This is a genomic window from Hyphomonas sp. GM-8P (genome assembly GCF_003263315.1).
In the GTDB taxonomy this organism is placed as follows: domain Bacteria; phylum Pseudomonadota; class Alphaproteobacteria; order Caulobacterales; family Hyphomonadaceae; genus Hyphomonas.
The window spans coordinates 1-57,671 of record NZ_AWFE01000035.1 but is presented as its reverse complement, the minus strand read 5'-3'; the positions used below and the strand labels follow the sequence as shown (position 1 = coordinate 57,671).

Genomic DNA, 57,671 nt, shown 5'->3' with positions numbered 1-57,671 from the left:
GTTTTTCGATGCCGAACAGGAAATGGAAAAGTGTGAACTGTCGGCTGAGGAAGACAGCTGAGCGCGCAGGATAGTGCAAATCTGCACCAGCTGATGAGAGTCAGGTTCGTTTCTGACGAGTATTTGCGTGACGAACAGGGTTAATCCCCTTAGATTCCGATTTGCTCCAGAAAGGGGAAGACCATGAAGTTCTTTATTATCAACAGCTTCCGAACGATGATCTACGTGGCCTATATTGCCGTCATCGTGTCGGGGATCGCACTGGGCATCTACAACAAGGGCGAATTCACGGGCGAACTCGTGGGCCTGACGGGCACGCTGGCCCAGGTGGCCGATTTCGCCGTGTTCACCGTGGGCGGCTGGATCGCGGCCAGCCTGATCTGCGGTCTGATCGTAACGCTGCTCGACATCCGGGACGACATCAACGACCGGTTGCCGGATGCGCGCCGGGACGACTGATCTGTCTGAGCGGGGGAATAACGGAGCCGCCGGCGGAAACGCTGGCGGCTTTTGTATTTGGGGGCGTTCCGCAAGTGCAACGCATGACTGTTTCTGACTCGGGGAGTTGCGCCTGCAGAAGCCGCAGGCCATCTAGCGCGCATGGCTGATTTCAGGATTCCACCGGCAGATCTCCTCGCCGGTCTCATTGAGCAGTGCCGCAAAGCCGGCGCAGACGCAGCAGACGCCCGCATCGGCGAGGCGGACGGTGTCGGCGTCGCCGTGCGGGACGGCAAGTTGGAGAGCATTGAACGCGAGGAAAGCGTGTCCGTTGCGCTGCGCTGTTTCTACGGAAAACGCCAGGCGCATGTTTCCAGCGCAGACCTGTCGCCCGACGGCCTGAAAATGCTGGCCGAACGCTGCGTGGCCATGGCGAAGGCTGTGCCGGAAGACAAGTATTGCGGCCTGCCGGATGCTTCCATGCTCGCCACGGGCGATCTCGATATGGATTTGACCGGTGAGCCGGAAATGCCGGCCGAGTCGCTTGAAGAGCGTGCATTGGCCGCGGAGGCGGCGGCGCTTGCCATTCCGGGCATCAAGACGGTGGCAGGGTGCGGGGCCTCCTGGAACCGCTCGAAGCGCTGGGTTGCCGCGTCCAATGGCTTTGCGGCTTTCAAGACGGGATCCTCCACCAGCCTCGGCCTTTCCGCCGTGGCCGAGAAGGATGGCAAGATGGAGCGGGACTATGACTCCTGGTCGGTCCGCTTCCTCAACAAGATGCCGTCGCCCGAAGAAGTGGGCAAAACAGCCGGCGATCGCACCATTGCCCGCCTCGGCGCCCGCAAGCTCGGTACGCAAAAGGCGGCCGTCATCTATGACCGGCGCGTCTCGGCCAGCCTGATCGGCGCGCTGCTGGGCGCGATTTCCGGACCGTCGATTGCGCGCGGCGTCTCTTACCTGAAAGACCGGATGGGCGATCAGGTCTTCGCCAAGGGTGTCTACATCACCGATGATCCGTTCCGGGTAATGGGCATGGGCTCGCGCAACCATGATGGCGAAGGCCTGCCGGTGCGCGAGACGCACCTGATCGAAGATGGCCGCCTCACCACCTGGCTGCTGAACACGCCGTCGGCAAAACAGCTTGGACTGGAGCCGAACGGGTTCTCCGCACTCGGCTTTGGCGATCCGCCCGGCGTTACGACCTCCAACATCTATCTGCGCGCCGGGGAAAACACGCCGGAAGAGCTTATGGCGGATGTTGGCAAAGGCCTGCTGGTCACCGACATGTTCGGCCCGTCGATCAATCCGAACACCGGCGACTATTCCGTCGGCGTCGCGGGCTTCTGGTTCGAGAATGGCGAGATCGCTTACCCGGTTTCGGAAGTCACCATCGCTGGCGACCTGCCGTCGATGTTCTCGCGCCTCGTGCCCGCGTCGAACCTCGAATTCCGGGGTACACGCGATGCGCCGAGTATTCTGGTGGAAGGGATGAGTCTTGCGGGCAGCTGAGCGGACGCTCCTCGAAGACATGGACACGATGCGGGCGCTCGCCCGCGAGGCCGGCCAGCTGGCCGTCTCTTACCAGCGCGGCGGGCAGCCGAACCGCGTCTGGCACAAGACCGGGGGCAGCCCGGTCACCGAAGCCGACATCGAAGTGAACCGGCTCTGCGCGGCGCACCTTCAGCGCGCCCGCCCCGAATATGGCTGGCTGTCCGAAGAAACCACCGACAGCCTCGCGGCGCGACAGAAACAGCGCTGCTGGGTTGTCGATCCGATCGATGGCACACGGGCCTATATGCGCGACGATCCGAACTGGTGCGTTGCGCTGGCCGTTATCGAGGAAGGCCGCGCGGTTGCCGGCGTGCTCTATGCCCCGCGGCAGGACCGCTTCTACGAAGCCTGGGAGGCGGGCGGCGCGTTCCTGAACGGACAGGCGATCCGGGTCTCCCACTGTTCGGAAGAGACCGGCTGCCGCCTGATCACCAATGAAGGCATGATCGATCATCCGAGCTGGCCGGAGCCATGGCCAAATGTTGTGATCGCCCGTCCGAAACCGAACTCGACCCTGCTGCGCATGGCGCTGGTTGCGACCGGTGAATGGGACGCGACCGTGACGCTGGCAGGCAAGTCAGACTGGGACCTTGCCGCCGGGACAGTGCTCGTCGAACAGGCAGGCGGCACGGTGACCACCCACAAGGGTGAACTCCTTGTGTTCAATCAGGAAGTCCCTGCGCAGCGCAGTGTCATCGCGGCTGGCGCCGGGCTTCACCCTCTGTTAGTGCGCAGGACAGAATTTGTGGGTATACCTGACCCACAGGAAAGGGCGGCCAGCGCCGCCACAACCATGGAGCACAGAAAAATGGGCGACGCCCCGAAAAGCCAGCAGCAATTGCTGCACATCGTGTTTGGCGGTGAGCTGAAGGACGTAACCGGAGTCGAATTCGAAGACCTGTCCAAGATGGACTTTGTTGGCGCCTTCCCGAATTACAAGGACGCCTATGACGCCTGGAAATCGGCGGCACAGCGCACGGTGGACCATGCCGAAATGCGCTACTTCATTCTGCACGCCCACAAGCTGCTGGATCCGCTGACGGGGGATCATCATCACGTCTGATCCCGGACAACCGAAGGCGCAGCGGGGGAGCCTGCGGAGATTGTTCGCGGCCTATTTCCGGCCGCACCTCGGCTGGTTCGTCGGCGGCACGCTGATGGCGCTGGGCACATCCTTGTGTGCCATGGCCTATACCTTTGTGCTGAAGCTGATGGGCGACCGGCTCGAAGCGAGTTTCGGCCAAAGCGGCAATGCCGATTCCAGCTGGATCCTGCACATCGGCGCCGCGATTGTGGCCCTCGCCGCGGCCCGCTCGCTGACGATGTACCTGATGACGCTGCTGAACAATACCGGCGTCCAGCGCGGCCTTGTCAGCATGCAGACCCATGAGTTCGAAGCGCTGATCGACGGCGATTTCGCACGCCTGTCCGAGGATGCGTCGGGCGGCTTCGTTTCGCGTTTCATCAATGACGTAAACGCGATCCGCGATGCCGCGCTGCGCTTTGCCAACAATTTCACCAAGAGCACAGCGACAACGATTGGCTGTCTCGGCGTGATGGCCTGGATCGACTGGCAGCTGACCCTGCTGATCCTCGTCGCCTATCCGATTGCGTTTGCGCCGGTCATCAGCCTTGGCAACCGCGTGCGCAAACGTTCCCGCCGGGCACAGAAGCAGGTCGGCGAAATGACCTCGCTGCTTTCCGAAGGCTTCCAGTCGGCGCGTGTGATCAAGGCGTATGGCCTCGAAGCCTATCAGAAAGGCCGGGCGCGCAGCGGCTTCGCCGAACGTTCCCGCCTGTTCCTGAAAGTCCTGGCCGACCGCGCCGCCGTCGACCCGATCCTCGAAATCGCGGGCGGCGTTGCGCTGGCCGGTATTCTCGGCTTTGCGGCCTGGCGTATTTCGCAGGGCCAGATGTCCCTCGGCGATCTCCTGGCCTTCATCGCGGCGCTGGGCGTTGCTTCGCCTGAGATCCGCGCGCTGGGCACGTTGAACTCCGTCGCGCAGGAAGGCGGCGCTGCGGCAGACCGCGTGTTCGAGATCATCGAAGCCAAACCAGTCATGGCAGACCGGCCGGGCGCGGGGCGTTTCGGCAAAGTGTCCGGCGATGTCTCCTTCGAGGACGTCGCCTTCTCCTATCCGGACGGGACGCCCGCCCTCAAAGGGTTGAGCTTCAAGGCAGCGCCGGGAGAGACGGTCGCCATCGTTGGCCCGTCCGGTGCAGGCAAGTCCACCATCTTCAACCTGCTGCTACGTCTCTATGATCCTTCTGGCGGCGTGATCCGCGTCGACGGTCAGGATATCCGCGGGATGACCGGAGAGAGCTTGCGGGCCAATCTGGGCCTCGTCTCTCAGGACTCGGCGCTATTCGATGACACGGTCCAGGCGAACATCGCACTTGGACGGCTGGGCGCCACGAAGGCCGAGATTGAAGTCGCGGCCCGCGCGGCTTTCGCGCACGAGTTCATCATGGCCCTGCCGCAGGGCTATCAGTCGCCTGCCGGTGAAATGGGCCGCAACCTCTCAGGTGGCCAGCGCCAGCGCATCGCGCTTGCCCGGGCCATCCTGCGCGGCGCGCCGATCCTGCTGCTGGATGAGGCGACCTCGGCCCTCGATGCCGAGAGCGAATCCCGCGTGCAGCAGGCCCTCGGTGAGTTTGGCCGCGGCCGCACCGTTCTGATCATCGCTCACCGCCTGTCCACCGTCCGGGCCGCTGACCGTATCCTGGTGGTCGAGGATGGCCGTGTGGTGGAGCAGGGCAGCCACGACGACCTGCTCGCCGCGAACGGCGCCTATGCCCGCCTCGTGAAGCTGCAGCTCAGCTAAGCCAGTTCAGGCGTGCAGGGCGCTGGATGCTTACCGGTGTCCCGGAGCCGACGAAGTGACGGGTTTGTTTGGCCCCATAGAAAAACCCCGCGAAGCGAACTTCGCGGGGTTTTCTGTATAGATTGCCTGAAAGGGACCTTAGTTGGTCAGGGCCTTCTCGATTTCGCGGGCCGCTTTCTCGAACTGGTCGACAGCCGTATCGCTGGCCAGCAGGCGGCGGGCCGCTTCGGTAGCAGCATCGGCAGCAGCGCGGCGCACTTCTTCGGTCGCTTCAGCTTCAGCGCGGGAGATACGCGCTTCGGCGAGGGCTTCACGGCGGGCGAGGCGTTCGGCGATGTCCTTGCGCGTCTCTTCCATGATGCGCTTGGCGTCGGCCTTGGCCTGTTCGATCATGGCTTCGGCTTCCTTGTCGGCGTCCTGGGCCTTGCGTTCAGCCGCGGCGAGGGCTTCGGCAGCCTGTTCGCGGAGGCTGGCAGCTTCTTCCAGTTCCTTGCGGATGGCGTCAGCGCGGGAATCGAGGCCGCCCAGAACGGTCTTGAAGGCACCCATGCGCCAGGCAATGGCGAGGAAGCCACAAAGGGCCAGGAAAGCGGTGAAGGTGACCGGGTCGGTCGCGGCATAGGCCAGTCCGCCGAGGAAGCCGCCACCACCATGGCCACCGGCGGCGCCATGTTCGGTTTCAGCGGCAAAGGCCGGGAGGGCCGATGCAGCGACAGCAGAGAAGAGGACGATGCGTTTCATGGTCTTACTTCTTCTCCATCGCGGCCGAGACGGCAGACTTCAGGTCGCCGGCAGAGGCTTTCAGACCAAACCGGGCCGTCATGGCTTCGGCCGTGTCGACAGCGATCTGCTCAACATTTGCCATCGCATTCGAACGGAGCGTGGCGATGCGGGCATCGGCAGCTTCCAGTTTCTTGGCGATTTCGGCATCGACGCGCGATGTTTCGGCGGCCATTTCGGCCTCCATCTTCTCGCTCGCCTTTTCCGAGGTTTCGCGGGCCTTGTTGCGGGCCTGAGCCACGCGAAGTTCAAGGGCCTGCTGGGCTTCGGTCGCCTGATCGTTCAGACGGGCTGCCTGATCGAGATCCGAAGCGATCCGGTCTGAACGCTTTTCCAGCGTGTCAGACAGTTTCGGCAGGATCCAGCGCGACATTGCCAGGTACAGCGTCGTGAACAGGATTGCGAGCCAGAACAACTGGCCCGGCATGTGCCAGGTCTCGAACGGCGGGAAGGCCGGCGGTGCGTCGTCCGGCGTGTGCCCGTGGGCAGCGCCTTCAGCAAGCAATGCGATCAGCATCAGGTTACCTCTGTGTCGGGATACGACAGGATCGGGCCGGCCGGCAATTGTGCCGCCGGCCCGTTCAGGCTGGACGTTGGTCGATTAGACCACGAACAGGATCAGGATGGCGACGAGGAACGACAGGATGCCGAGCGCCTCGGAGAGGGCCATACCGATGAAGAGGTTGCCGGTCTGCTGCGGAGCAGCGGACGGGTTGCGCATGGCGGCGTCGAGGAACGAGCCGAAGATGTTGCCCACACCGATTGCAGCACCGATCATGCCGAGCGTTGCGAGGCCAGCGCCGACATATTTGAGGCCGAGAGTGATATCGCCTTCCATTGGGTGTCTCCTTGTTGGAATGCTTAAGGTTTCTACATTTTGCCGCCCGTGAAGCGTGTTCGGTGGGAGGCGTCAAGCGGTTTTGGTGCGGCTTTGACGCCGCACCGGCGAACAGGGTCCTAGTGGGACGGGTGCAGGGCGTCGTTGAGATAGACGCAGGTCAGGATTGCGAAGACGTAAGCCTGAAGGCCTGCAACCAGGAATTCGAGCGCGTTGAGCGCAACGCCCATCGAGAAAGCGAGAAGTGCCACCGGAACGTAGGCAATGCCGGCACCGATCAGTGTGACGGCGAAGCCGGCGAACAGTTTCAGCATGATGTGACCGGCCAGCATGTTGGCGAACAGACGCAGCGCCAGGGTCAGCGGACGGGCAAAGAACGAGATGACCTCGATCGGCACCAGAAGGAAGTAGATCAGGAACGGCGCGCCGGACGGGGCGAACAGTTTGAAGAATTTCAGGCCGTTCTTGTAGAAGCCGTAGCCGATCACGATCGAGATCACGAGCAGGGCGAGCGCAGCGGTCACGATGATGTGGCTCGTCGTGGTGAAGGCGTATGGCACCATGCCGATCATGTTGGCGAAGAAGATGAAGAAGAAGAGCGTGAAGACGAACGGGAAGAATTTGAGGCCTTCCTCGCCGGCTGCGCCGCGCACCATGTCAGCGACGAAGCCATAGCCGATTTCGGCCATCGACTGCAGGCGGGACGGCACCAGAAGGCCCTTCGAAGCGGCCACGCCGAAAAAGGCGATGGTCAGCACAACGCCCAGCAGCATGAAGCCGGAGGCATTGGTGAAGGACAGGTCTACGCCACCGATATTCAGGTCCAGCCATTTGCTGACCTGGAACTGGTGGATCGGGTCGATCGCTACGCTCGGCATCAGGAAGGTCATTCGTCCTCGGTCCCGTCTTCATTCGGGGCACTTTGCCCCTGTGTCATTTCAAGTGCCCGAGCGTTCAGCTCTTTATAGGCACGCATTATGGCCCGGATCCCTGCAGCGAACCCGAAGGTGCCGCCAATCAGCAATCCCCAGGGCTCTGTTCCTGCGAACTTGTCGATCCAGAAGCCGATAAAGCCTCCGACAAAGACATTGGCGACGAATTCGGCACCGTAACGCAGGGCATAGCCCCCTGCCGAGAGACTGACACCGTCTGCCTGCTCATCGCGCCGCTTTCTCGCCTCACGCTCATCGCGGGCCGCCTTTGCCTTGGCGATGCGTTCGCCGAGGTCGTTCGGTCCCTCGCTGGACATGATTTCAGATGCTCCGCAGCCGCGAATCCTTGCCGACGGGGCTTCCCCCCGGATTTCGGCGCAAACTATGTAGGCAGGCTGTCCAAGTCAACCGGAGATGCAGAAAGCTATCCCCCTGTTTTTTCTTGGATTATTTTCGTAATGTGTGCGCTACTCCGCCGCAACAAGCTCTTCGGCGGCCTGCAGGTCCACAGAAACCAGCTTTGAAACGCCCTGTTCGCGCATCGTAACCCCGAAAAGCCGGTCCATCCGGCTCATCGTGACCGGGTTGTGCGTGATGATCACGAAACGCGTGTCGGTGCGCTGGCGCATCTCGTTCAGCATATTGCAGAAACGGTCGACGTTTGCGTCATCCAGCGGGGCATCTACCTCGTCCAGCACGCAAATCGGAGCCGGGCGGGACAGGAAGACGGCGAAGATCAGCGCCGCCGCCGTCAGGGCCTGCTCGCCGCCGGACATCAGGTTCAGCGTGCCCAGTTTCTTGCCAGGTGGCTGGGCGAAGATTTCGAGGCCGGCCTGCAGCGGATCGTCGGCATCGACGAGGCGCAGTTCGGCCTGGCCGCCGCGGAACAGCGCCGTGAACAGGGCCTTGAAATGCTCATTTACCTGCTCGAACGCTTTCACGAGGCGCTCGCGGCCTTCCTCGTTCAGGGCTTCGACGCCCTGGCGCAGCTTGGCGATCGCCTTGGTCAGGTCTTCCTTCTCGATCACCTGCGCGCCGAGGCGCTCTTCCATCTCGGCGGCTTCTTCCTCGGCTTCCATGTTCACGCCGCCGAGCTGGTCGCGGGTACGGCGCAGGTCTTCCGCCCGGCGTTCGATGTCGCGGGGAGCAAACTCGCCCATTTCCTCTTCATCGAGGCCGGCTTCGGCAATGGCGAGCAGGCCTTCCGGTGTGCGCTGGAAATTATTGCGGGCGATCTCGACCGATTCTTCAAGGCGGCTTTCGGCCGTTTCGAGTTTCACTTTCCAGCCGGCGAGGGATTCGCGTGCCTCGGAGGCGGCAGCAGAGGCCCGGCGGGCAGCGAACTCGGCTTCGCGGATCGCAGCTTCCTTTTCGGCAAGCTGGTCGGCGGCCTTCTGGCGCTCGGCCTCCAGGGACGCGACCTCAGCAGATCGCATGTCGATTTCCGCGGCGAGCTGTTCCGGGCGGGTCTTAGCGGCCAGCGCTTCGGCCGCCGCGGCGGAGCGGCGCTCCAGCAGGCGGCCAACCCGTTCGGACGCCGCAGTGATGCGGCTCGTCCAGGTCTGCACGTCACGCTCAAGACCTTGCCGGCGTGCGGCGGCTTGTTCCCGGCCGCGTGTGATGTCGGTCAGGCGGCCCCGCGCTTCAATCTCGGCAGAGCGGGCTTCGGCGACTGCGGCGCGGGCCTCGGCGAGACGCGCTTCGAGCTGGCTTTCCTGCTCGCGGCTGTCGGACGGTGCGATCAGGGCGAGGTTCTCATTGACGATGGACAGTTCGGACTCCGCCCGCGAGAGCGCTTCGTCGGCCGTGTCGCGTTTCATTGCGGCGCGTTCGCAGGCCTGCGCTGCTTCCGTCACTGTGCTGCGCGCCATGTTCAGCGCGCGCTGGGCCGGGGCGACTTCGTAGCGGTAATTGCGCAAGGCTTCTTCTGCGGCGATCCGGGCGTCACGTGCGGCGGTGAAATCTGCGTCACGCGCCGCGAGCGTTTCCTGTAGCGGGCCAAGTTCGGCAAGGGCGGCTTCAAGGCGGGCCTGCTGTTCCAGGCGGGCAGCGGCGCTGACAGGCGCGTCTGGTGTGCGGGCAAACCCGTCCCAGCGCCAGAGATGGCCTTCCTTCGAAACCAGACGCTGGCCTGGCTTTAGCTGTCCGGCGAGGCGCGCGCCATCTGCGACATCGACCAGTCCACATTGTGACAGGCGCGCGGCGAGTTCTCCCGGCGCATCCGTGTACTGAGAGAGCGGCGTCGCTCCTTCCGGCAGCGCCTGGCCAACGGCGTCGGCGCCGCCCCAATACATAGCGGCGGCCTTGTCAGTCGGGGCTTCGATGTCGTCACCGAGGGCGGCTGCGATGGCTTTCTCATAGCCGTCTCTCGTGCGGATGCGCTCGACGACCGGCGGGGCGCTCGACCCTTCGGCCTTGCGCAGCAGTTTGCGCAGGCCGCCGATTTCGGCTTCCAATTCGCGGACAGCGCTCGCGGCTTCATCGCGCTGCGGCTGGGCAGCCGTCTCGGCATCACGCGTGGCGGCAAGGCGTTGTTCAGCTTCTTCAACGGCATGTTCTGCAGCCTGAAGCGCTGTTTCAGCTTCTTCTTCGGCAGCCTTCGCAGCCTTCAGCTTGCTGACGAGTGTAACGGCATCTTCGAGAGCGGCCATGTCGGCATGCAGGCGTTCAACTTCAGCGGTCAGCTGTGTCTTGCGCCGGGTCTGGGCCGCAGCCTGGTCCTCAGAGGCCTGACGACGGGCACGCGCTTCGGACAGGCGGGCCTGTGAGTCGTCTGCAGCCTGTTCAGCTTTGATCAGCTCAGCACGCGCGGCTTCGAGCGCGGCGCGAGTCTGCGCTTCGGTCTCGGCATTGGCGGTTTCGTCTTCCACCGGCAGGGCGGAGAGTTCGAACTTGGCGTTGGCGAGTGCGTCTTCCGCTTCGGTCTTGGCGGCCTGCTCGCGCTCGATGTCCTCCATCAGGCGGGTCGCTTCGGCTTCCAGCCGGGCATGGGCGTCGGAGGCGACCTTGCGTTCGGTTTCGAGCTTGGCGAGCGCAATCCGTGCCTGGCCGAGTTTCGCCGCGACGAGGCTTTCGGCTTCGCGCAGCGGGGCAAGGCCTTCGCCGGCTTCGACGCGTGCAGCTTCGCAAGCGGCATCCTGCCGGGACGTATCCTCGACCTGACGCTTCGTTTCTTCCAGCTTCTCGCGCGCCGTCTCGCAGGCAAGCTTCGCCTCGTGCCAGCGCAGATGGGCGATCAGCGCGTCGAGGGCGTAGATCTCTTCGGACAGCTTCTTGTAGCGGCGCGCTTTCGCAGCCTGCCGCTTCAGGCTGGCCAGCTGTCGCTCCACCTCGGCAGACACCTCAGAGAGACGTTCGAGATTTGCTTCGGCGGCGTTGAGTTTCAGCTCCGCTTCGTGGCGGCGTGTATTGAGGCCCGCGATGCCTGCGGCTTCTTCGAGGATACGGCGGCGGTTCTGCGGCTTCGATCCGATCAGTTCGGAAATCTGCCCCTGACGCACCAGCGCCGGGGAGTTTGCCCCGGTCGAGGCATCCGCGAACAGGAGCGTGATGTCCTTGCCGCGCACCGTGCGGCCATTCAGCTTGTAGGACGTGCCCGCGCCGCGGCGGATGCGGCGGACAATCTCCAGCGTGTCTGAGCCATTGAATTCGGGCGGCGCCGTGCGTTTGGAATTGTCGAGGATCAGCGTGACTTCGGCGGTCTCGCGCGCCGGACGTCCGGCAGAGCCGGAGAAGATCAGGTCATCCATCTCCCCGCCGCGCATCGCCTTGGCTGAGCTTGCACCCATGGCCCAGCGCAGCGCTTCGAGGAGGTTTGACTTGCCGCAGCCATTCGGCCCGACGATCCCGGTCAGACCGGGTTCGACGGGAAAATCCTGCGGGTCGACAAACGACTTGAAGCCGGCAATGCGAAGTTCAGTGATCTGCATTCCGGCTCCCTTGTCTTATGGTTGGTCTGTGGTTTCCGGCACGCCGGCATCTTCACCAGCTGTAGTCGGCTGCGGCGCAGCGTCTTCGGCCGGGGCGGCAGCTTCGGTTTCCGTCGCAGGCACTTCTTCGCCCAGCAGGCCGTCGATGAATTTCGAGAAATTCTCGACCGAGCCGGTCTCGCCGCCGAACAGGTGCTTCTCACCATTGATGATGAAAGTCGGGGTCGAGTCGACGCCCCACTTCTCGGTGGCGACCTGGTACTTGTCGGCCAGCGCTGTGCGATAGTCGCGGTTTTCCATGCAGGCGTCGAACTGGGCGGTCGTCTCAATGCCGTGGCGCTTGCCGATCGTCTGCAGCGTGGCTTTCAGCGTGCCGTTCTGGGCAGCGGTGACGACGCCGACCTGGTTGCGGAACAAGTCATCCATGACGTCGAAGAACTTGTCGTCTCCGGCACACATGGCCAGCACATAGGCCGGCACATCCGGCTCGTGGATCGGGTATTCGCGGAAGACGAACTTCACCTTGCCGGTGACGACATATTTTTCCGTCAGAGCCGGCAGGATGTCGTCGTGGAAATACTTACAGGCCGGGCAGGTCGGCGAGGCGTATTCGATGATCGTGATCGGGGCGTTCTCGGGGCCCTTCACATGGTCGCCCTTCGTGATGGCGGGTACGCCAGCTGTGGAGCCGCCGTCGCCACCGCCACATGCAGCAAGCATCAGGGCCGAAACTGCGGCCAGGGCGGAGCGTCTCGAGAGAAGATTCATGATCATGGCTTTCGCGTTAAGAATTGAGTCGATTGGGTTGCCAACTGGTTAACGGAAGCGGGGGCTGCTGTTAACTTTTGGCGCGCATTCAGTTGGTTGCAGAAGCGGCTTTGGCCAGTTCCGCGTCAAGAAAAGCGGTGAATCCTTCGGGCGTCATCATGACGGTTGTGGCGGCATGGGCCATTCCGTCGACAATGAAAGTCGGCGAGGCGTGGACGTCGTAATGTTCCGAGGATTTGTCGACTTCCAGCATGTCGAAGCGGATATCCATATCCTGATAGCAGGCGTCGAATTTCTCGCGGTCAGTGATGCCGTAAGGTGTGCCGACGATCAAAAGCGTGCCGGGCAGGGTTCCGACCTGTGCGGCGACGAAGATCTCATCCTGCCGGGCGAAGATGTCTTTGATGTAGGAAACGCCGTCCTCCTTTGGCAGGCACCGGGCCTGCGTCAGGATCGTCTTGTCGACCGAATTACGCACCCATTCGCGCATGACGAAACGGACCTTGCCCGTGGCAATGTAGTTCTCCTCGACGACCGGCAGGACCTCTTCCGCAAATTCCTTGCAGTGGCTGCAGGTGGGCGAGAAGTATTCGATCACCGTGACGGGCGCATCGGCGTCGCCTTCCACCCAGCCAAGCTCGTCTGCGGCGCTCCACTCTTTCCAGTCGTCCTGGGCAAGGGCCGGAGCCGCAAGAGCAATGCAGGCGAGTGCAGCGGTGGCGAGGCGTCGGGGCAGTCCGGTCATGATGGGTCCCGTGTGTTTTTGGGGTTTTCAGCGGTTAGCATGGCCGCCCCGAGCGCAACAATTGCCTCTCGCAGCCGCTTGTCCTGAATGCCGGCCGTGCTCGCTTCGAGTTCGGCGCGTTCCTTCGGGGTGAGCGGGCGGATCACCCGGCGCGGTTTCTGGGGAGCATCGGTGGTGCTCAGCGCGCCCTGCACCAGTTTGATCGAGATCACATCGCCGCCGGCCGCAACCGAGACGCGCTGGCGGATTGTCTCTGATTGGTGCTGAACCATCGGAGCCGCCTGAGGCAGAACGCGCAGGGTCAGCACCCGGCCGTCCTTGCCGCCGCTCAGGCGTTCGGGCCGGCAGAACTTGTAGAGTTGCTCCCCGGCGATCTCGCGCCACCGGCTCTTCAGGACCTGGATCGGCGGCAGTTTCTTCGCACCGGACTTGCGGGTCAGCCGCTCAGCCGCCACACCGATCTTCGGCATGCCCGGATGGACGGCCCGGCCGCGCATGTAGCGCAGACGGACCCGTGCGCGGGCCTCCTCAATGGGATCGATGCTTGATCTGGTCACCATTGATCTGAGATTGCACGGGAATGAAGACAACGGGAAGGCAGGCTGTGCCGAAACACGGGGATTTGAACAGACTGCCTGCAGACTTGCTCGTCTGGTTCGACAAGCATGGGCGGGATCTGCCGTGGCGCACGGCGCTGGGCGAGCGGCGGGACCCTTACCGCGTCTGGCTGGCCGAGATCATGCTGCAGCAGACAACCATTCCTCACGGCACGCCGTATTTCCATGCCTTTACAAAGCGCTGGCCGACGGTCGAGGCGTTGGCCGAGGCGAAGGATGAAGATGTCATGGCGGCCTGGGCCGGGCTCGGCTACTACGCCCGGGCGCGGAACCTGCTGAAATGTGCGCGGGAGATTGCGGCGCGCGGCAGCTGGCCGGAAACGGCGGAGGCGCTGAAGAGGCTGCCGGGCATTGGGCCTTATACGGCGGGCGCCATCGCCGCGATCGCGTTCAACCAGGCGGCCGCGGCGGTGGACGGCAATGTAGATCGCGTCTTCGCGCGCCTTCTGGCTCTAAAAGGTGACTGGCCCGAGGAGAAGAAGCGCCTCCATAAGCAAGTGGAACGTCTCGTACCGGACGACCGTCCGGGGGACTTTGCCGAAGCGCTGATGGACCTCGGCGCCACGGTATGCACGCCGACCAAGCCAAACTGCCTGATCTGCCCGCTTGCCGCTTATTGCGCTGCCAAGGCGGAAGGCGACCCGGAGCGCTATCCCATCAAACCGCCGAAAAAGGTGAAGCCCATCCGGCGCGGCGCGGCCTTCGTGGCGGTTCACAAGGGCGAAGTTCTGCTGCAGCGGCGACCGGACAAGGGACTGCTCGGTGGCATGCTGGGCCTGCCCACCAGCGACTGGTCGGAGGGCGAGCGCTCAGATCTCGCCCCCCCCTTCGCGGCAGGCTGGGAGGAGATTGGCGAAGTCCGCCACGTCTTCACGCATTTCGATCTGCGCCTCACCGTGCAGCGGGCAAACCTGCCGCGCCGCCCGAAGGCAGACGGCGTCTGGGTGCCATTGGCCGGGGTGGAAGGCCTGCCCAGCGTTTTCGCCAAGGCATTCCGGCTGGCGACGTCGGGCTGACCGCAAGAATCGGGTCGCTGGCGGCGGTCCGAGCAAGGAAAACCCGGCAGGCATACCGGGAGATTCCTCAATGATCACACAATTGCTTGCGCTGCTCCTGTTCCTGTTTCCACTGGCCTAAAGTCCCGGGCCGGGAAACATGTTCTTTGCGGCCAATGGCGCGCGCTTCGGCCTGGCGGCGACCCTGCCGGCGAGCGCCGGTTATCATCTCGCCACGTGGCTTGTGACCGCGGCGATCGGTCTGGGCTTTGCCGCAGCGCTCGAACGTTCTTCACAGGTGTTCCTGGTCATCAAATGGGCCGGGTCAGCCTACGTGCTGTATCTCGCCTGGAAACTTTTCCGGGCCGGCGCCATTGAAAGCGTGAGAGAGGCCCGGCCTGCCGGGTTCATGGATGGCGTCATCCTGTTGGCGCTCAACCCGAAAGCCTATGTCATCATCGCGCTGATGTTCACGCAATTCCTGACTGACGGGACGGAGGATCGATTTGCGGTCATCTGGATGATCACCACTGTTTTCACGCTCAACAATCTGGTCGCCTTCACCGTGTGGACGGCAGTTGGCAATGGGATCGCCAGACAATTTCAGGACGAGTCCCATGCGCACAGGATGAACATGGCGCTGGGCGCTATCCTGGCGGCCGTGGCGGTCTGGATGCTGGTCGTATGAATTGCCGGGCCTAGTTCAGGCCCATTTCTTCCCGGTAACGGCGGCGCAGGAGATCGATCGGCGCGAGATCACGCTTGTCGGTCTCATAGTGCCAATAGGTCCAGCCATTACAGGCCGGGGCCTGCTGGACGTGCGCGCCGAGGCGGTGGATCGAGCCTGAGACGTTGCCCGTTGTCAGCGATCCGTCGACCCGGATGCGGGCCTGGTAGCGGCGCTGCGGGCTGAACAGGCGGTCGCCCGGTTTCAGCCAGCCGCTTTCCAGCAGCGCGCCGAACGGCACGCGCGGCAGCGACTTCTTGCTCTTTTCGGTTTCGAGGTCTTCGCCATTGATCGGCTCGATGGCTTTCAGGCGGGCACGGGACAGGCGCACATAAGTCTCGTCGCGCTCGATGCCGATATAGTTGCGGCCAAGGCGCTTGGCGGCGGCGGCGGTCGTGCCCGTGCCCGAGAACGGGTCGAGGACCACGTCGCCCGGATTGGTCGTTGCCAGCAGGACGCGGTGCAGCAGGCCCTCCGGCTTCTGCGTCGGGTGAGCCTTCTTGCCGGCCTCGTCCTTCAGGCGTTCACCGCCGGTGCAGAGCGGGATCATCCAGTCGGAGCGCATCTGCTTGTCTTCGTTGAAGACTTTCAGCGCGTCGTAATTGAAGGTGCATTTCGACTGTTCGGACTTGCCGGCCCAGATCAGCGTTTCATGCGCGTTCTGGAAGCGGGTGCCCTTGAAGTTCGGCATCGGGTTCGACTTCAGCCAGATCACGTCGTTCTGGATCCAGAAGCCCTGGTCCTGCAGGATCGCGCCGACGCGGAAGATGTTGTGATAGGAGCCGATCACCCAGATGGCGCCATCGTCCTTCAGCACGCGGCGGCACTCTTCCAGCCACTGGTGGCAGAACAGGTCATAGGCGTCGAAACTGTCAAACTTGTCCCAATCATCGTCCACGCCATCGACGGTCGACTGGTCCGGACGGGTCAGGCCGCCACCGAGCTGGAGATTGTAGGGCGGGTCCGCAAAGACGAGGTCCACCGACCGGTCGGGCAGGCGGGAAAGGATATCGATGCAGTCGCCCTGCATGATGACGTTCTTTTGCAGTTCCATAGTACAGCCCCGAATACGCAACGCGTGAAAGACAGAAGCCCGAATCAGTGCGTTGCACCGGTTAGTGATTCCCTAACCGCGCCGCTTCGTTCCGGCCTCGAATCGTTCCGGAGTCGAAACTAGTTGCTGATTCGTGTTGTGGATAGGGCTGTGATTCGATCTGTGGAAATCCCTGTGATTTTCTGTGCAATTCAGGCGGTGATCGCCGGGATTGGAAGTCGGGGCAAAATCGGATTAGGAAGCGGCCCATGATATTCGACCTCGACCTGATCCTCACCATAGTGAATCCCATCGGTGCTTTCGTGTTTGCTCTCTCCGGCGGCATTGTTGCCGTGCGCAACAAGATGGACATTTTCGGTGCTGTCGTTCTGGCGATCATTACGGCGGTTGGTGGCGGCACGATCCGCGACATCATCCTGAACCAGCCGGTCTTCTGGTTGAGTGATCCGCTGACCATCTGGTGTGCCATTGCGGGCGGCGTGATCGCATTTTTCCTTCACAGCCTGGTCGATACATTCAAGCCGATCCGCTGGGCCGATGCGGTCGGCCTTGCCATTTTCGCCATCGCTGGCGCGGCAAAGACAGCCAGCCTCGGGCACGACCCTCTGTTCGTGGTGATCATGGGAGTCCTGACCGGCACAGGCGGCGGCGTGCTGCGCGATGTTGTCGCCAACCGCGACCCGCTGCTGCTGAAGGAAGACATCTACGCGACCGCGGCGCTGGTCGGTGCAGGGCTTTATGCTTTGCTGCATTTTGCGGGTGTTCCGGAAGGCTGGGCGTTCGCCTCCGGCATGCTGGTGGCGTTCATCCTGCGCGGGGCAGCGCTGATCTTCGGATGGCACCTGCCCAAGGGCCAGCCGTAAGAACCGCTGCAGGTCCGGCGTACAACCTTTCGGTAAGGTGCGTTTGCCGGGCGCCCGTGATACCTTATGTGGCATGAAAAGGGATGATCCGCCCGTCGGGCACGCCGAAAAGGTGCGCTCTGTGGCCCTGTCGCGAAGCGCGGCGGCGCAATCGAGCCTTGCGGCCTCCTGGGCGCGCTCGATGAAGACCTACGGCCTGGAGCCCGATGCTCCCGGCAATTCGGACGCGCGCCTTGAACAATCCGAGCTGCACGTTCGCCGCGACGGCCTCGGCCGGATCCTCGCGACGTCCGCGCCGGTGATGGACCGCCTCTATGCCAGCCTCGGCCTGGCGGGCTGCAGCGTGTTCCTTTCCGACACTGAAGGCGTGGTGATCGACCACCGCATGGCCGACAGCGACGGAGCGCTGTTCCGGGCGGCAGGCCTTTGCGAAGGCGGCGTCTGGTCCGAAGCCGTGCAGGGCACGAACGGCATCGGCACCTGTATCGCTGAGCAGCGCGCTGTCACAATCTATCGCGACCAGCATTTCCATGACCGCAATACGGTGATGAGCTGCATGGGCGCGCCCATCTTCGACGAGCATGGCGCCATCGCCGCTGTGCTCGATGTTTCCTCTTGCCGGGACGATCTCACCCAGCCTTTCGCGACGCTGATCGCGCAGACCGTGACCGACGCAGCCCGCCAGATCGAAGCTGATCATTTCCAGAGCGCATTTTCCAGCCGCCGTATCCTGCGTGGATCCGGCGACGGACAAAAGGGCGCCGTGCTGCTGGCGGTGGACGGAGACGATCTCGTCGTCGGAGCTACGCGTGCGGCCCGAGCGATCTATGGCCTTGGGCATAACAACAGGATCGATCCGCGCCCGGCCGGGGATCTATTCGGGGATTCGGAACAACGCGGCGTGGGGCTCGAAAGTGCCGAGCGGCGCGAACTGCGCCGGGCCATTGCCCGGGCCAATGGCAATATGGCTGCCGCCGCCCGCGCCCTCAGTATCAGCCGGGCGACGCTGTACCGCCGGATGGAGCAGCTGGGCCTCTCGCGCGACTGATTTGCCGGCAAATGTGTCTCATTCCTGAGACACATTCCGCATTTCACCGGATTGACGCGGGCTGACAGCGGCCTGCAGCAGGCAGAACATTCCTCCCAGTCTTCGCACCCGACGAAGAGCGCCAATGATCTGGAGGAAATGATATGGCCGACACACAGATTCTCGACACGTCCGAAATGAAGGCCCCGTTCCGTGAACGGTATGACAATTTCATCGGTGGCAAGTTCGTCGCCCCGAACGGCGGTCGCTATTTCGACAATACGTCTCCGGTAAACGGCAAGGTGATCTGCCAGATCGCCCGGTCCGACGCCAGCGATGTCGATATGGCGCTGGACGCCGCACACGCCGCGAAGGACGGCTGGGGCCGCACTGCGGTGGCTGAGCGCGCCGGCATGCTGAACAAGATCGCCGATGTGCTGGAGGAAAACCTCGAACTCATCGCCACCTGCGAAACCTGGGACAATGGCAAGCCGATCCGCGAAACCATGGCCGCGGACGTGCCGCTGGCGATCGATCACTTTCGCTATTTCGCAGGCTGCATCCGCGCGCAGGAAGGCAGCATTTCCGAGATCGACCACGACACGGTCGCATACCATTTCCATGAACCGCTCGGCGTGGTCGGACAGATCATTCCGTGGAACTTCCCGCTTCTCATGGCGGCATGGAAACTCGCCCCGGCACTGGCGGCCGGGAACTGCGTGGTGCTGAAGCCGGCCGAGCAGACCCCGGCCACGATCATGGTGTTCGCAGAGCTTATCGCCGACATCCTCCCTCCTGGCGTGCTGAACATCGTGAACGGCTTCGGCCTGGAGGCGGGCAAGCCGCTCGCCTCCAGCAACCGCATCGCCAAGATCGCCTTCACCGGCGAGACCACGACGGGCCGTCTGATCATGCAGTATGCGTCCGAAAACCTGATCCCGGTCACGCTGGAACTGGGCGGCAAGTCGCCGAACATCTTCTTCGAAGATGTGATGCGTGCGGACGATGACTATCTCGACAAGGCGATCGAAGGCTTCGTCATGTTCGCGCTGAACCAGGGCGAGGTCTGCACCTGTCCGTCGCGTGCGCTGATACACGAAAACATCTATGACCGCTTCATGGAACGTGCCCTGAAACGCGTCGGCGAGATCAAGCAGGGCAACCCGCTGGACCCGGCCACGATGATCGGTGCGCAGGCGAGCTCGGAGCAGAAAGAGAAGATCCTCTCATACTTCGACATCGGCCGGCAGGAAGGCGCCGAAGTGCTGATCGGTGGCGAGGCGGCCAATCTCGGCGGCGACCTTGCCGGTGGCTATTACATCAAGCCGACGGTCCTGAAGGGGCACAACAAGATGCGGGTGTTCCAGGAGGAAATCTTCGGGCCGGTGGTTTCCGTTACAACGTTCAAGGATGAAGCCGACGCGCTCGCCATCGCCAATGACACGCTTTATGGCCTCGGCGCCGGAGTGTGGAGCCGCGAAGCAAACACCTGCTACCGCTTCGGCCGTGGCATTCAGGCGGGCCGCGTCTGGACCAATTGCTATCACGCCTATCCGGCCCACGCGGCCTTCGGCGGGTACAAGCAGTCCGGTATCGGCCGCGAGAACCATTCGAAGATGCTGGACCACTACCAGCAGACCAAGAACATGCTGGTCTCCTACTCCCCGAAGAAGCTTGGCTTCTTCTGATCCTGCCGTGGTGTGACGGCAGGAGGACGGTCCCGGTGGCAGCGTAGGCCGGGGCCGTCCGTATCTTTCCGGAGGTGATCCGATGACAAATGTAACCAATATGCCAGCGCGCGTGACCGCCACGGATGCGGCGCGGCACCTGATCGCCGAGATCCGGCAGGATTATCCAGAGATCCTGTTCCACCAGTCCGGCGGATGCTGCGATGGGTCGAGTCCGATGTGCTATCCGGCGGATGACTTCAAGGTTGGCGAGCGGGACGTGAAGCTGGGCGAGATCGACGGCGTGCCGGTCTACATTTCGGCCAGCCAGTTCGAGGCGTGGAATCACACCCAGCTGATCCTGGATGTCGTGCCGGGGCGTGGCGGCATGTTCTCGCTCGATAATGGACGCGAGCAACGCTTCCTGACTCGCAGCCGCGTCTTCAATGCGGGTGAGCTGGCGGCTCTGGGCGACGCGCCCGGCTGAGGCCTAGAGGTCCAGCGCCATCTGGCCGCCCGGCTGGACGGGCGGGGCGAACAGGTCTGTCCGCAGCGATGGCCGGGGATTGCTGAGACCGAGCCGTTTTGTTGCCCGGGCGAAGCGTTTCGCGATCAGGTCCGCGACTGGGCCGCGCCCGCGCATGCGCTCGTTCCAGCGGGCGTCGTAATCCTTGCCGCCACGCATGTCGCGCATCGTGTTGATGACTTTCGCCGCGCGGTCCGGCACATGCTGGACCAGCCATTCATGGAACAGATCCTTGATTTCGTGCGGCAGGCGCAGCAGCACATAGCCGGCCCCGCCCGCACCATGGGCGGCAGCAGCTTCCAGCACGGCCTCGATCTCATGATCGTTCAGCGCCGGGATGATTGGCGCCGTCATCACGGTAACGGGGATACCGGCCTCGCTGAGCGCGCGCACGGTTTCGAGGCGCCGCTGCGGCGTCGCGGCGCGCGGCTCCATCTTGCGGCTGAGCGCACGGTCCAGCGTCGTGATCGAGACGCCCGCCCGCACCAGGCCTTTCCCGGCCATCGGGGCGAGCAGGTCGATGTCGCGCTGGATCAGGGCAGACTTTGTCAGCAGGCTGACGGGGTGATTGTGCGCCGCAAGCACTTCCAGAACCTGGCGTGTCATCTGGTAGGTCCGCTCGATCGGTTGGTAGGCATCGGTATTCATACCAAGCGCGATGGGACGGCAGAGATAGCCGGGGCGGGAGAGCTCCCATTCCAGCTGACGGATCGCATTGGTCTTGTAGAAAAGCCGGCTTTCGAAATCGAGGCCGGCGGAGAGCCCGTGAAACGCATGGCTCGGCCGGGCGAAGCAATAGATGCAGCCATGCTCGCAGCCGCGATAGGGGTTGATCGTGCGGTCGAAGGAAATGTCGGGCGAGCGGTTGAAGGTGATCACCGTCCGCGCCGTTTCCGGCATCACCAGCGTTTCGATCCGCGTAGCGTCCTGTTCGATCGTGTCCCAACCATCATCGAAGGCGAAGCGGGTTTCCCGCTCGAACCGGCCGGTCTGGTTGGAGACGGCGCCGCGCCCGCGCTGGGTGGCGCGTTCGGCAGCTGCCTGCGTGTCGATCAGGCTGACACGGCCTTTGGGGGAGAGTTTCTGTCCGGTCCGCATGAGCTGAGAAAGCCATGCGGCACAGAACAAATCAAGAACAAACTAGTGTCCCTCGAGTTTTTTCCTGTGGATCGCAGGCGGCCGCCACGTGTGCCGCCGGCGGCTCCAGGCCCGCCAGTCGCTCAGCTGGTCGATGTCCATCAGCATGGGCAACAGGCCGATATTCGCGTGGGAAGGCAGGTTGGACCAGACATCCTGCATTGCATGCGGCCCGGACCAGCGGACATTGCGGAATGGGGAGTGCGTGCGCGGGCCCTTGTTGATGCCGAACAGCCAGAAGCCGCCATCCTCTGCCGGGCCGAAGACGGCATCGTGCCGGGCGAGCAGGCGAACGGCCTGGCGCAGCAAGGCGGCGGAGACGTCCGGTGCGTCGGTTCCGATGAACAGGACCGGGCCGGGCGGGGCTTCATTGAACCCTTTCTCCAGCCGCTCGGTCAGCGTGCCATGGCCCTGGCTGCGCCGCGGCAGGTGAGCCGGCCAATCTGTCGTGGTGACGGTACGAAGCGCACTGTCCGGCGCGGCATAGATGATCGTATTGCAGCCGGACTGAGTGGCCGCCCGGAAGGTGCGCGCCTGCGTGAAGCCGGCAATGCGCCGGGCGGCCGCCGGGCCGATGCCTTTGGCCAGCCTTGTCTTGGACAGGCCGATGCGCGGCGGCTTGGCGAATACGAGAAGAGTTGGACGTCCCATGCCAATGCCTTACTTTCGTCTTGTGCCCGGCGAAAGATGCCCGGGACAAATCTAGGCCATAAAAGGAGGCCTTCTGATGCAACGCCTGAACATTGCCCTGGCCATCGGCGCCGCGGCCTTCCTGTCTGCCTGCTTCACGAGCGAAACGCCGTTCATCCCGGAAGGCGAAGCGGTTCGCCTCGACGAGGCGTCGGCGATCCTGGTCTGCAGTGACGAGGACGACTGCGCCCGCACCGTCCCGAACCGGGGGAACAAGGGTTACCTGATGATGCCCCCGCCGGAAGAAGATGAGGATGAGGAGCCGATGGGCATCCGGTTCGTCCCATTGATGGATACGGCAGTCGGCCCGGTCTGGCTGACCGAGATCAGGATGGTCGAGGATGACGAGACGGCCTACATCGTCGGTGTCACACGGCGGGCGCCGGAATTCGACGCCGATGGCCTCAAAGCGTTCGATGTCGAACTGCCTTGGTGCGGTGACGTCAGCCAGGAAGAGCGCGAGGCGTACGGTATCGAGAAACTCGATTCCTATACGTGTAGCCTGCCGACGGAGACTTCGATTTCGGATTACCTGCGTACCGCGCAAAAAGCCTATTTCGACGATCCGGTCTGGTGGGACGGCGACTAGGCCCAGCTGCCCCGTTCATGCGGAATACCATGAGCGATACAGATGTCGTGCAGGCGATCCGTCGCCTGCGGGTCGTTTGCGAAGAACTCGATCGACAGGGCCATCAGCAGCTGGCCCCAGGCTTCCTTCGGCACAATGGTCCAGAACTCATAGTCTGAATCGCCCCACATTTCCTCGACCAGCTTGCCCATGTCCTGTGTGTCGAAGGTGAATTTGTCACCCTCCAGCGTCGCGCGGACAGAACGGAAATTCTCGCCCTCCTGCCGGTAGAGTTCCACGGAATTCCGGTCGTCGCTCATGAGAAGCTCCTCGTCAGGTGTAGCGTTTCGCCAGGTCTTCCGGCTTGGCGCCGAGCAGGAAGCGGATGAGCAGGAACGCATTGCGCCAAGACCGCTTGCCCCAGCCGTCCCGCTCATATTTCGCGGCGGAGGTGCGCGCTTCGGCGTTCAGCTCGGTCAGGTGTGGCTTGCCGATGGCTCGGACGATCATCACGTCCTCCATCAGCGGTACGTCCAGATAGCCGCCGACTTCGTCATACAATGTCCGGCTGATGAGCAGGCCCTGATCGCCGTAAGGCAGCCCCAGCATCCGGGCACGCCGATTGGCGCGTTTTTCCAAAGTCCGGGCCGCGCGCGCATCGGACCGGTATCGCAATTCGAAGAAAGCGGCATGGTCCGGTTTGGTCATGATATGATCCAATGTGCGCTCGGCCCAGTCACGCGAAAGCGCGGTATCGGCATGCAGAAACAGCAGCCAGTCACCCCGCGCGGCAGCTGCTCCAGCGGCCAGCTGTGCCCCGCGGCCTCGCGCCCCGGTGACCAGATTGGCTCCCATCGCCCCGGCAATTCTCGCCGTCGCATCCTCCGACCCGCCATCGGCCACGATGACCTCCCGGATCAGCCCGGCCTCCAGCCCGGGCATCAGGCTCTCCAGACAAAGCGGCAGCTCCGCCTCGGCGTTCAGCGTTGGAATGATGATGGAAAGCGGAGCAGGCATCAGCCGCCCAGTTCCCCCAGGCGTTTTTCGACCAGCAGCAAATCCCGCCATGCGCGGGACTTTTCCTGCGGGCGGCGCAACAGGTAGGCCGGGTGCAGAAGCGGGATCAGCGGAACGGAAAAGCCGCCCGCTGTGGTGAACATATGCTCGGAGCCGCGCAGGCGCATGATGCCATCCTGCGTGTCCAGCAGCGCCTTGGCCGGAACACCGCCAGCCGCCACGATCAGCTTCGGCTTCGTCAGTTCTATCATCCGGTCCACAAAGGGCCGGCAGACATCCAGCTCTTCCTGGTCCGGGTTCCGGTTGCCGGGCGGGCGCCAGTAATTGACGTTGGTGATGAAGGCATTGGTCTCGCGGCTACGCTCTATGGCCGCCAGCATGCGGTCCAGCAGCTGCCCGGCCTTGCCCACGAAAGGCAGGCCACGCCGGTCCTCCTCCGCGCCCGGGCCTTCGCCGATGACCATCAGGCTCGCGCCGGGGGCGCCGTCGTAAACCACGGTGGAGTGCGCCGCAGCCTTCAGCGGGCTGCCTTCAAACGATTCGATGGCTGCCTTCAGGGCGTCCAGAGTGTCGCACCCTGCGGCCTGCGAGCGGGCCTCATCGACCCAGTTTGTCGGTTTGCGGCGGCGCGGGCGGACAGGCGCGGATTGCTGCGGTGCAGCAGAAACTACAGTGTCTGCGGCCTTCAGGAGCGCATCGACCCTCGCATGGTCCACCTCCACGCCCATCTCTTCCCACCAGTCGGTGAGGGCATCGATGGCAGTGATTGACGTAGGGGCGGGCATTCAGAAGCTCTGGACCTTCGCGGCAGACATTGTAAGTGCTTAAGTAATTGCAGATATGGGCGGCAACTCTAAGGCCGAAGCGAGGAGAAACCAATGGCGGATGACGCTATGGAACGGGAATCGATGGAGTTCGACCTGGTGATCGTGGGCGGCGGCCCGTCCGGTCTGTCAGCAGCCATCAGGTTCAAACAACTGGCCAATGAGGCAGGCGAAGACCTGTCCGTGGTCGTTCTGGAAAAAGGCGGCGAGATCGGTGCGCACATCCTGTCGGGTGTCGTGATGGATCCGGTCGGCCTCGACAAGCTGATCCCCGATTGGCGCACCCGCGACGACCGTCCGCTGAAAACGGAAGTGACGGCTGACAAATTCCTGTTCCTGGGTCCGGAAGGCGTGGCGGACATGTCCCTGCTGCCGATGCCGGGCTTCATGAAGAACCATGGCAACTTCACCGGTTCGCTGGCGAACGTGACCCGCTGGCTCGGCCAGGAAGCCGAGAATCTCGGCGTCGAAGTGTTCCCGGGCTTTGCCGCCTCTGAAGTTGTTTACGGCGAAGATGGCCGCGTGAAGGGCGTCGTCTCCGGCGTCATGGGCATCGCAGCCGATGGCAGCCACAAGGGCGACTACCAGCCGGGCATGGAACTGCTGGGCAAATATGTCCTGTTCGCCGAAGGTGCCCGCGGCTCGTTGACGAAAGAGCTGATCGCGAAGTTCAATCTCGATGAAGGCCGTGATCCGCAGAAATTCGGCATTGGCCTGAAAGAGCTCTGGTCCGTTCCGGAAGAAAAGTTCCAGGAAGGTTATGTCCAGCACACGATGGGCTGGCCGCTCGACAACTCCACCGGCGGCGGCAGCTTCCTCTATCACTTCCGCGACAATGGCGAGCCGTTCATCTCGGTCGGTTTCGTGGTTCACCTGAACTACGCTAATCCGTACATTTCGCCGTACCAGGAATTCCAGCGCTTCAAGCACCACCCGGCTGTGCTGCCGCATCTCGAAGGTGGCAAGCGCGTAGCCTATGGCGCGCGCGCGATCACTGAGGGTGGCTTCCAGTCCGTTCCGAAGCTGGCCTTCCCGGGCGGCGCGCTGATCGGTTGCGGCGCCGGCTTCGTCAACGTGCCGCGCATCAAGGGCAGCCACAACGCCATCCTGACCGGCATGATGGGCGCTGAAGCCGCCTTCGCTGCCATCAAGGACGGTCGTCAGGGCGACGTGCTGGAAAGCTATGAAGAGGCCTACACCCAGTCTTCGGTCTACAAGGAGCTGAAGGTTGTCCGGAACGTGAAGCCGCTCTGGTCGAAACTCGGCACCGCCATCGGCATCCCGATGGGCGGCATCGAAATGTGGATCTCCAGCCTGCTGGGCGGCTTCTCCTTCTTCGGTACGCTGAAGCACGGCAAGTCCGATGCAAAATCGCTGAAGCCGGCCAAGAACTTCAAGCCGATCGAGTATCCGAAGCCGGATGGCGTGATCAGCTTCGACAAGCTGACCAACGTCTCCTTCACCAACACCTATCATGAGGAAGACCAGCCGGTGCACTTGAAGGTCGCCGACATGGCCCTGCAGAAATCGTCTGAGCACGATGTCTTTGCAGGCCCGTCCGCCCGTTACTGCCCGGCCGGCGTGTATGAGTGGATCGAGGAAGGTGGCGAGCTGAAGTTCCAGATCAACTCGCAGAACTGCATCCACTGCAAGACCTGCGATATCAAGGATCCGAACCAGAACATAAACTGGACGGTTCCGGAGGGCGGCGGCGGCCCCGCATACCCGAACATGTGATTGGACCGTTACCTACGATCGTGTTGCAGCCCGTTCCTGACCAGGAGCGGGCTGTTCCGCTTTTGCACTCCGGATTGAGGATGGCAGGGGGCGATGATGGATGTGACCAGACGATTGCTGGCGGAGTTTCTGGGGTCGGCCTTGCTGGCAGGCGTGGTCATCGGTTCCGGTATTCTCGCCCTTGGGGTCAGCGCCGGGAATGATGGCGTCGCCCTGCTTGGCAACACGGCAGCGACGGCAGCGATCCTGTGGGTGCTTGTTGCCACGCTCGGCCCGGTTTCCGGCGCGCATTTCAATCCGGCCGTGACGCTGGCCTTTGCTGCCCGCCGGGAGATTTCTGCGTCGATGGCGCTGGTTTATGTTGTGGTTCAGGTGGGTGGCTGCGTCGCGGGCGGCCTGCTGGCACATGTCATGTTCGAGCTGCCGCTGATCCAGGTCGCGATGACCGACCGGTCCGGACCGGCCAAAATGTTGTCGGAAGGCGTGGCGACTTTCGCGCTTGTCTTCGCCATTTTCGGTGCGATCCGATACGCGCCAAAAGCGGTTCCGGCGGCGGTCGCGCTGGTGATCGCGGCCGGGTACTGGTGGACAGCGTCCACGAGTTTCGCCAATCCGGCGATCACGATCGCGCGATCCCTGTCAGACACGTTTGCCGGCGTCCGCCCAACTGACGTGCCGGGCTTCCTGATTGCGCAACTTGCCGGGGCGCTGCTGGCCACAAGTGCCTGCGCTGTCCTGTTCGTGCCGGGCACCGATGTCGCAAACCTGGCAGATTAAGCCCCTGTTTATGAACAAGGCAGCAAACCTGCCTTGTTCAACATGTGGCTGCCTTGCTCTTGCCGTACGGGGCTGCTTCACTTGATGTATCAGCTAGGCTGGAGACCGGAGAGCCCATGCGCCTCAAGAATTCTGTCGCGGCAAGTGCGCTTGTCCTGTCGCTTTCCCTGTCCGTATCGCTGGGGGCGTGCGCTGCCGCTCCAGCACCGGCATTGGTCGAGACCATGCCGGAAGATACCGCCATCGCCGAGACCTATGCCGTCCTGTCCGACGCTGCGCGCGCGACCTCGGTTCTGGACGAACGTGGCAAGCCGGTCGGGCCGGATGCCTATGCCGTTCCGTCCGATGCGGTGAAGGCCGGCGACATGGCCGCCTTCATCACGCTGACCCGCGAACTGGACATGGAAGACCGCGATGCCAGCCCGCTATTCGATGCCTTCATCGCGCTGGATGAGGCAGCGGCCGGCCGGATCGAAGAAGCCCGCCAGACACTGGCAGACGCGAGCGAACGGTCCGGTGAGACCGGCGAAACCAGTTTCTACATCTATCTCGATGCCTGGCTGCTCGCCATGGAAGGCAAGGCGGACGAGGCGATCAACCGTCACCGCGGCGCCGCCAGCGGCATGCCGGGCCTGACCGGAGACCTGTCGCTGGCCGCGATGCTGGATGCCCTTGGCCGGCCGGAACAGGCGCTTGCCGTCTATGAGTCGATGACGCCGTCGAAGATCGAGGCGCCCGAGCATGAGTTTGACCCCAAGGGGCTCCTCTATAGCCACATCCGCACGGTGGTTTCCCGCCATGCCCTGCTGCTGCAGCGGCTGGGCCGGATCGAAGAAGCAAAGGCCGTGTACCAGAAGCTGGCCGACGCCGAACCGGAGGAGGCGATCAGCTACGCCGCCGCGATGGACAGTCTGGAGACCGGCAAGAATCTGCGGAACCAGCCTCAGTCCGTGGCCGAGGCCTTCAGCCAGTCGCTGTCCGATGTCTCCCGCTCGCTTCAGGAACAACGTATCATTCGCCGCATCATGATGGGCGGCCGGGTTGACGGCTTCGATGACCAGCGGTCTGCCTTCGATCAGGTGGCGCTGTTGATTTCTCCGAAAAATGAAGACCTGCGCTCCGGCATCATCGACGAGATGTATGCCAGCGCCCTCTATGATGGCGTGGCTCATGTGGCCAACACAGCGCCAGAGGCGACCGCATCCCTTCAGATTGCGGCGGCGCAGGCGAAGCTCATGTCAGGGCAGGAGGATGCCGCCCGCGCAGCAATCGACCGGGCGCTCAGCCTCACGGATGACGATGACAAGCTCCCGACGCTCTATGGCGCGCTCCAGCTGCACTCGCGCATGAATGACGAGAAAGCGTCGCGGAAACTGATCGAGCAAGTGATCGCCATGTCGGACAATCCGGCGGAGAAGGCGGCAGCGCACGGTCTGGCGACGGACATCTTCAATCAGTTCGGCGACTCCCAGCAGGCTGTCGAACATGCCGAACAGGCCCGTGACCTCGACGATACGCACGATCGCCGCGTTGTGCTGGCCGATGCGCTTGGCCGGAACGGCCAGATCAAGGAGGCACTCGCTATCCTCCGGACCGAGCGCCTGTCCCGCCCGAACGATCCGTACATGCTGAACACGCTCGGCTATTTCCTGATCGAGCGGACGGACAAGCTGGAAGAAGGCTTCAAGGTGCTCAGCCGCGCCCGCGCCATGGCAGAGCGCGACCCCTATATCGCGGACTCGCTCGGTTGGGCCTACTTCAAGCTCGGCCATCTCAGCGAGGCCAAGCGCCTGATCGAACTCGCCCGCAAGGAGCTCGAGCCGCACCAGCATTGGGAGATCGAATCCCATCTCGGCGACATCTACTGGTACCTGGATAACAAGGAAGCGGCGGCAGAGGCCTGGCAGACGGCGCTGGACAATCGCCCGCCTGCCGCTGAGAAGGCCGCCTTGATAGACCGGCTGGAGAATGGGCTCAGTGAGCCGGAGCCGGAACGCAAGGCGCTTCCGGATGTGTCGCTGACAGACGGCGAAGTCGACCGGCAGGACATCTGACACCCGCCTCTTTAACGCGCCTGCGGCGCGCCTTACTATCGCCTGAAAAGGCTGCGATTCCGTCTGCAGACGGCAGGGAAAGTATTCATGACTGACGGCAGATACGAAAGCGTCGAAAATCGCTTCGGAATCAATGGGTTTTACCTGCCTGGACCACGCTGGATGTGGATCTGGATGCGGCGGCTGTTCGTGCTCGGCTTCGTTCTGGCCATTATCGGCATCATCGCGCTCTGGCTGTACTTCGCTGCGCTTGGCCGCACTGTGCCATCGATTGCCAAATTGAAACAATACGAGCCGCCGATCACCTCCCGGGTCCACGCTGGGGATGGGACACTGATTGCGGAATTTGCCGATCAGCACCGCGTTTTCGTGCCCTACGAGTCGATCCCCACCCACGTTGTCGAAGCGTTCGTGGCGGCCGAAGACAAGAACTATTTCCATCACAATGGCCTGGATTATGTCGGCATCCTTCGGGCCGGCATCAATTCGGTGAAGAACAAGATCACCGGCAAGGGCGGCCTGCAGGGCGGGTCGACGATCACCCAGCAGGTGGCCAAGAACATGCTGCTGACCCGGGACCAGAACCTGAAGCGCAAGGCAAAGGAAGCTATTGTCGCCCAGCGCATGGAAAAGGAATTCACCAAGGGACAGATCCTCGAACTGTACCTCAACGAAATCTATCTCGGCGGGCGGTCCTATGGTGTCGGTTCGGCGGCGCTGAACTATTTCAACAAATCCCTGCCAGAGCTGGACCTGTCCGAAGCGGCCGTGCTGGCATCGCTGGCCAAGGCGCCATCGGCAGTCAATCCGTATACAAACCCGAAACGCCTTCTGGCCCGCCGGAACTATGTGCTCGGACGTATGGTCGAAGATGGGTACATCACCCAGGAAGAAGCCGATGAGGCGAAGGCGAAGCCGCTCACCACAACGCGCCGCCTGAAGGGGCCGGAATATGTGGCCGCGACGTATTTCGTCCAGGAACTCCGCCGCGACCTGATCAAGTCCTATGGTGAGGAAACGCTGGAGCAGGGCGGCCTTTCGATCCGGTCCACGATCGATACGCATCTGCAGCTCGCCGCGCAGCAGGCGCTGCGCAATGGCCTGATCGCCTATGACCGCCGCCATGGCTGGCGCGGTCCGGTGACCACAATCGATCCCGGCGACGGCGCGCAGGAGGCGCTGAAGGAAGTGAAATTGCCGGGCGGCTATGGCACCTGGGAAGCGGCCATGGTGCAGAAGGTCTCCCGGTCTGGTGCAACACTTCTCCTCACCGATGGCGCGACCATCAAGCTGCCGACCGAAGAGGTTGAATGGGCCAACACGTACAAGCCACAGGGCGGCAAGGCCGGGCTTCAGGTCGGGCAGGTCGTGCTCGCAGAGCTGAAGCGGCAGGTCCTGAATGCCGACGAAACATTGGCGCCGCGATCCGAGGAAGCGGAGTACGATCCGGAAGGCAATGAGATCGACGAGGGCGAGATTGAGCCGATGCTGGTGCCGGTTGGCAATGCCACGCTGCGCCAGGTGCCGGAAGTCGATGGTGCACTGATCGCACTCGACCCGCACACCGGCCGGATCCTGGCCATGCAGGGCGGTTATTCCTTCTTCAAATCCAGCTACAATCGCGTCACCCAGTCCAAGCGCCAGCCGGGTTCGAGCTTCAAGGCGTTCGTCTACGCCGCCGCGCTCGAAAAAGGCTACACGCCGGCAACGCGGATGCTGGATGCGCCCTTTGTTTCCTTTGATGTGTCGACCGGCGATTACTGGCGCCCGTCCAACTATACTGAAGGCCGGTCCTACGGGATGGTCACGCTGCGTATCGCGCTTGAGAAATCGCTGAACCAGGTGACCGCGCGTGTGGCGCAGGATATCGGCATGGAAGCCGTCAGCGATCTGGCCGTCCGGATGGGCGTTTATGACGAGCTGCCGCCATATGCGGCCATGTCTCTCGGCGCGGGCGATGCTTATCTCATCGACATGGCGCGCGGTTATGCCGGGTTCGTCAATGGCGGCAAGAAGATCACGCCGACCCTGCTGGACCGGGTTCAGGACCGTCACGGCCGTACGCTGTTCCGTCATGACGAACGGGCTTGTGAAGGCTGCCAGTCTGAAGAGTGGGACGGCCAGGAGCCGCCGCAACTGGCCGAGGTCGGCGAGCAGGTGCTCGACCCGATTGTCGCTTACCAGATCACGCACATGCTGGAAGGTGTCGTCGAGCGCGGCACCGGCCGCCGGGCCCTTCGTGTCGGTAAGCCGCTGGCCGGCAAGACCGGGACCACCGATGATTATCGCGATGCCATCTTCATGGGCTTCTCGCCTGACCTTGTTGTCGGTGTGCGGGTTGGCTTCGATGACAACCGCACGCTTGGGGAAGGCGAGGCCGGCGGGTCTGTCGCTGCGCCGATCTTCACCGAGTTCATGGAGAAGGCGCTGGCTGACCAGGCCGCTATTCCGTTCCGCATTCCGCCCGGCGTGCGCCTGGTGAAGATCGATGCCCGCACCGGTGAGCTGCCAGGGCCGGACACAAGTGTCATCATTGATGAAGCCTTCCGTCCGGGTACGGAGCCGGGGCTTTCGGCCTTCAATGGCAGTGATGATTGCCTGTCGATTTCCGGTAGCTGCGGCACAGGCAGCAGCTCGGGCAGCGTGTCCGGTTTCGACCCTGAACGCGATGCCGGTGTCGTGCCGGAAGATGATCCGATGCAACCTCAGGAGCAGGTTGTCAGCGGGGATCTCGACGGCACTTACTGACCTTGACGCATTTTGACCCTGCGGGGCGGCTGCGCTATAGGCCCGCCTCGCAGATTTTATTCTTTCGAAAGGCCGAACACATGTCCGCAGAAATCAAGTCCCTGATTGACCAGATCCGCTCCTCGGCCGCTCTGCTACGGAGGCGTCTTTGACTGGGATACAGCCACAAAACGCCTCGATGAACTGACTGCCCTCTCCGAAAAGCCGGACTTCTGGGACGATCCGCAGGCCGCGCAGGCCATGATGCGAGAGCGCCAGAAACTGGCCGAAGGGATTGAAACCGTTCAGGCCCTCGAAAAAGAAGCCGAAGACGCCGGTGAGCTGCTGGAGCTCGCCGAAGGCGACGACGACATGGTTGCCGACCTTGAAGCTTCCCTGAAACGCGCCGCTGACCGGGCCGAGAAGGCGGAATTGGCCGCGCTTCTTTCCGGCGAGGCCGACGGCAATGATGCCTATATCCAGATCAATGCCGGTGAAGGCGGGACGGAGAGCCAGGACTGGGCCTCGATCCTGCGGCGCATGTATGTGCGCTGGGCCGAGAAGCACGGCATGAAGGTTGAGGAGATGGACGAGCGCGAAGGCGAAGAGGCGGGCATCAAATCCGCCACGCTGCAGATCAAGGGTGACAGCGCCTATGGCTGGCTGAAGTCGGAGCAGGGCGTTCACCGCCTCGTCCGCATTTCGCCGTTCGACAGCTCCGCGCGCCGGCACACCTCGTTTGCCTCGGTCACGGTCACGCCGGTGATTGACGACAATATCGAGATCGAGATCGACCCGTCCGATGTGCGCACCGACACTTATCGGGCCTCTGGCGCGGGCGGCCAGCACGTCAACCGGACCGACTCTGCCGTCCGCCTGACGCACGAGCCGACCGGCATCGTGGTCCAGTGCCAGAACGACCGGTCGCAGCACCGCAACCGTGACCAGGCGTGGCAGATGCTGCGCTCCCGCCTCTATGAGCTCGAACTGCAGAAACGCCGCGAAGTCGCCGATGCGAGCTATGCCGGCAAGACCGATATCGGCTTTGGCCACCAGATCCGCTCCTATGTCCTGCAGCCATATCAGATGGTGAAGGATCTCCGGACTGAGGTGGAAACCTCCGACACGCAAGGCGTGCTGGACGGCGACATCGACCGCTTTCTGTCCGCCTCACTCGCTGCTTCTGTGGCGAAGGATGAGGACGAGGCTTAGAGAGATCAGAAATCGATCCGGTGGATCGATTTCTCCGAGAAGGGATGGCTTGGCGTCCGGGCAGCACGCTTGCCCGGAAACGCCTAAGGCGCTTCGGCAAATTTCCTGGTTGAGGACAGGGTCAGCTCGTGTCGGGGGCCGGCCAGCGCTTCGATCAGCGGCGCGGCGAGTACGGGCCCGCGCGTTGGCACGATGATCGGCCCGTGCAGAAAGCCCGGCGTTTCGCCCGCCTGAGTGGGCACGAGAGAGAGAGAAGGTGTATTTCGACTTCGTCTCGCCTTCGGTATTCTTGAAATAGTCTTAGCCGGGGCGTGGTTTCTCCGGCGCGAGCTTCACCTGCAACGCCATCAGGAAGATCAGGCGGCGGAGCACAATACCGATCCGCTTCAGCTCAGCCAGACACCGCCGCTTCATCGTCTTCGAGATCGTGTCCGGCACATCGCGCAACCCGGCCCTGAAACCGGCCATCGCGATGGCGAGGCCGATCGTTTGCCAGGTAAGAGATAAGAAATCGGTGAGATCCGTCATGCCGGGAAGACTGGCACGGGTGCTGGTACCGGGGTTTGGGCGCTCTGTATACATCATATATGCCTTGAAAAAAGACGAAAATTTCGCTGACATGTCTGCGGATTGGGCTGGGCCTATGCCCGTTGATCACGTTCTTGTTATCGGTTCATCTGCGTTGCCAGGAAGCCCGTAGATTCATTACCGGTCAGGCAGGCCGGCCATCAAAAAAAGGGACCACGTTATGCGACTTGGAGTTATTGCCGCAGCATCAGTTATCGGTGCGCTTCTGGCAGCCCCGGGCCATGCACAGGGATTTTATGTGTCAGGTACGGTGGGTGCCGCCATGCAATCAGACAGTGACAATTCAGGCGCGACGAGCGTCGATTTCGTAACCGGCAATGGCGGCGCGCTGCCGGCTGGTACGCCGATCGCGTCCGGCACGCCGGTTGGCTGGAAAACCGAATTTGATAACGGCATGTCGTACTCGGCCGCCGCCGGGTACCAATATTCACCGGCATTCCGCGCAGAGGTTCAGCTCGCCATGTCAAAGGCCGATGTCGATACGCACAAGAGCGTGACACTCGGCGGCGGTTCCATCGATGCCCTCGACGCTGGCGCCCTCACAGGCTCCGCCGATACGCTGGGCGTGACAGTTGCCGATGTCGTGGCCGATGGGCGCGGTGACATCAAGACAACCGCCCTGTTCCTCAATGGCTATTACGATTTCGCCAATGAATCCGGCCTGACCCCTTATGTCGGCGCAGGCATCGGTTATGCGAAGACGGATGTGACCTTCAACCCGTCGGGCGTGGGCATCGTGGACGATGACGACAACGGATTTGCCTACCAGGTCATGGCAGGCGTAACCTACAGCTTCGATGCGCGCTGGGATGTATTCGGTCAGTACACTTACCGCTCAGTTGAGGACGGGAAATACAAGGTCGACCTGTTCCCGGCGAACCTCGAAGTCGAAAACAAATCGAACCTGATCGAAGTCGGCGTCCGCTACAGATTCTGATCAGCAGTTTACGAAATACCGCAGGCCTCCATCATCGGCAGGCCTGCGGCATCATTTTTGATATCAGAGCCGGTAGCTGATACGTTCCCCGGCGCGGCAGAAGGTATCGAGCTCCTGCAGGCAGAGCAGCTCCATATCACGTACGAGATCGAGCAAATTGGTTTCGTCCGCATGGCTCGCAATCTGTTCGATATCACGGACATATTGCTCAAAGCGCGTCTGTGACTGTTCCTCAATCGACGCATTGTCGAGAATGGATACTGTTGCGCCCGCAATGAACAGGGTGACGGCCAGGAAATCGAGCCAGCCGGATGTGGCGGATCCATCCAGTCCGGTGAACAATTTGGTCGACAGCGCAAAGAAGGCAAACGCTGCGGCGCTGAGATAGATCATGTCCTGAGAGGAGTAGAAGATGCGCCGTCGGTTCGCGAAATGGGTCAGCTCGCTCTGGGCGAACCGTTTCTGATACTGGATGCGCAACTCGCCGTAGGCTTCCTTGGTGATCCGGGCGAGGTCCGCATTTGCAGGCTTTTTCGGTGTTCGGGGCAGGGACACGGCTGCAGCGGGCTGGAAGGCACGAAACACCGAATCCCCGCCGTTCAGCTCGTTTTCGATACTGGCAACCTGCCGCGCGGCATACTGGTTCGACAGGATTTCGAGTTCGTTCGCGTCCTGCGCTATGTGACCAAGATGGTAGGCCTGGAATTTCGAACTTCTGAGCCGCTCGACGGCGTAGCGGTTGAGTAGCCACTTTTCCTTCTGGTGCGTCGTGATCAGGTAGATTTGCAGAACGATGCCGAGCCCGGCCAGCAGGGCAGCCAGGGCACTAGCCAACGGTTGTACCGGGTACGGAGGAATGATGATTGCGTCGGCTACCGTATAAATCGAGCTGAATGCGATCAGGACGATCGCCAGGCGTCCGAAACGATGGTAGCGCCGCTTGGCGCGGACGGCCGCTGCTTCATGCTTGTTGAACGCCTCGTCTATTGCCGGGATCTGGAACAGGGTCTGGACCGGAGCGAACACTTCGATCGTTGCGCTGGTGGGGAAGACATCGCGATTGGCTATCTGCATCATAAAATAAACTGTCCCGGAATATCACATGCACGCCCGGTGAGGCGTCGTCTGGCGAAATGTGGATGTCATTCGGCGGACAAGTCGCTGGTCACCACGCGGAAGCCAAAGACCTTATCGCGCACGTTGCGGTCAATCCGGGCCCGGTTTGCGGCCCGGTGGTCGTCCGGGTCGCGTCCCCATGCACCGCCCCGCAATACCCGACGTGCACAATCGCCGTCCCGTTGGGCCGAGCCATCTGTCGGTGCCGTCGTGTAGTTGTTGATGTAGCAGTCTTCGACCCATTCACGCGCATTTCCGAGCATGCCTTTCAGGCCGAACGGGTTTTCGGCCAGCGTGTCGACCGGGACAGGGGCCCGGGAAGGCGCGATGGCGGCATCGAAATAGTCGCCCCACCAATAGGCCGTCGTGGTTCCGCCGCGGGCGGCGTATTCCCATTCCGCTTCGGTCGGCAGCCGGTAGGCCCGGCCCGTCTTGCTGCTGAGCCAGCGGGCATAGGCATTGGTATCGGTCCAGGACACGCCGATGACGGGTTGCCGGCCCTTGCCATAGCCCCGGTCTGACGGCTCGAAGCCATTGCATCCGCCACCCTCGAGACAGGCATCCCACTCATCGAAGGTGATTTCGGTCTGCCCGATGGCGAAGGCGGGCAGCGCCACTTCGTGGAGCGGGTCTTCATTGCCGGTCCGTCCGGCTTCCGTGTCGGGTGAGCCCATCTGGAAGGTGCCGGCCGGAATGGGAATCATTGCGGGGCACGTGTCACAATCGGCAAAGGCTGCCAGCGGATCTTCGACCGGTTTTTCAACAGCGGGCGGCGGTTCCAGCTTCGGGCCCGACATCACCATAGCGGCCACGCCGCCTCCCAACGCCACGACAGCCAAGCCGATGCCGGCAGGGATAAGCCGGTTTGGCTTTGACGCAGGCGTCGGAGCAGGTTGGGGCGGTGAAACGGGCGGCTGTGCGTCCGGCGCGGGAGCTTGTCCCGCTGAGGGACTTGCAATCTTTGCCAATCCGGCGAGCCGGTTGCGGGCGAGGTCAACAAAATGACCATCGGGATACCGGTTGAGATAGGCCTCGTAGTCGGCGGGGTCATCGCTGTCCGCGATGGAGGTCCAGAACGTGTTCTCGATGGTTGCATCGCGCGGGGCGGCGGCTGTTTCGATTGCGGCCGGCGCGGCCTCTGCCTTTACCTCCTGGCGTTCCAGCGCCAAGCGAATGTCGGCAACGAAGCCCTTCCAGTGACTGTCTTCGCGGTCGCCATCCCAGCCGATGAGGTCAGCGCTCTGGGTCAGTTCGAACATGATCGGGCGTTCGGCATCCTGGATCATTGCGGGAATGACGGTCGAGGTACGTTCGCCCAATGTGGCTTCTGCCCGGACCCATTTTGATTTCACGGAAACTTCCGACCAGAGCACAATGACCACGCGGGCATCACGTAGCATGCCTTCTGTGACTTCGTCATAGGTCTGCCCAGCACGGAGGACCTTGTCCCACCAGACCGTAAAGCCTTCCTGCTCCAGCGCTTTTGCGATCTGTTGTGCCTTCGGCCTGTCCGCCCGGCTGTATGATAGGAAAATGTCTGCCACACTCATCCCCAGGGTGCTCTCTGACCGGCACCTCTCTTGCGGGAATGATTAAGCCGTATTTTTGGTAACCAAGCAATGCACTTGTAAATACGGGATTTTTCAATTGAAGGCGGAACAAGTTTTCTTGCGGCGGTGCTTGACGTGCAACATGACGACGACGGACGATGCAGCGGCAATGACGAGGAGCCTCTCATGCGTGCGATGGTGTTCGAGAAAGCCGGTGCGCCGCTCGTCCTGAAGGACGTGCCGGATCCCGTGCCGGGCGAAGGCGAGATCCGGATCAAGGTGACGGCTTGTGCTGTGTGCCGGACGGATTTGCATGTCGTCGATGGAGACCTGAAGAAGCCGAAACTGCCGCTGATTCCGGGACATGAAATCATCGGTGTCGTCGATGCGCTGGGGTCGGGCGCGGCGGGCTTTGCCGTGGGTGACCGGGTCGGCGTGGCGTGGCTCGGGCACACCTGCGGGCGTTGCGTCTATTGCCAGCGCGGGCAGGAAAATCTGTGCGAGGCGGCGGAGTTTACCGGCTACACCCGCGATGGCGGCTTTGCCGAGTATACATTGGCCGACGCGCATTACTGCTTTCCGATCCCGGCTGCCTATTCGGACGAGGCCGCCGCGCCATTGATGTGTGCGGGGCTGATCGGCTACCGCTCCTACCGCATGGCGGGAGAGGGCAGGCGGCTTGGCCTTTATGGCTTCGGCGCAGCAGCGCACATTATCGCGCAGGTGGCCGTACATCAGGGGCGGGAAGTCTTTGCCTTTACCAAGGCCGGCGACGAGAAAGGGCAGGATTTTGCCCGTTCGCTGGGCGCTGTCTGGGCCGGCAGCAGCGAGGAGACGCCGCCGGAGAGACTGGACGCGGCGATCATCTTCGCGCCGGTCGGGGCGCTGGTGCCCGCCGCGCTGAAAGCCGTGGACAAGGGCGGCGCGGTGATCTGCGCCGGTATCCATATGAGTGACATTCCCGCCTTTCCGTATGCGGACCTATGGGAGGAGCGGCGCATACAATCCGTCGCGAACCTCACAAGGCAGGACGGGGTGGAGTTCCTGAAGATCGCGCCGGACGCCATGGTGAAGACATCGACCCATGCCTATCCGCTGGAGCAGGCGAACCAAGCCCTGGACGATCTGCGCGCCGGGCGCTTTGAAGGTGCAGCCGTGTTACGGATGAACCTTTAAAGAAAAAGCCCGCCGGAGGGCATTCCGGCGGGCTGATCAAGGGTGCGTTGGGCTTTGTTTCAGAGCACGCCGAGCATGTCGGCGACGAGCGGGTGGCGGACGACGTCCTGGCCTTCGAGTTTCACGACCGCAGCGCCTTCCAGCTTCTCCAGCCGCTCGGCTGCGTTGGCGAGGCCAGAGAATTCCGGCAACAGGTCTGACTGGGCCGGGTCGCCGGTGATCACCATGGTGGAGTGCCAGCCAAGGCGGGTGAGCAGCATTTTCAGCTGCGTGTAGGTGCAGTTCTGCGCTTCGTCGATGACGATGAAGGCGTTGTTGAGCGTGCGTCCCCGCATGAAACCGATCGGCGCGATCTCGATCACACCTTCGGCCAGCATGTGTTTCAGCTGTCCGGGCGAGAGCCGGTCGGACAGGGCGTCGTAGAGCGGGCGCAGGTAAGGCGCGAGCTTGTCTTCCATGGCGCCGGGCAGGAAGCCGATCTGCTCGCCCGCCTCGACCGCAGGACGCGACAGGATGATGCGCGAGACCTTGCCCTTCTGCAGCGCCTCGACCGCCTTGCAGATGGCGAGATAGGTCTTGCCCGTGCCCGCCGGGCCGAGGGCGGCGACGAGGGCGTATTCGTCCATCGCCTCCATCAGACGGGCCTGATTCTCGGAGCGGGGTTTGACGTTCTTCTGATAGCGCTGGGCCCGGTCGCCCTCAGGGGCTGTCGCGGCGCGCTTGTATTTCTGATCAGCATCGTCGGGATGCCAGGACCGACCTCCATCAATAGCCTGCAGCCGCGGACCCCTCACACGGCCGGTTTCTTCAAACCAGGCAGAGGTGTTCACTTCCGAAGCGGTTTTCATGCGCTTGGCTGCGTTGCGTTTTCCCATGGGAGGTCTCCTTGCTGCAGGGACTAAAAAAGCCGCTGGCAGGAATGCACAGCGGCTGGCTGGAAACTTGGGGGGAAGGGGAGGCAACACGCCCGATGGGCGGCAGGACCTCAACCCGGTATCTTCCGGGCGGCGGGGTATGACACAGTCTCAGGATGACCGTACTCCACGTCCGAATCTGTTGATGAATAGACACTACCAGAGTTATCAGGTGGTAAACATTAAATCCGCAAGCGAAATGAAGGGATGAGGCATGGCAATTTTCGAGATGGATGGAAATCGACCAGACCTGCCTGCAAACGGCAATTACTGGGTCGCCGAGACGGCCCAGGTGATGGGCAATGTCATCCTGAAGGAAAATGCGTCTGTCTGGTACGGCTCGGTGCTGCGCGGGGATAACGACCCGATCACGATCGGCGAGAATTCCAACATTCAGGACAGCTGCGTTCTGCACACGGATGTCGGCAAGCCGCTGACCATCGGCCGCGATGTGACCGTGGGCCATATGGTCATGCTGCACGGCTGCACGATCGGCGACGAGACTCTGATCGGTATCGGCTCGATCATCCTGAACGGCGCGAAGATCGGCAGGAACTGCATCATCGGGGCAAATTCCCTCATCCCGGAGGGCAAGGAAATTCCCGATAATTCACTCGTGATGGGCGCGCCGGGCAAAGTGGTGAAGCCGGTCTCCGAGCATCAGGTCCAGGTGATCAAGATGTCGGCGGTGCACTATGTCGAGAACTGGAAGCGCCACAAGACGGGCCTGAAACGGATCGACTGATCCAGGCATCCACGGCCCGGACCGGCCGGATCAGAGTGAATCGCGTTCGTCTTTCTGGAGGTAACGCACGGCAAAGCCGTCACGGCCCGTGCGGACGACTTCCGCCGGAATCGTGCCTGCACTGACAATCTCGCCAAGCTTCGGCATGGCGGCGCCCTTGCATTCGAAATTGGCACCGGTCAGCGATATGTCGAGCACGCGGCAATTCAGGATCTGGCCGCTGCGGCGCAGGACCTGTGCCGGCACATCGGCCGCATAACGTGGGGCTTCACGCTCTTCGGACAGGTTCAGCATGTCCTTGTTGAGCAGCCAGGTCAGGCGGTCGGCGATCTTCTCGCGCTTGTGCGAGGCGACATTGAACGACAGGGCAAAGCCCTCGCCAGTATGGCGCACAACGGTGGCGACCACGCGGCCAAGGTCATCGAAATAGCAGACAAGTTCGGCGCCAGGATCGGGCAGGGTCGAAGACTGGACCAGTGCGCCCGAGCAGGAGAGATTGATCGTCGAAAGCGATGCATCGTCACCAATATGAGTGAGGAATCGGCCCGGAAGCTGAATGTCCACACGCTTATGGCGGCGGCGATCGAAATATTCTTCTGGCGTTTCTGACGTCATCAGAGCCTGAGAAGTAGAGAAGGTCATCAATCACTCCTTGAGCTGACCCGTCCTTTCGGACTACTTCTCCCCACGCCCTTTACTTAGCACGCTTTCGTTCACAAAGTGTTGCATCAATCGTCGGAATTCAACCGGCGGACGAGGAAAACAGGATCCCATGGAACGCTATGATTACGTAATCGTTGGTGCAGGAAGCGCCGGATGTACCCTTGCCAACCGGCTGTCGGCTGACCCGGCGGTAAAGGTATGCCTGATTGAAGCGGGGAAGAAAGACAACTCGCTGATGGTGCGCATGCCGGCGGGGGTCGGGAGCCTGATCAAGCAGGAGAATGATTTCAACTGGGGGTTTTGGACCGAGCCGCAAAAACACATGAATGGGCGCAAGCTCTATTGGCCGCGCGGCCGGGGCTGGGGCGGCTCGTCCTCCATCAATGGCATGATCTATATCCGCGGCCACGCCGGTGATTATGACCAGTGGGGCCAGATGGGGCTGAAGGGCTGGGACTATGCGAGCGTCCTGCCCTACTTCAAGAAATCAGAGACCCTGGACAAGGGCGAGGACGCTTTCCATGGCGGCAGCGGCCCGCTGAACGTGTCGTCTTCGCCGATGTCCAGCCCGATCTATCGCGCTTTTATCAAGGCCGGGGAACAGGCGGGCTATGCCAGGACCGATGACTTCAATGGTGCCCAGCAGGAAGGGTTCGGCCCTTACCAGCGCACCATCCACAAGGGCGAACGCTGGAGCGCCTCCTATGCCTACCTGCGCCCGATCGTGGGCGTTCGGGACAATCTGACCGTCATCTCGACCGGCCGGGTGACCCGTGTCCTGTTCGAAGGCACGCGTGCCACGGGTGTGGAAGTGGTGGAAGGCAAGGGCGGCTTGCCGCAATCGATCTTCGCCGATGGCGAGGTGATCGTCTGTGCCGGCGCTGTCCAGTCCCCGCAAATCCTGCAGCTGTCGGGCATCGGCAATGCCGAACATCTGGGCCGGTTCGATATCAAGACTGTGGTCGATTCCAAGGGTGTCGGCCAGAACCTGCAGGACCACCTCGATGTGACGGTCATCCATGAGATGACGCAGCCCATCTCTGCCTATTCGATGCAGAAGGGCCTCAAGAAGCTGGGCGTCGGCCTGCGTTACCTGATGAACCAGACCGGGCCCGGCGCAGACAATTTCCTGCAGGCAGGGGCGTTCCTGAAATCGCGTCCTGGCCTCGAAATGCCCGACCTGCAGCTGCACCTCGTCAATGCCATCATGATGGATCACGGCAAGCACGACCCGCAAAAGGATGGCTACACGGTTCACGCCTGTCAGCTGCGCCCGGAAAGCCGGGGCACGGTTTGTCTCGCCTCGAACGACCCGTTCGCCAATCCGTCCATCGACCCGAACCATCTGGCGACGGAAGAAGACCGCCGCGCCATGCGAGAAGCGGTGAAGATGGTGCGCGAAGTCTGTCAGCAGGAGGCGCTGAAGCCGTTCACCGGCTCAGAGATCATGCCCGGCCCGGGCGCCACGTCTGATGAAGACATCGATTCCTTCATCCGCCGTACGGGCGAGACGATCTATCACCCGGTCGGGACGGTCGCGATGGGCGTCAGCGATACCCAGCCGCTGGATGGCGAGCTGAAAGTGAAAGGCGTCGAAGGCCTGCGCGTCGTCGACGCTTCGGTCATGCCGACGCTGATCGGCGGGAACACCAATGCGCCGACGATCATGATCGCCGAAAAAGCCGCCGACCTGATCCTGAAAAAGCCGCTCCTGAAACGTGCGGAATTGCCGGCGATGGCGAGTGCCTAGACCTCAAGGATACTCTTCAAGGAAGGTTGCCAGGTCGTCTTTCCAGAATACCGGGTAAGTATGTGTCCCGTGGCCGCGGGTTTCCGCGGTCGCGGGCACCAGAACGAAGCGCGCATTCGGCATCCGGGCTGCAAGCGCCTCCGGATCGCCGAGACCGGGCGGATTGATGAAATCGTCCGCCGAGTTGATCCAGAGGACGGGCACTCCAATCTCTGACAGGCGCGGCGCGGGGTTGTAGTTCCGCGACGCGTCGAACTGGTAGATCGTGTCATTCGGATCTGCCGGGTTGGAAAGATAACGCTCAATCGTGCTGTGCAGCTGTTCGACCGCTTCTTTGCGGGTCGGCGCGTCTGCCTGAGAACGGTAGGGATTTGAACCAGCGAGGATCAGCGTGTTGGCCCAGATAGCCAGCCCGGTTTCCAGGTCGGCGGCATCGGCATAGTTGCCGTCATTGTAGTGCGGATCCTGCTCGAAGCCGTCGATGATCATCTGGCGGAACATCCGGTTCCGCCCGGCGATTTCGATGGCGTTGCAGGCGAGCGGCACGAGGCGGCGGGCGAAACCCGGATGGGTATCGCCCCAGACAAAGGCGTGCATGCAGCCCATCGATGTGCCGACGATCATTTCCAGCCCACTTACATCGGTGCCCTCGCTGAGCATGCGGTATTGGGCATCGACCATGTCGTCATAGTCATAGCGGGGGAAATTAGCACGCAGGCCGTCGCTCGGCTTGGAACTTTCGCCGTGGCCGAGATTGTCCGGCGAGATGATGTAGAAGCGAGCAAGATCGAGCGGTTGGCCGGGCCCGAACAGTTCGTCACCGAAAGACGGACGCAGCAGGGACTGTCCATTGCCGCCCGTCCCATGAAGCAGCATCACCGCATTGGTGATCTTGCTGTCTTCGTCCCGCTGGGGCGTGCCGAGCGTATAATACGTCATCGTGATCGAGGGCAGGGTTTCGCCCGTGTGGAAGGTGAAGTTGGCGATCTCGACCGTGTGCTTTTCCGCAGCGGCGCGCCAGTCTTCTGCGTTTGCCTGCGCCACACCGCAAAGGGTCATGATGAGTGTGAGGACGAGGAAGTTCCGCATTTGCCGCTCCAATGCCTGCTGCGAGTATTTGGCGAGGGTACTGCGCGCCGTGACGAAGGCAACAGACGGCCGGTGCGGCGGGACGGGCCTGTGTGCGGTCACCTGCCGGCTGGGCTGGTCAGTGGTGTTTAATAAATTTCACAAAATTGTCTGCTGTCGATGAGTTAAATTCATTCTGTTGTCATGCAGCCCGGCTAGACCACCTGGCAAATCAGGGATGGCCATAGCAGCTGACAGGAGAATGCAGGATCATGACGACGGACCGCCGCGAGTTTTTGCGTATGATGGGGGCGGGCGCCGCTGCCGGCGTTGCCACCAATGCCTTTCCTGAAGCGATTGCCCAGGCACTCTCCACACCTGCGGCCAGCGAGACCGGAACCATCCGGGATGTGAAACACATCGTCATCCTGATGCAGGAAAACCGCTCGTTCGATCATTATTTCGGGACGCTGCGCGGCGTGCGCGGATTTGGAGACCGCCACACGGTTCCCCTGGAAAGCGGCAAGCCGGTCTGGTTCCAGTCCGACGGTCAGAAAGAGATCCCGCCTTTCCATCTTGATACGAAGACGACCAATGCCATCGCCCACCCGGGCACGCCGCATTCGTTCGGGGATTCGCAGGCGGCGTGGAACCAGGGCAAGTTCGGATACTGGCCGAAATACAAAAATCCCTTCTCGATGGGATATTTCAAGCGTGAGGACGTACCGTTCCAGTTCGCGCTGGCCGAAGCCTTCACCATTTGCGACGCCTATCACTGCTCGATCACGACCGGCACGGACCCGAACCGGATCGTGTTCTGGTCAGGCTCCAACCATGATCCGGAGCTGCGCGCGCGGGGGATCAACGGGACGGAAGCGGACAGCGAGCCGAACAATCTGCGCTGCTGGATCAAGGGCGCCTTGCCGGAACCGGGCTACACCTATCAGGGCTCCGCCCTGCCATGGCAGACCCTTCCGGATGTGCTGGAAGAGGCCGGCGTCTCCTGGCGTATTTATCAGGACACGAACGATAACTGGACCGGCGCCATGCATGGCGGGCTTGCATTCAAAAGCTTCCGCGAGGCAAAACCCGGCTCGCCGCTTTACGAGAAGGGGATGCGGGACTTCTCGCTTGAGCAGTTTGCGGCCGATGTGGAGGCTGGCACCCTGCCGGAGGTGACCTGGATCCTGCCGCCGAAAGACTGGTCAGAGCATCCGAGCGCGTCGACACCGCTGCAGGGCGCCGAATACACGTCCCGTATCCTGAAAGCCCTGACGGCCAATCCGGAGGTCTGGAGCCGCACCGTCTTCTTCCAGACATTCGATGAGAATGATGGACTGTTCGATCACCTGCCGCCGGCCGCCCCGCCATCCTACACAGTGGACGGCGAACTGGCGGGCAAGTCGACCGTGGATGTGAAGGGCTTCTATTTCTCCGACCCGGAGAAGCGGTTGCTGGAAGAAGACGACACGATCAGCGGTTCCGTCCGTCCCTGGGGGCTTGGTCCGCGTGTACCATTTTATGTCGTTTCGCCATGGAGCCGCGGCGGGTGGGTAAACAGCCAGGTCGCCGATCACACGTCCGTGGGCATGTTCCTCGAGAAACGGTTCGGCGTGACGGTGCCTGCGATCAGTCCCTGGCACCGCGCGGTCTGCAGCGACCTGACTTCCTGTTTCGATTTCCAGACACCGAACGAGCCGGTCTTCCCGGACCTGCCGCCTGCCGAAGGATCGCAGAAAGCCGTGCTGGCACAGATCCATCGCCGGCGCATCGAGCCGCCAGCCGAGCCGCAGTTTCTGTCGCAGGAGCAGGGCACGCGGCTGTCGCGCGCGCTGCCTTATGCGCTGGACGTCACGGCAGAGGCCAATCCGGAAACGATCTCGCTGAAATTTTCCAATACGGGAAAGGCGGGCGCGGTCTTCCACGTTTATGACAAACGCCACCTCGACCGCATTCCGCGCCGTTACACGGTTGAAGCCGGCAAGGCGATTTCGGATGTTTGGGAACTCGGCCAGGACGCCGGTCAGTATGACCTGTGGGTGCTGGGGCCGAACGGTTTCCTGCGCACGTTCCAAGGCGACGCGTCTACGGCGATCGAAACCTCTGCGAAATTGAATTTGCGTACACGGATCGTTACCCTGATGACCAAGAACAAGGGCCGGACGAAGCGGGAACTGTCTTTGTCTGCCGGAGTTTATGACGGCTCTGAGCCGGTCTCCGTGACCGTGGGAGCAGGCAAGACGGTAAAACGGGAATTTGAAACCAGCGGCAGCGGTGCCTGGTACGACATCACGGTGTCCGCGGAAGGGTTCGAACGTCGCCTCGCTGGCCGTATCGAAACGGGCCGCGACAGTATCAGCGACCCGGCGATGGGCGTTTAGCCGTTGGAGGCCACCAGTTTCACGCGCGGCTCGCTCATGCGGGTATCGGGCGGGACCAGCATCGAGACCCGGTGACGCCAGACGGGGCGGCCCTTCAGCATGGGCTCACCGCCGAGCGTCTGGTAGAGGCCGAGCATGCGGTTGCTGTCCGGGCGTTCGGTCTGTTTGGCCAGCGGCATGATGGTGAGTTCCAGCTCGACGCGCTGGCCTGTCATTGTCTCGCCGCGGCCGCGGATGACGCCCGGGGCGCCGTCCAGCTGAACGGCATCGAGGAAGGCCGACATCATCGACTTGTCCGGCCCGGACCAGAGGTTCAGGAAATCATGGTCCACCAGCGGCCGGCCCAGCAGGCCGGTCAGTGATCCGCCAGCCGTGCGGAACAGCCAGGCGCCGTCGCGTTTGTTCTCGAGAACGAAGAGGCGATCAATCAGGCCGGGATGGTCTTCGACCCGTGGCGACTCAAAGGCGGCGGAAGCGTTGTTTGCGTTCATGCGACGCCAGGCGTCCAGCAGGACTCTGGTGTTGGGATGAATGGACCGGTCATTCATGATTGGATGGAACTCCGAATTTTAAGCTAGCCCCCGCGGGCCGGTTCGGGGCTCTCTTCCGCAATAACTGTTCCAGACGCGGCTTTTCCCTCCCGTGGCGAATTCTGGAATGGGTTGGGGCGGGATTTTCCCCTTTGAGGTAAAAAACAGCCATCTCAGGCGAGTGGAGCCCTCGCAAGTTCGCGTGCTGGTGCCGCATGGTTTCCCAAACGTGTCCCTCGACGGGACGACTGAGTGATTCGTGTTGACCGTTCAGCGCGGGGGTGACGGATCGTCAGATAAAATGTTCGACGTACCACCCGAAAAAGAGGGCAAATCCACCTGGTAAACGCCTACAGGCGCGGCGCTTCATTTGCCGTTCGTGGCTTTCCGGCAACGGATTTTCGTTTTGGACACAATTTACGGGCGAAACCCTTGCTGTCGGTAACCTTAAGGATACGAAAGGTGTGCGAGAAAACTCGCAAAGACTGGCGTTTCCTCCACTCACTTCAGCAGTCTTTCAAAAATCAATGTCCAAAGGGAGAGTGACCTCGTGTCTACATCCAATGCCTATTCACGTGCAGGCTTTAAAGCCTTTCTCAGTTTCAGTGTCGGCCTGACGGCTCTGGCAGCCAGCCAGGTTCCGGCCCACGCACAGGAAACGACCGACGAAGATGCGTCACGAACGCTGCAAACCGTCACCATTACCGCGACCAAGCGCGAGCAGACGCTGCAGGACGTGCCGGTGGCTGTCTCCGTTGTCGACAGTTCTGTTATCGAACAGGCGGAAATCGTCGACCTGAACGACCTTCAGTCGATCGTGCCGTCGCTGCGTATCGGACAGTTCCAGTCTTCGGCCAACACCAACTTCATTATCCGCGGCTTCGGCAATGGCGATAACAATGCCGGCATCGAGCCGTCGGTCGGTGTCTTTATCGATGGTGTGTACCGCTCTCGCTCGGCAGCCCAGATTTCCGATCTGCCGAATATCGAGCGCGTGGAGGTCCTGCGTGGCCCGCAGTCGACCCTGTTCGGCAAGAACGCCTCGGCTGGTGTGATCTCGATTGTCACCGAGAAGCCGCAATATGAATGGGGCGGATCGGCCGAAGCGACAGTTGGCAATTACAACATGTTCCGCGTGGCCGGAGATGTCACAGGCCCGCTCGCCGAGAACGTCGCCTTCAGCCTGGGGGCCAACTACAATACGCGTGACGGTTATGCGGATGACCTCAATACGGGCGCCGACATCAACGACCGCAACCGCTGGGGCGTTCGCGGCCAGTTGCTGATCGAGCCGACCGAGGATCTCAGCTTCCGCATCATCGGGGACTTCGACAAGATCGACGAAACCTGCTGCGTGGCTGGCAATATCGTCAACGGCATGACCGGTGCGGCGATCTTTGCGTTGGGCGGCCAGATCGATCCGGAGAACCCGTTCTCTTATGAAGTCTACAACAACCTCGACTCCTCCAATGACGTCGAAAACTCCGGCTTGTCGGTTCAGGCTGACTACGCGCTCGGGTTTGCGGATGTTACCTCGATCACGGCATACCGGTCGTCCAAGCTGAAGACCGACCAGGATTCAGACTTCACCAGCGCTGACCTGCTGGCCCGCAACGCCAACGACACAGACATCGATACCTTCACCCAGGAGATCCGCCTGACATCGACCGGCGATGGGGCCATCGACTGGATGGTCGGCGGTTTCTACTTCGATGAATCCGTCGATATCGAGAACCAGATTCTCTATGGTCAGGACATCCGGGGTTATATCGACTTCCTGTCCCAGGGCCTGCTGACCGGGCTTGAACCGCTGGTCTTCGGCGTGCCGGAGGGCTTCTTCTTCCAGCCGGGGCAGGGGATGATTGAAGCGTATGGTCAGGACAACACGGCATTCTCCCTGTTCGGCACGGTGGACTATCACGTGACCGACCGCCTGACCGCGACGCTGGGCCTGAACTATACGCAGGACAACAAGGACGCGTATGGCACGGTTGTGTCGACGGATACCTTCTCCGCGATCGATCTTGACCCATTGTCGCCATACATCTCCCAGGTGGCCACAGGCGCTTTGCTCCTGCAGGCGGGTGTGGACCCGACCAGCCCGGCTCAGGTCGGCGCGTTCGCGGCGGCTTATCCGGACATCTTTGCGACGATCCAGTCGACGGCAGCGAGCGCAACGTCCCAGTTGCAGCTGCTGCAATTCTTCCCGCAATTCGTGAACTTCCCGAATGCGGTGGAAAGCGGCTCGACCAATGACGACGACACGACCTACACGCTGCGCCTCGCTTATGACGCCACGGACAATATGAACGTGTACGCATCATATGCCACGGGCTTCAAGGCGTCGTCCTGGAACCTGTCGCGTGACAGCCGTCCGACTCCGACGGGGTATTCGAACCTAGTTGCGGCAGGCCTCAACCCACCGAACCTGACAACGGGCACCCGGTTTGCGGGTCCGGAAGAGTCGGAAGTGTTCGAAGTCGGCTTGAAAGGTGCCTGGGACACGTTCGCCATGAACGTGGCTGTGTTCGACCAGAAGATCAAAGGCTTCCAGTCCAACATCTTTACTGGCACGGGCTTCGCGCTTGCGAATGCGGGTGAGCAGTCAACGCAGGGCCTGGAACTCGACGCGACATGGAATGCGACGGAGAACCTGACGCTCGGCTTCGCCGGCACCTTCCTCGATCCGGTCTATGACAGCTTCGAGAACTCCTCGGCGGGAGACATCTCCGGGGCAAAGCCGGCGGCCATCTCGGAAGTGTCCACATCTGTCTCGGCGCTCTATACCTTCAACTTTGAAGGTCTGGATGCATTCGTCCGCGGCGACTGGCAGCATGAAGGTCCGGCGACGTATCGCGATGATCCGGCTGAGCAGGCGATCATCGGCCAGGAACGCAAGTATGATCTCTTCAACGCGTCTCTTGGTTTCACCTCCGAAAGCGGAATCAGCCTGACATTCTGGGGGCGGAATATTTTCGACGAGGAATACATCATGGCGGCGTTCCCGGCCGTGGCGCAGCTCGGTTCGTTCTCCGGATATCCGAACCAGCCGGCGACCTATGGTGTGACCGTTCGCAAGTCCTTCTAAGCGTCACAACAGTCTTCTTATGGAAAGCCCCGCCGTTTGGCGGGGCTTTTTTATTGATGTGCCCGCCGCCGTACCCGCTGGTCATGAAGGCTGTGGCCGACTAGCCTGACCGGGTTGTTGTTCCACAGACAAGGTCCGATTCCTTCCCGTGACGCGTGCATCCAGGACGCCTCCTGTTATAGAAGCCCCGCCCGCGGTGACCGGCCTCGCCGGCCTCATCATCCTGGCGCATGTCGTTCGCGTTTTCTCTCCGTCCAGCTGGCAGGGCTTTATGCTTCCGCTGGGCGTGCTCCAGCCGGACAGGTTTTGGGCGTCGATGGGCGTTGGGGCGCAAGGGGTATTGCCTTACAACTCTCCAATAGAGGCTTTGGTGCCGCTTCTGGCGAGTGCCTTGCTTCATGATGGATGGGCGGGCGCTATCCTGAATGCGGCATTGATCGTGATTTTCGGGCGGCTGGTGCACGCGTCGCTCTCTATCGGCCGGAAAAGCGGGGCGATTCCTTTCCTTGTGGTGTTCGCTGTGTCCGTGGTGGGCGGTTCGTTTTTCCACCTGGTGACCCAATATCCGGCCGGAACGGGCCTTATCGGGGCGTCTGGCGGCGCCAGCGGCCTGTTTGCGGCCTGGGTGCTGATACAGGAGGGGCGGGGCGGGCAGATCCTGTCGAAGAGGTTCCTGACCGTTTTCCTGTTCTTCGCCGTCGTGAATCTGGCGTTGTGGCTGATGGGGCCGTCGCTGTTAGGGGCCGGAATCAGCTGGCAGGCGCATATGGGTGGCTTCCTTGCGGGGGCGATGATGTTCCAGATTTACCGCGCGCAAAGGCCCCGTTCGCGATTCTGATCGCCGGAATGCCGCCTTTATGGTAGGTTTCCGTAACGGCGAGGCCGGCCAGCGGTCCGCACATAACGGAGGACGCGCATGACAATAGACCAGATACTGAATGACAAAGGGCGCGAAATTATCTCGGTGAAGGCTGATTCGACCCTCTCCGAAGCCGCCCGGATCCTGGACGAAAAAAGAATAGGCGCAGTGGTGGCGTTGGGCGACGGTGGAGAGATCGTGGGTGTTCTTTCCGAACGCGACATTGTTCGCCACGTCGCACGCAACGGGGCTTCGGCCCTTAATATCCATGTCGGAGACGCCATGACCCGCGATGTCATCACCATTGAATCGACCACGAAAGTGGATGATGCGATGCAACTGATGACGGATCGGCGAGTCAGACACTTGCCGGTTTTGCGCAATGATCGCCTGATTGGCGTCGTTTCCATTGGCGATCTGGTGAAATGGAAGATCGCCGAGACAGAAGCCGAAGCCGAAGCGATGAAATCCTACATCGCGACACAATACTGATTTTACAAGGCTCTAGCTTTTTAGAGCTCGAATTTCGGCGCTGATGCATGGCCGCTCTGCAGTGAAATCGCATTATTTCTTGCGATTTGCTGCAGAAGGGGGTTGCGGCCTCCCCGTGCCTTGAGTATCTCCCGGCCTCCGCTGAAGACGCCCTCGGGTTTCGGAAGCGGGCCCGCCAAAAAGGCTTCTGGGAAGTGCAAAAAGAGCTTGCAGCTCGGACCGAACAGAAGCTATATAGGCGGTTCCTCAAAACGCTCGGAAATAACGGGCCGGTCACCGGTCAGGGATTTCTTTTGCGCTAAAAATCTGGTGGTTCCACGGTTAAAACCGGAAACTGCAGAAGGCGCAAAAAAGGGTGTTGACGGGGAAAACGGCGGCCCATATAAGCCGCCACTTCCGGACGGGGCCGCAGGCTTCTGAAGGGCTTCGGAACTCCGGTTCCAGCTGTTTGACATCGTAAGAGATTAAGGAAGAGAAACGCAGGCGGCGTGATGGCTTGCGAACCTCGCCAGAGAGCAATCGACGGCAGGTTCATACGATCACGACGGATGCGTTTCTTGAGAGAAAATTCTTTTATCCATCGAATGGGTTTCGGCCTGTTCTTTGTGACAAAGGGTTTCTCGTCAAAAGAACGCAATACTTATGCTTAACAGCTTGAGTAACCGTCCATATTCCAATGGATGGTTTCGTCAGATCAACACTCAACTTGAGAGTTTGATTCTGGCTCAGAACGAACGCTGGCGGCAGGCCTAACACATGCAAGTCGAACGACATAGTGGCAGACGGGTGAGTAACGCGTGGGAACGTACCTTTCGCTACGGAATAGCTCTTGGAAACGAGTGGTAATACCGTATACGCCCTCCGGGGGAAAGATTTATCGGCGAAAGATCGGCCCGCGTTAGATTAGGTAGTTGGTGGGGTAATGGCCTACCAAGCCTACGATCTATAGCTGGTCTGAGAGGATGATCAGCCACACTGGGACTGAGACACGGCCCAGACTCCTACGGGAGGCAGCAGTGGGGAATCTTGCACAATGGGCGAAAGCCTGATGCAGCCATGCCGCGTGAATGATGAAGGCCTTAGGGTTGTAAAATTCTTTCGCCAGGGATGATAATGACAGTACCTGGTAAAGAAGCCCCGGCTAACTTCGTGCCAGCAGCCGCGGTAATACGAAGGGGGCTAGCGTTGTTCGGAATTACTGGGCGTAAAGCGCACGTAGGCGGACTTTTAAGTCAGATGTGAAATCCCGGGGCTCAACCTCGGAACTGCATTTGAAACTGGAAGTCTGGAGTTCAGGAGAGGTTAGCGGAATACCGAGTGTAGAGGTGAAATTCGTAGATATTCGGTGGAACACCAGTGGCGAAGGCGGCTAACTGGACTGATACTGACGCTGAGGTGCGAAAGTGTGGGGAGCAAACAGGATTAGATACCCTGGTAGTCCACACCGTAAACGATGACAGCTAGTTGTTGGCAGGCATGCCTGTCGGTGACGCAGCTAACGCATTAAGCTGTCCGCCTGGGGAGTACGGCCGCAAGGTTAAAACTCAAAGAAATTGACGGGGGCCCGCACAAGCGGTGGAGCATGTGGTTTAATTCGAAGCAACGCGCAGAACCTTACCTACCCTTGACATCCCGATCGCGGTTTCCAGAGATGGATTCCTTCAGTTAGGCTGGATCGGTGACAGGTGCTGCATGGCTGTCGTCAGCTCGTGTCGTGAGATGTTGGGTTAAGTCCCGCAACGAGCGCAACCCTCATCCTTAGTTGCCATCACGTTTGGGTGGGCACTCTAAGGAAACTGCCGGTGGCAAGCCGGAGGAAGGTGGGGATGACGTCAAGTCCTCATGGCCCTTACGGGTAGGGCTACACACGTGCTACAATGGCAGTGACAATGGGATAATCCCAAAAAGCTGTCTCAGTTCAGATTGTCCTCTGCAACTCGAGGGCATGAAGGTGGAATCGCTAGTAATCGTGGATCAGCATGCCACGGTGAATACGTTCCCGGGCCTTGTACACACCGCCCGTCACATCATGGGAATTGGCTCTACCCGAAGACGCTGTGCTAACTTCGGAGGCAGGCGGCCACGGTAGGGTCAGTGACTGGGATGAAGTCGTAACAAGGTAGCCGTAGGGGAACCTGCGGCTGGATCACCTCCTTTCTAAGGATGCATTGGATTGTTTTGCTCACGCGGAACTCCAAGGCTTCTTAAAATTAGCTCCCATCGAGGAGCAAAACATATGCGGCTGTCGCGCCGTCTCCGTTTCTCTTCCTTCGTTCGTTGTTTGGATCTGCATCATGCGGTTCCGAGCACTAAGCGAGCCCCGCGGGCGCTTTATCGCCTGTCTTCGACTTTGACCGCGATGGGCCTGGCCCTGACCAGTCATGGGCCGGTAGCTCAGGTGGTTAGAGCGCACGCCTGATAAGCGTGAGGTCGGAAGTTCAACTCTTCCTCGGCCCACCATCGAAGCCTGCGGCAACGCAGGGCAGGGCATGCGACCTGGCGGGAAGCCGGGGTTACGGGGCCATAGCTCAGTTGGGAGAGCGCCTGATTTGCATTCAGGAGGTCGTCGGTTCGACTCCGTCTGGCTCCACCATCGCCTTCATGGCGCTACAACGATCGAAAGAAGAACGTCCGTTTCCGGAGCAAGCTCCGGGATATTTGTCATCGTAAGGGAAAGATTGATCCGGCAGCCATGCCGCTCGACCCATTGGGTCTGGCCTGGTTGCTTCAGCCGATAAAATGATTGCCGTAAGGTAGTCATCCAAAGGGTCAGTCTGCAAGAAACCAACATGTCTGATCGAGATCCATGTGGTGGGTTCGCGTATGCGTTTTCCACTGCACATGGGTTTCAAAAACGATCAAGCGTCAAAAGGGCATCCGGGGGATGTCTTGGCGGTAAGAGGCGATGAAAGACGTGGCACTCTGCGATAAGCACCGGGGAGGCGAGAGCATCCTTTGATCCGGTGATTTCTGAATGGGGAAACCCACCTCCGAGATGTTGGATAAATATTCCGTTCGCGGGATATGTATCTGACATTTCAATAGCGAGGTATTTTAACCTGAATACATAGGGTTAAAAAGCGAACCCGGGGAATTGAAACATCTAAGTACCCGGAGGAAAGGACATCAATTGAGACTCCGTTAGTAGTGGCGAGCGAACGCGGACCAGGCCTGGTCTGAAATAAGGAGAAGTATCTGGAAAGGTACGCCATAGTGGGTGATAGCCCCGTATCCGTGCAATGAAGACCTTTTAGAGTAGGGCGGGACACGTGAAATCCTGTCTGAACATGGGGGGACCATCCTCCAAGCCTAAGTACTCCTTACCGACCGATAGTGAACAAGTACCGTGAGGGAATGATGAAAAGAACCCCGATGAGGGGAGTGAAACAGATCCTGAAACCGGATGCCTACAAGCTGATGGAGCTCTTCGGAGTGACATCGTACCTTTTGTATAATGGGTCAGCGACTTAGTGTTGCGTGCAAGCTTAAGCCGTTAGGTGTAGGCACAGCGAAAGCGAGTCTGAATAGGGCGACCGAGTACGTAGCATTAGACCCGAAGGCAGATGATCTAGGTATGGGCAGGCTGAAGGTGCGGTAACACGCACTGGAGGGCCGAACCGTTGAGCGTTGAAAAGCTCTCGGATGACCTGTGCCTAGGGGTGAAAGGCCAATCAAATCTGCTGATAGCTGGTTCTCCGCGAAATCTATTTAGGTAGAGCGTCACGATTAGACTCTGGGGGGTAGAGCACTGAATGGGCTAGGGGTCCTCACCGGATTACCAAACCTTCTCAAACTCCGAATACCCAGAAGTTATGCGTGGCAGACACACGGCGGGTGCTAACGTCCGTCGTGAAAAGGGAAACAACCCAGACCGCCAATTAAGGCCCCTAAGTAATAGCTAAGTGCGAAACGATGTGGAGGTGCTGAGACAATCAGGAGGTTGGCTTAGAAGCAGCCATCCTTTAAAGAAAGCGTAACAGCTCACTGATCAAGCGCCTCTGCGCGGAAAATGTAACGGGACTAAAGTTATTCGCCGAAATTGCGGACTCGAAAGAGTGGTAGCGGAGCGTTCCGTAAGCCTGCGAAGGTGAACCGTGAGGTTTGCTGGAGGTATCGGAAGTGAGAATGCTGACATGAGTAGCGACAAAGCGGGTGAGAGACCCGCTCGCCGAAAGACCAAGGGTTCCTGCGTAAAGCTAATCTGCGCAGGGTTAGCCGGCCCCTAAGGTAAGGCCGAAAGGCGTAGCCGATGGGAACCACGTTAATATTCGTGGGCCAAGGGATGAGTGACGGATTTCGAAAGTTGTAGCCCCTTATTGGATTGGGTCTGCAGCCTGGAAGTTCCTGGAAATAGCCTCCCATTAAGACCGTACCCGAAACCGACACAGGTGGTCAGGTAGAGCATACCAAGGCGCTTGAGAGAACTATGTTGAAGGAACTCGGCAAATTACCTCCGTAACTTCGGGAGAAGGAGGCCTCAATCTGGGCAACCAGGTCTGAGGGGCACAAAACTGGGGGTTGCGACTGTTTATCAAAAACACAGGGCTCTGCGAAGCCGCAAGGCGACGTATAGGGTCTGACGCCTGCCCGGTGCCGGAAGGTTAAAAGGAGAGGTGAGAGCCTTGAATTGAAGCCCCGGTGAACGGCGGCCGTAACTATAACGGTCCTAAGGTAGCGAAATTCCTTGTCGGGTAAGTTCCGACCTGCACGAATGGCGTAACGACTTCCCCACTGTCTCCAACATAGACTCAGCGAAATTGAATTCCCCGTGAAGATGCGGGGTACCCGCGGTCAGACGGAAAGACCCCGTGAACCTTTACTACAGCTTCACAGTGGCATTAAAGAACTTATGTGTAGGATAGGTGGGAGGCTTTGAAGCTTTGGCGCCAGCTGGAGTGGAGCCAACCTTGAAATACCACCCTTAATTTCTTTGATGTCTAACCGCGCCCCTGGATGGGGCCGGGACCCTGTGTGGCGGGTAGTTTGACTGGGGCGGTCGCCTCCTAAAGAGTAACGGAGGCGCGCGATGGTAGGCTCAGAGCGGTCGGACATCGCTCGATGAGTGCAATGGCATAAGCCTGCCTGACTGCGAGCTCGACGGAGCGAGCAGAGACGAAAGTCGGTCATAGTGATCCGGTGGTCCCGAATGGAAGGGCCATCGCTCAACGGATAAAAGGTACTCCGGGGATAACAGGCTGATGATGCCCAAGAGTCCATATCGACGGCATCGTTTGGCACCTCGATGTCGGCTCATCACATCCTGGGGCTGGAGCAGGTCCCAAGGGTTCGGCTGTTCGCCGATTAAAGTGGTACGTGAGCTGGGTTCAGAACGTCGCGAGACAGTTTGGTCCCTATCTGCCGTGGGTGTTGGATACTTGAGAGGATTTGTCCCTAGTACGAGAGGACCGGGATGAACACACCTCTGGTGGACCTGTTGTGGCGCCAGCCGCATTGCAGGGTAGCTATGTGTGGACGGGATAACCGCTGAAAGCATCTAAGCGGGAAACCCACCTCAAAACCAGGTATCCCTGAGAGCCGTGCAAGACCAGCACGTCGATAGGCCGGGTGTGGAAGCGCTGCGAGGCGTGAAGCTAACCGGTACTAATTGCTCGATCGGCTTGATCGAGAAACTCGTGTGTAGTTGAAAGCGCATCCGCTTTAACTGCCACCGATCTCAAACAGACATATTGGTTTCTAAGCTTGCAAGCAGTCTGGTTTCCGCCGACCCGGTGGTTATGGCAGGGGCTCCCCACCTGATCCCATCCCGAACTCAGTCGTTAAGTCCCCTTGCGCCAATGGTACTACGTCTTAAGGCGTGGGAGAGTAGGTCGCTGCCGGGTCCGCAGAGCCCAGACAAAGCAAGCATCTTGCAGACATTTCTTTCCTTTACGACGACATCTGCCGCAAGCCGGCAGTTGCTCCGGCCTTAGCCTTTGGCGGGCCGGATTTGCATTTTAGGGGGCAACGCCTAGAGTGCAGCGACAAGTTTGACGCGGGATGGAGCAGCCCGGTAGCTCGTCAGGCTCATAACCTGAAGGTCGCAGGTTCAAATCCTGCTCCCGCACCCAAATAAGCCCGTTAAGTCAATGACTTAGCGGGCTTCATTTTTTCTGGAAATCGACGCCAATTTCTCGTGGCAGCACTATGGTAGCAAATATCGGGAAATTCGCCTTAAAAGCTGTGGATTTTGCTACTTTGGTGCTTACGACGATCTCTTTTCGCTCGCGGCGAACGTTCATCGCGAAACGTCGGGGGAATTGGTATTTTCAAAATCGCCTCATAGGGGAATTTCGATCTGTCCAATTTTTTTGCGCGAGATCCTAGAGTCTTAGACATTCGCTTGGGAAAGTATCTGATGCATTGAACTAGCCTCGCGGAAGAAGAAAATTCAACCGTTGGCGTACTCAGGGTTCGAACGGTACACCCGCTTTATCATTCTCTCATAACTTACGCTCGGGTGGAGTCGCATGACAGTTGTTTTGGCGTTGTAAATCGAATTCAACTAATCATTCGGGCTTCAAACGAAGAGAATAGCTGGTTAACGGACTGCAAGATGCTCTACACGGATGACTTTAGTGACCAAAGATTGAAAGCGTGGTGCATTCACTGTTTTGATTGGATTAGCGACAAACCGTCCAATAAGGACCATGTGCCGACAAAGTCGCTCCTGTCAAAACCCGCAAGGCAACTCGGAGCCAAATACGACAAAGGCATCGGAGAACTGTTTGACTATCTACCCCAAGTCCACATTTGCCAGGTGACCCAGCCCCGTGATCCGGGCCGTTCATT

47 protein-coding genes, 3 tRNA genes, 3 rRNA genes and 2 pseudogenes (1 of these 55 running past the window's edge) are annotated in these 57,671 nt (G+C 61.1%); 32 read left to right on the top strand and 23 right to left on the bottom strand.

What is annotated here, in order from left to right; genetic code table 11:
• The 5 genes from HY26_RS03200 to HY26_RS03180 all read left to right on the top strand — a co-directional run.
• A protein-coding gene (locus tag HY26_RS03200) for a hypothetical protein (protein ID WP_034768725.1) crosses the window boundary here: on the top strand, window positions 1-61 show its final stretch. Its footprint begins 257 nt before the window's first position; only the last 61 of its 318 coding nucleotides appear in the window; its start codon lies beyond the left edge, outside the window; its stop codon occupies window positions 59-61.
• A 122-nt stretch (window positions 62-183) separates the two neighbouring features.
• Entirely contained in the window at window positions 184-459 is a 276-nt protein-coding gene (locus HY26_RS03195; protein ID WP_034768723.1) for a hypothetical protein, read from the top strand.
• Between the two features lie 141 nt (window positions 460-600).
• Entirely contained in the window at window positions 601-1,947 is a 1,347-nt protein-coding gene (locus HY26_RS03190) for a TldD/PmbA family protein (RefSeq protein WP_034768721.1), read from the top strand.
• A 19-nt stretch (window positions 1,948-1,966) separates the two neighbouring features.
• Window positions 1,967-3,052, top strand: a complete 1,086-nt coding sequence (locus HY26_RS03185) for an inositol monophosphatase family protein (protein ID WP_034768898.1) — start codon at window positions 1,967-1,969, stop codon at window positions 3,050-3,052.
• A gap of 40 nt (window positions 3,053-3,092) precedes the next feature.
• A complete protein-coding gene (locus tag HY26_RS03180) occupies window positions 3,093-4,814 on the top strand; it encodes an ABC transporter ATP-binding protein (RefSeq protein ID WP_233348849.1) in 1,722 nt (573 codons plus the stop codon).
• A gap of 138 nt (window positions 4,815-4,952) precedes the next feature.
• On the opposite strand, the gene HY26_RS03175 is transcribed toward HY26_RS03180, so the two are convergent.
• From HY26_RS03175 to HY26_RS03135, 9 genes are all read right to left on the bottom strand, one after another.
• Window positions 4,953-5,555: a hypothetical protein gene (locus HY26_RS03175; RefSeq protein ID WP_051600245.1), complete on the bottom strand. Its 603-nt coding sequence runs from the start codon at window positions 5,553-5,555 to the stop codon at window positions 4,953-4,955.
• A 4-nt stretch (window positions 5,556-5,559) separates the two neighbouring features.
• Window positions 5,560-6,111, bottom strand: a complete 552-nt coding sequence (locus HY26_RS03170; RefSeq protein WP_034768717.1) for an ATP synthase F0 subunit B — start codon at window positions 6,109-6,111, stop codon at window positions 5,560-5,562.
• Between the two features lie 84 nt (window positions 6,112-6,195).
• Window positions 6,196-6,432 (bottom strand): F0F1 ATP synthase subunit C, encoded by a 237-nt coding sequence (locus HY26_RS03165; RefSeq protein WP_034737903.1) that lies wholly within the window; start codon window positions 6,430-6,432, stop codon window positions 6,196-6,198.
• Window positions 6,433-6,551: 119 nt separating this feature from the next.
• Window positions 6,552-7,310 (bottom strand): F0F1 ATP synthase subunit A, encoded by a 759-nt coding sequence (locus HY26_RS03160; protein ID WP_034768894.1) that lies wholly within the window; start codon window positions 7,308-7,310, stop codon window positions 6,552-6,554.
• A gap of 8 nt (window positions 7,311-7,318) precedes the next feature.
• Window positions 7,319-7,681, bottom strand: coding sequence for an AtpZ/AtpI family protein (locus HY26_RS03155; RefSeq protein ID WP_051600244.1), 363 nt, complete (start codon window positions 7,679-7,681; stop codon window positions 7,319-7,321).
• Between the two features lie 150 nt (window positions 7,682-7,831).
• Window positions 7,832-11,293, bottom strand: coding sequence for a chromosome segregation protein SMC (gene smc / locus HY26_RS03150; protein ID WP_034768716.1), 3,462 nt, complete (start codon window positions 11,291-11,293; stop codon window positions 7,832-7,834).
• Window positions 11,294-11,308: 15 nt separating this feature from the next.
• Entirely contained in the window at window positions 11,309-12,067 is a 759-nt protein-coding gene (locus tag HY26_RS03145; RefSeq protein WP_051600243.1) for a thioredoxin domain-containing protein, read from the bottom strand.
• A gap of 82 nt (window positions 12,068-12,149) precedes the next feature.
• On the bottom strand, window positions 12,150-12,806 hold the full coding sequence (locus HY26_RS03140) for a thioredoxin domain-containing protein (RefSeq protein WP_051600242.1): 657 nt from the start codon (window positions 12,804-12,806) through the stop codon (window positions 12,150-12,152).
• The gene (locus HY26_RS03135; protein ID WP_051600241.1) at window positions 12,803-13,366 is read right to left on the bottom strand and encodes a DUF721 domain-containing protein; all 564 of its coding nucleotides are present in this window, start codon (window positions 13,364-13,366) and stop codon (window positions 12,803-12,805) included. The genes HY26_RS03140 and HY26_RS03135 overlap by 4 nt, the downstream gene beginning before the upstream one ends.
• 20 nt (window positions 13,367-13,386) lie before the next feature.
• On the opposite strand from HY26_RS03135, the gene mutY reads away from it, so the two are divergent.
• On the top strand, window positions 13,387-14,439 hold the full coding sequence (gene mutY, locus HY26_RS03130) for an A/G-specific adenine glycosylase (protein ID WP_051600240.1): 1,053 nt from the start codon (window positions 13,387-13,389) through the stop codon (window positions 14,437-14,439).
• 133 nt (window positions 14,440-14,572) lie between these two features.
• A pseudogene (locus tag HY26_RS03125) lies at window positions 14,573-15,106 on the top strand (LysE family translocator); the annotation flags it as partial.
• Between the two features lie 10 nt (window positions 15,107-15,116).
• Here the strand turns inward: HY26_RS03125 and HY26_RS03120 are convergent.
• The gene (locus HY26_RS03120) at window positions 15,117-16,199 is read right to left on the bottom strand and encodes a site-specific DNA-methyltransferase (protein ID WP_034768714.1); all 1,083 of its coding nucleotides are present in this window, start codon (window positions 16,197-16,199) and stop codon (window positions 15,117-15,119) included.
• Window positions 16,200-16,447: 248 nt separating this feature from the next.
• Between HY26_RS03120 and HY26_RS03115 the strand changes: the two genes are divergently transcribed.
• From HY26_RS03115 to HY26_RS03100, 4 genes are all read left to right on the top strand, one after another.
• Window positions 16,448-17,062: a trimeric intracellular cation channel family protein gene (locus HY26_RS03115; protein ID WP_034768712.1), complete on the top strand. Its 615-nt coding sequence runs from the start codon at window positions 16,448-16,450 to the stop codon at window positions 17,060-17,062.
• A 73-nt stretch (window positions 17,063-17,135) separates the two neighbouring features.
• The gene (locus HY26_RS03110) at window positions 17,136-18,110 is read left to right on the top strand and encodes a GAF domain-containing protein (RefSeq protein ID WP_034768710.1); all 975 of its coding nucleotides are present in this window, start codon (window positions 17,136-17,138) and stop codon (window positions 18,108-18,110) included.
• A 143-nt stretch (window positions 18,111-18,253) separates the two neighbouring features.
• Window positions 18,254-19,777, top strand: a complete 1,524-nt coding sequence (gene adh, locus HY26_RS03105) for an aldehyde dehydrogenase (protein WP_034768705.1) — start codon at window positions 18,254-18,256, stop codon at window positions 19,775-19,777.
• Between the two features lie 82 nt (window positions 19,778-19,859).
• On the top strand, window positions 19,860-20,243 hold the full coding sequence (locus HY26_RS03100) for a DUF779 domain-containing protein (protein ID WP_034768703.1): 384 nt from the start codon (window positions 19,860-19,862) through the stop codon (window positions 20,241-20,243).
• 3 nt (window positions 20,244-20,246) lie between these two features.
• Here the strand turns inward: HY26_RS03100 and HY26_RS03095 are convergent, their stop codons facing one another.
• The gene (locus HY26_RS03095) at window positions 20,247-21,380 is read right to left on the bottom strand and encodes a PA0069 family radical SAM protein (protein WP_034768883.1); all 1,134 of its coding nucleotides are present in this window, start codon (window positions 21,378-21,380) and stop codon (window positions 20,247-20,249) included.
• Between the two features lie 42 nt (window positions 21,381-21,422).
• Window positions 21,423-22,070 (bottom strand): DUF2064 domain-containing protein, encoded by a 648-nt coding sequence (locus HY26_RS03090; RefSeq protein ID WP_051600239.1) that lies wholly within the window; start codon window positions 22,068-22,070, stop codon window positions 21,423-21,425.
• A gap of 76 nt (window positions 22,071-22,146) precedes the next feature.
• Between HY26_RS03090 and HY26_RS03085 the strand changes: the two genes are divergently transcribed.
• On the top strand, window positions 22,147-22,698 hold the full coding sequence (locus HY26_RS03085; protein ID WP_034768701.1) for a hypothetical protein: 552 nt from the start codon (window positions 22,147-22,149) through the stop codon (window positions 22,696-22,698).
• Here HY26_RS03085 and HY26_RS03080 read toward each other — a convergent pair.
• Genes HY26_RS03080 through HY26_RS03070 form a run of 3 tightly spaced genes read right to left on the bottom strand, consistent with a single transcriptional unit; the run spans window position 22,695 to window position 24,479 of the window.
• Entirely contained in the window at window positions 22,695-22,997 is a 303-nt protein-coding gene (locus HY26_RS03080; RefSeq protein WP_034768699.1) for a hypothetical protein, read from the bottom strand. The two genes, HY26_RS03085 and HY26_RS03080, sit on opposite strands and share 4 nt — an antisense overlap.
• A 13-nt stretch (window positions 22,998-23,010) precedes the next feature.
• The gene (locus tag HY26_RS03075) at window positions 23,011-23,694 is read right to left on the bottom strand and encodes a TIGR04283 family arsenosugar biosynthesis glycosyltransferase (protein WP_034768697.1); all 684 of its coding nucleotides are present in this window, start codon (window positions 23,692-23,694) and stop codon (window positions 23,011-23,013) included.
• Window positions 23,694-24,479, bottom strand: a complete 786-nt coding sequence (locus HY26_RS03070; protein ID WP_034768689.1) for a uracil-DNA glycosylase family protein — start codon at window positions 24,477-24,479, stop codon at window positions 23,694-23,696. The genes HY26_RS03075 and HY26_RS03070 overlap by 1 nt, the downstream gene beginning before the upstream one ends.
• A 93-nt stretch (window positions 24,480-24,572) precedes the next feature.
• Between HY26_RS03070 and HY26_RS03065 the strand changes: the two genes are divergently transcribed.
• The 5 genes from HY26_RS03065 (at window position 24,573) to prfB (ending at window position 33,025) form a co-directional block, all read left to right on the top strand.
• Window positions 24,573-26,255: an electron transfer flavoprotein-ubiquinone oxidoreductase gene (locus HY26_RS03065; protein ID WP_034768687.1), complete on the top strand. Its 1,683-nt coding sequence runs from the start codon at window positions 24,573-24,575 to the stop codon at window positions 26,253-26,255.
• Window positions 26,256-26,348: 93 nt separating this feature from the next.
• Complete coding sequence (locus HY26_RS03060; RefSeq protein ID WP_051600237.1) at window positions 26,349-27,032, top strand: aquaporin; 684 nt, start codon at window positions 26,349-26,351, stop codon at window positions 27,030-27,032.
• 116 nt (window positions 27,033-27,148) lie between these two features.
• Window positions 27,149-29,086, top strand: a complete 1,938-nt coding sequence (locus tag HY26_RS03055; RefSeq protein WP_034768685.1) for a tetratricopeptide repeat protein — start codon at window positions 27,149-27,151, stop codon at window positions 29,084-29,086.
• Window positions 29,087-29,173: 87 nt separating this feature from the next.
• Window positions 29,174-31,834: a penicillin-binding protein 1A gene (locus tag HY26_RS03050; RefSeq protein ID WP_081813204.1), complete on the top strand. Its 2,661-nt coding sequence runs from the start codon at window positions 29,174-29,176 to the stop codon at window positions 31,832-31,834.
• Window positions 31,835-31,914: 80 nt separating this feature from the next.
• Window positions 31,915-33,025, top strand: a protein-coding gene (gene prfB, locus HY26_RS03045; protein WP_112072912.1) for a peptide chain release factor 2 whose coding sequence is annotated in 2 segments (ribosomal slippage) — window positions 31,915-31,983 and window positions 31,985-33,025 — 1,110 coding nt in all. Because the reading frame shifts where the segments join, the coding sequence is not laid out codon by codon here.
• A gap of 83 nt (window positions 33,026-33,108) precedes the next feature.
• Here the strand turns inward: prfB and HY26_RS18955 are convergent.
• On the bottom strand, window positions 33,109-33,267 hold the full coding sequence (locus tag HY26_RS18955) for a hypothetical protein (RefSeq protein WP_155843658.1): 159 nt from the start codon (window positions 33,265-33,267) through the stop codon (window positions 33,109-33,111).
• A gap of 58 nt (window positions 33,268-33,325) precedes the next feature.
• Entirely contained in the window at window positions 33,326-33,610 is a 285-nt protein-coding gene (locus HY26_RS03040) for a hypothetical protein (RefSeq protein ID WP_139068870.1), read from the bottom strand.
• Between the two features lie 163 nt (window positions 33,611-33,773).
• Here HY26_RS03040 and HY26_RS03035 point away from each other — a divergent pair, with 163 nt between their 5' ends.
• On the top strand, window positions 33,774-34,550 hold the full coding sequence (locus HY26_RS03035; protein WP_034768679.1) for an outer membrane protein: 777 nt from the start codon (window positions 33,774-33,776) through the stop codon (window positions 34,548-34,550).
• Window positions 34,551-34,613: 63 nt separating this feature from the next.
• Here HY26_RS03035 and HY26_RS03030 read toward each other — a convergent pair whose 3' ends face one another.
• Window positions 34,614-35,627, bottom strand: coding sequence for a DUF4231 domain-containing protein (locus tag HY26_RS03030; protein ID WP_034768677.1), 1,014 nt, complete (start codon window positions 35,625-35,627; stop codon window positions 34,614-34,616).
• 65 nt (window positions 35,628-35,692) lie between these two features.
• The gene (locus HY26_RS03025) at window positions 35,693-37,210 is read right to left on the bottom strand and encodes an SUMF1/EgtB/PvdO family nonheme iron enzyme (RefSeq protein WP_158531407.1); all 1,518 of its coding nucleotides are present in this window, start codon (window positions 37,208-37,210) and stop codon (window positions 35,693-35,695) included.
• Between the two features lie 192 nt (window positions 37,211-37,402).
• On the opposite strand from HY26_RS03025, the gene HY26_RS03020 reads away from it, so the two are divergent.
• Entirely contained in the window at window positions 37,403-38,392 is a 990-nt protein-coding gene (locus HY26_RS03020) for a zinc-dependent alcohol dehydrogenase family protein (RefSeq protein WP_034768675.1), read from the top strand.
• 59 nt (window positions 38,393-38,451) lie between these two features.
• Here the strand turns inward: HY26_RS03020 and HY26_RS03015 are convergent, their stop codons facing one another.
• The gene (locus HY26_RS03015; RefSeq protein WP_112072910.1) at window positions 38,452-39,267 is read right to left on the bottom strand and encodes a PhoH family protein; all 816 of its coding nucleotides are present in this window, start codon (window positions 39,265-39,267) and stop codon (window positions 38,452-38,454) included.
• A 253-nt stretch (window positions 39,268-39,520) separates the two neighbouring features.
• On the opposite strand from HY26_RS03015, the gene HY26_RS03010 reads away from it, so the two are divergent.
• Window positions 39,521-40,051, top strand: a complete 531-nt coding sequence (locus HY26_RS03010) for a gamma carbonic anhydrase family protein (RefSeq protein WP_034768669.1) — start codon at window positions 39,521-39,523, stop codon at window positions 40,049-40,051.
• Between the two features lie 30 nt (window positions 40,052-40,081).
• Here HY26_RS03010 and HY26_RS03005 read toward each other — a convergent pair whose 3' ends face one another.
• Window positions 40,082-40,693 carry a PilZ domain-containing protein gene (locus tag HY26_RS03005; RefSeq protein ID WP_034768667.1) on the bottom strand — a complete coding sequence of 204 codons (612 nt, stop codon included), beginning with the start codon at window positions 40,691-40,693 and terminating at the stop codon, window positions 40,082-40,084.
• A gap of 130 nt (window positions 40,694-40,823) precedes the next feature.
• On the opposite strand from HY26_RS03005, the gene HY26_RS03000 reads away from it, so the two are divergent.
• Window positions 40,824-42,464: a choline dehydrogenase gene (locus tag HY26_RS03000; RefSeq protein WP_034768665.1), complete on the top strand. Its 1,641-nt coding sequence runs from the start codon at window positions 40,824-40,826 to the stop codon at window positions 42,462-42,464.
• Window positions 42,465-42,467: 3 nt separating this feature from the next.
• Here the strand turns inward: HY26_RS03000 and HY26_RS02995 are convergent, their stop codons facing one another.
• A complete protein-coding gene (locus tag HY26_RS02995) occupies window positions 42,468-43,553 on the bottom strand; it encodes an alpha/beta fold hydrolase (RefSeq protein ID WP_112072909.1) in 1,086 nt (361 codons plus the stop codon).
• A 251-nt stretch (window positions 43,554-43,804) separates the two neighbouring features.
• Here HY26_RS02995 and HY26_RS02990 point away from each other — a divergent pair, with 251 nt between their 5' ends.
• The gene (locus HY26_RS02990) at window positions 43,805-45,913 is read left to right on the top strand and encodes a phosphocholine-specific phospholipase C (RefSeq protein WP_034768663.1); all 2,109 of its coding nucleotides are present in this window, start codon (window positions 43,805-43,807) and stop codon (window positions 45,911-45,913) included.
• Here the strand turns inward: HY26_RS02990 and HY26_RS02985 are convergent.
• Complete coding sequence (locus HY26_RS02985) at window positions 45,910-46,461, bottom strand: PAS domain-containing protein (protein WP_034768661.1); 552 nt, start codon at window positions 46,459-46,461, stop codon at window positions 45,910-45,912. The genes HY26_RS02990 and HY26_RS02985 overlap by 4 nt on opposite strands.
• Before the next feature lie 532 nt (window positions 46,462-46,993).
• Between HY26_RS02985 and HY26_RS02980 the strand changes: the two genes are divergently transcribed.
• The 10 genes and pseudogenes from HY26_RS02980 to HY26_RS19190 all read left to right on the top strand — a co-directional run.
• Window positions 46,994-49,531 (top strand): TonB-dependent receptor, encoded by a 2,538-nt coding sequence (locus HY26_RS02980; RefSeq protein ID WP_233348847.1) that lies wholly within the window; start codon window positions 46,994-46,996, stop codon window positions 49,529-49,531.
• Window positions 49,532-49,727: 196 nt separating this feature from the next.
• The gene (locus HY26_RS02975) at window positions 49,728-50,369 is read left to right on the top strand and encodes a rhomboid family intramembrane serine protease (RefSeq protein WP_034768660.1); all 642 of its coding nucleotides are present in this window, start codon (window positions 49,728-49,730) and stop codon (window positions 50,367-50,369) included.
• 78 nt (window positions 50,370-50,447) lie between these two features.
• Complete coding sequence (locus HY26_RS02970; RefSeq protein WP_034768659.1) at window positions 50,448-50,882, top strand: CBS domain-containing protein; 435 nt, start codon at window positions 50,448-50,450, stop codon at window positions 50,880-50,882.
• Between the two features lie 702 nt (window positions 50,883-51,584).
• Window positions 51,585-53,039: ribosomal RNA gene (locus HY26_RS02960) — 16S ribosomal RNA — on the top strand.
• A 226-nt stretch (window positions 53,040-53,265) separates the two neighbouring features.
• Window positions 53,266-53,342: transfer RNA gene (locus HY26_RS02955), tRNA-Ile, on the top strand.
• Between the two features lie 57 nt (window positions 53,343-53,399).
• Window positions 53,400-53,475: transfer RNA gene (locus tag HY26_RS02950), tRNA-Ala, on the top strand.
• Between the two features lie 263 nt (window positions 53,476-53,738).
• Window positions 53,739-56,508, top strand: a 23S ribosomal RNA gene (locus tag HY26_RS02945).
• Window positions 56,509-56,607: 99 nt separating this feature from the next.
• Window positions 56,608-56,722 (top strand): 5S ribosomal RNA (rrf, locus tag HY26_RS02940).
• The 16S, 23S and 5S rRNA genes sit together here with 3 tRNA genes alongside, the layout of an rRNA operon.
• Window positions 56,723-56,873: 151 nt before the next feature.
• Window positions 56,874-56,950, top strand: a tRNA-Met gene (locus HY26_RS02935).
• 485 nt (window positions 56,951-57,435) lie between these two features.
• Window positions 57,436-57,671: pseudogene (locus HY26_RS19190) on the top strand (hypothetical protein); the annotation flags it as partial.

Bases quoted from the DNA above. Each gene is read 5' to 3' on its own strand.
- HY26_RS03075 (WP_034768697.1), bottom strand. From the start codon at position 23,694: ATGCCTGCTCCGCTTTCCATCATCATTCCAACGCTGAACGCCGAGGCG.
- HY26_RS03135 (WP_051600241.1), bottom strand. From the start codon at position 13,366: ATGGTGACCAGATCAAGCATCGATCCCATTGAGGAGGCCCGCGCACGG.
- HY26_RS03160 (WP_034768894.1), bottom strand. From the start codon at position 7,310: ATGCCGAGCGTAGCGATCGACCCGATCCACCAGTTCCAGGTCAGCAAA.
- HY26_RS03095 (WP_034768883.1), bottom strand. From the start codon at position 21,380: ATGCGGACCGGACAGAAACTCTCCCCCAAAGGCCGTGTCAGCCTGATC.
- adh (WP_034768705.1), top strand. From the start codon at position 18,254: ATGGCCGACACACAGATTCTCGACACGTCCGAAATGAAGGCCCCGTTC.
- HY26_RS03020 (WP_034768675.1), top strand. From the start codon at position 37,403: ATGCGTGCGATGGTGTTCGAGAAAGCCGGTGCGCCGCTCGTCCTGAAG.
- HY26_RS02970 (WP_034768659.1), top strand. From the start codon at position 50,448: ATGACAATAGACCAGATACTGAATGACAAAGGGCGCGAAATTATCTCG.
- HY26_RS03195 (WP_034768723.1), top strand. From the start codon at position 184: ATGAAGTTCTTTATTATCAACAGCTTCCGAACGATGATCTACGTGGCC.
- HY26_RS03120 (WP_034768714.1), bottom strand. From the start codon at position 16,199: ATGGAACTGCAAAAGAACGTCATCATGCAGGGCGACTGCATCGATATC.
- HY26_RS03115 (WP_034768712.1), top strand. From the start codon at position 16,448: ATGATATTCGACCTCGACCTGATCCTCACCATAGTGAATCCCATCGGT.
- HY26_RS03015 (WP_112072910.1), bottom strand. From the start codon at position 39,267: ATGGGAAAACGCAACGCAGCCAAGCGCATGAAAACCGCTTCGGAAGTG.
- HY26_RS03050 (WP_081813204.1), top strand. From the start codon at position 29,174: ATGACTGACGGCAGATACGAAAGCGTCGAAAATCGCTTCGGAATCAAT.
- HY26_RS03145 (WP_051600243.1), bottom strand. From the start codon at position 12,067: ATGATCATGAATCTTCTCTCGAGACGCTCCGCCCTGGCCGCAGTTTCG.
- HY26_RS03030 (WP_034768677.1), bottom strand. From the start codon at position 35,627: ATGATGCAGATAGCCAATCGCGATGTCTTCCCCACCAGCGCAACGATC.
- HY26_RS03060 (WP_051600237.1), top strand. From the start codon at position 26,349: ATGATGGATGTGACCAGACGATTGCTGGCGGAGTTTCTGGGGTCGGCC.
- HY26_RS03065 (WP_034768687.1), top strand. From the start codon at position 24,573: ATGGCGGATGACGCTATGGAACGGGAATCGATGGAGTTCGACCTGGTG.
- HY26_RS03010 (WP_034768669.1), top strand. From the start codon at position 39,521: ATGGCAATTTTCGAGATGGATGGAAATCGACCAGACCTGCCTGCAAAC.
- HY26_RS03070 (WP_034768689.1), bottom strand. From the start codon at position 24,479: ATGCCCGCCCCTACGTCAATCACTGCCATCGATGCCCTCACCGACTGG.
- HY26_RS03080 (WP_034768699.1), bottom strand. From the start codon at position 22,997: ATGAGCGACGACCGGAATTCCGTGGAACTCTACCGGCAGGAGGGCGAG.
- HY26_RS02985 (WP_034768661.1), bottom strand. From the start codon at position 46,461: ATGAATGACCGGTCCATTCATCCCAACACCAGAGTCCTGCTGGACGCC.
- HY26_RS03005 (WP_034768667.1), bottom strand. From the start codon at position 40,693: ATGACCTTCTCTACTTCTCAGGCTCTGATGACGTCAGAAACGCCAGAA.
- HY26_RS03035 (WP_034768679.1), top strand. From the start codon at position 33,774: ATGCGACTTGGAGTTATTGCCGCAGCATCAGTTATCGGTGCGCTTCTG.
- HY26_RS03090 (WP_051600239.1), bottom strand. From the start codon at position 22,070: ATGGGACGTCCAACTCTTCTCGTATTCGCCAAGCCGCCGCGCATCGGC.
- HY26_RS03110 (WP_034768710.1), top strand. From the start codon at position 17,136: ATGAAAAGGGATGATCCGCCCGTCGGGCACGCCGAAAAGGTGCGCTCT.
- HY26_RS03000 (WP_034768665.1), top strand. From the start codon at position 40,824: ATGGAACGCTATGATTACGTAATCGTTGGTGCAGGAAGCGCCGGATGT.
- HY26_RS03100 (WP_034768703.1), top strand. From the start codon at position 19,860: ATGACAAATGTAACCAATATGCCAGCGCGCGTGACCGCCACGGATGCG.
- HY26_RS03175 (WP_051600245.1), bottom strand. From the start codon at position 5,555: ATGAAACGCATCGTCCTCTTCTCTGCTGTCGCTGCATCGGCCCTCCCG.
- HY26_RS03040 (WP_139068870.1), bottom strand. From the start codon at position 33,610: ATGATGTATACAGAGCGCCCAAACCCCGGTACCAGCACCCGTGCCAGT.
- HY26_RS03185 (WP_034768898.1), top strand. From the start codon at position 1,967: ATGGACACGATGCGGGCGCTCGCCCGCGAGGCCGGCCAGCTGGCCGTC.
- HY26_RS03155 (WP_051600244.1), bottom strand. From the start codon at position 7,681: ATGTCCAGCGAGGGACCGAACGACCTCGGCGAACGCATCGCCAAGGCA.
- HY26_RS03190 (WP_034768721.1), top strand. From the start codon at position 601: ATGGCTGATTTCAGGATTCCACCGGCAGATCTCCTCGCCGGTCTCATT.
- HY26_RS02990 (WP_034768663.1), top strand. From the start codon at position 43,805: ATGACGACGGACCGCCGCGAGTTTTTGCGTATGATGGGGGCGGGCGCC.
- smc (WP_034768716.1), bottom strand. From the start codon at position 11,293: ATGCAGATCACTGAACTTCGCATTGCCGGCTTCAAGTCGTTTGTCGAC.
- HY26_RS03170 (WP_034768717.1), bottom strand. From the start codon at position 6,111: ATGCTGATCGCATTGCTTGCTGAAGGCGCTGCCCACGGGCACACGCCG.
- mutY (WP_051600240.1), top strand. From the start codon at position 13,387: ATGAAGACAACGGGAAGGCAGGCTGTGCCGAAACACGGGGATTTGAAC.
- HY26_RS03140 (WP_051600242.1), bottom strand. From the start codon at position 12,806: ATGACCGGACTGCCCCGACGCCTCGCCACCGCTGCACTCGCCTGCATT.
- HY26_RS03085 (WP_034768701.1), top strand. From the start codon at position 22,147: ATGCAACGCCTGAACATTGCCCTGGCCATCGGCGCCGCGGCCTTCCTG.
- HY26_RS02995 (WP_112072909.1), bottom strand. From the start codon at position 43,553: ATGCGGAACTTCCTCGTCCTCACACTCATCATGACCCTTTGCGGTGTG.
- HY26_RS03165 (WP_034737903.1), bottom strand. From the start codon at position 6,432: ATGGAAGGCGATATCACTCTCGGCCTCAAATATGTCGGCGCTGGCCTC.
- HY26_RS03055 (WP_034768685.1), top strand. From the start codon at position 27,149: ATGCGCCTCAAGAATTCTGTCGCGGCAAGTGCGCTTGTCCTGTCGCTT.